Below are 57671 nucleotides of genomic sequence, written 5' to 3'. Positions count from 1 at the left end.
CAGATGTGTCATGCCAATGCCTCGGCTGACATACAGCGGCATTCTCTCCGTTCCCACATGAAATAATCCCTGGATGTACTTGCGTCCACCCGGAGGCGGCATCGGCGCTCCAATGACCGGCAAGCGTACCTGTCCTCCATGCGTATGCCCTGACAGTTGAAGATCAAAGGACATTTGCGCCGCCACATCTGCATAGTCCGGCTCATGCATCAGCAGGAGCTTGCACATCTCATCAGGTAGTCCGTGAATGGCACGCTGCGGATTGGGCTTGCCCATGATGTTATCCTCTAAACCGACCAAGGCTACACGCTGTCCCGCAAGCTCTACAATCGCATGCTCGTTTCTCAGCAACGTAAACCCGGTTTTCGGATACAATTCCTGTACTCCGGCTGGTAAGCCTCTATAATCATGATTGCCCAGAATAGCAAATTTGCCAAGTGTGGCGTGCATAGAAGCCATAACTGGAACAGCAGCCTTCATGGATACTGCATAGTCATCCACAATATCGCCTGTAAAACAGAGCAAATCTGGCTTCAGACCTGCTATACGGTCCGCAAGCTCGCGTAGATCCTGCTCATCCATGTGAAAACCCAAGTGCACATCACTAAAATGTACGACCCTGATTCCGTCAAAAGCAGACGGAAGACGAGGGAGAGACAAGTTGAAGCGTGTAATTTCCAAATGATTAGGCTCCCATAAGGAAGCATATCCTCCAGCCAGAAGCGCGGTTCCGGCTGTGGCTAAAGCCGCTTTTTTCAAAAAATGGCGGCGCGAAGGATTGGCTGGTTCATTTGAAATGGAACGCCGCGAAGAACCGGGAGGGATAGCGGACCCCTGATGCGGGCCATCCTGACTCTCGCGGCGGGTGTGCGGCGTCTTCTCCATATGCATTCCCCCCTGCAATCTATTCCTTGATCTCACTTTTTAGAAATTCTTACTGTCCAGAAGCTTTAGCGGTAGTTGGACAACCACTGCTCCGCATAGTCTACCAAATCACGTTGCCTCGCGAAAAAACATGAAGCCTCCCCAATGTTCACCCGCGTAAAGGCTGAGGGACAGTCCCGTTCAAAATCAAGTCCCAGCTTCTCAAAGTCATCTGAGGTAATATTAAAATCCTGAAAAGATACCCACGCTTTTGCTCCATCCACCATCATAGGAGCTTGATGCGTGATCACTTCTCGTCCATTATAGGCTGTTCGATATTCCGCCAAATGCAAGGACGTGTTGCTGTCATGTTCGCAGCCCAACAGCAGTACATAGGCATCTGCCTCATACAGCTTTGCCAAGGGCGAATGCTCACCCAGCCCAAAATCAAGCTCATGCGCCTCCAGCAAGTCTGAAGCAGCAGGTCCACGTGCCGCCAGAGAAACATGCGGATGTCCGCTGCGCTTGGTTCCTGGCAGACCACGGAACGTTTCTACAATGACGCCCATCCCTCCGGTCAGCGTCCAGGCCGGATCATAAGCGGGCATTTCCTCGCGTACCAGTTCCCACCATGACTCATCCAGAGGCGGGTTCATCCAAGTCGAGGGATCAGTCAAGTCATGAGACTGTGTCGGCATTACCAGCGTCCCTTCCGGACCAACCGCTTCGGTTAGCGCGGCAAGAATGGCTGAGGCCCCGCCTGGAACAAAGCGTCCAAAGCTGCGCATCGACGAGTGAACAAGCAATGTCATGCCGCTCCGAACTCCCAGATCCTTTAATCCCTTCATTACATCCGACCTAGTGACAGGTCGATTCGTTATCGGTTGCACAGTCACCTGTCCAGCCTCCTTTTCACCAAAAACGATACACAATACCATAATTATACCATAACTGCTATCCCGCGCTCCTTTCTCCATGTTACCCTCCATCATTCCTGAGCGCAAAAAAACAGGCTTTCTCCAGTTTGAGAAAAAGCCTGTTTGTGCATAACCTATTCGCTGTCTAGTGCTATACAGTCAGCCAGCGCTTGAACATATGCTTGGTCGTTTCCTTGTTCATTTCGGCAATAGAAGTTGTCAACGGAATGCCTTTCGGGCAAGAGCGTACGCAGTTTTGCGAGTTCCCGCACCCTTCCAGCCCGTCGTCCGTCATCAACGCCTCCAGCCGCTCTTCCTGATTCATTTCCCCTGTCGGATGGCTGTTGAACAGGCGAACCTGAGATATCGCCGCAGGTCCGATGAACGTCGTCTTCTCGTTGACGTTCGGGCAAGCTTCCAGACAGACACCGCAGGTCATGCACTTGGACAGCTCATACGCCCACTGACGCTTTTTCTCTGCCATTCTAGGACCAGGGCCCAGATCGTAGGTACCGTCAATCGGAATCCACGCTTTGACCTTCTTGAGCGCATTAAACATCCGGCTGCGGTCGATGACCAAATCCCGAACTACCGGGAACGTGCTCATCGGCGCGATCGTAATCGGCTGCTCCAGCTTATCGACGAGCGCCGCACAGGCCTGACGCGGCTTGCCGTTAATCACCATGGAGCATGCTCCGCATACTTCCTCCAGGCAATTCGACTCCCAGCACACCGGAGCCGTCTCTTTACCGTGGCTGTCCACCGGGTTACGCTGAATTTCCATCAGCGCGCTAATCACATTCATCCCCGGACGATAAGCCAATTCGAATTCTTCCGTATAGGAACTGGTTTTAGGATCAGCTTGACGGGTCACAACGAACTTCACTGTTTTATTCGACTTCACTGCTTGCTCCGACATCTAAATACACTCCCTTCCGTTATTTGTTCTTGGAATAATCCCGAATACGCGGCTTGATCAGCGAAACATCCACCGCTTCATACGAGATTTGTGGTCCTTCCGGTGTCCAGTCCGCAATCGTCGTTTTCAGGAAATCCTCATCGTTGCGATCCGGGAAGTCTGGTTTGTAATGGGCCCCGCGGCTTTCGTTGCGCAACAGCGCACCTTTGGTCATCGCTTCGGCCAGCTCCATCATATTCCACAGTTGCCGTGTAAACGCCGCACCCGCATTGTTCCAGCGCGAAGCGTCATTGATGTTAATGTTAGAGTAACGCTCCTTCAGCTCCTTGATCTTGTGGATCGTAGCTTCCAGCTTGTCATTATAACGAACCACAGTCATGTTGTTCGTCATCCACTCGCCCAGCTCTTTATGAAGAACATAAGCATTTTCTTTTCCGTCCATATGCAAAATACGCTCATACTTCTCCGTCTGCTGATTAACTGCCGCATCAAATACGGAAGTAGCTATATCCTGTGCAGATTTTTTCAAGCCTTTGATATATTCCACAGCCTTAGGTCCAGCTACCATCCCGCCGTAAATGGCTGACAGCAACGAGTTCGCACCCAAACGGTTCGCACCGTGATATTGGAATTCACACTCACCAGCCGCGAACAAGCCCGGTATATTCGTCATCTGATTGTAATCGACCCACATGCCGCCCATTGAATAATGAACAGCCGGGAATATTTTCATCGGGATTTTGCGCGGATCGTCACCGACGAATTTTTCATAGATTTCAATAATGCCGCCCAGCTTTACATCCAGCTCTTTCGGGTCCTTGTGGGACAGATCGAGGTAGACCATGTTCTCGCCATTAATACCCAGTCCATCATCAACGCATACACTGAATATTTCACGTGTTGCAATATCGCGAGGGACCAGATTTCCGTAAGCCGGATACTTTTCTTCGAGGAAATACCATGGCTTACCGTCCTTATACGTCCAAATACGACCGCCTTCTCCCCGTGCCGACTCGGACATGAGACGCAGCTTGTCATCCCCTGGTATAGCCGTCGGATGAATCTGGATAAACTCACCGTTCGCATAGCGTACGCCTTGCTGATACACCGCACCAGCAGCTGTGCCCGTATTAATGACGGAATTCGTGGTTTTACCAAAAATAATCCCGGGGCCACCAGACGCCAAAATAACTGCATCCGCTGCAAAAGTCTTCACTTCCATCGTACGCAAATCCTGCCCGCAAATCCCTCGGCAGATGCCTTCATCATCCAGTACAGCCTGTAAAAACTCCCAGTTTTCATACTTGGTCACCAAACCAGCAGATTCCCAGCGCCGTACCTGCTCATCGAGAGCGTACAGAAGCTGCTGTCCTGTCGTCGCGCCAGCAAAGGCGGTCCGATGATGCTGGGTACCGCCGAAGCGGCGGAAGTCCAGCAGTCCTTCCGGTGTCCGGTTAAACATGACGCCCATGCGGTCCATGAGATGAATGATCCCTGGAGCCGCTTCGCACATCGCTTTTACCGGAGGCTGGTTGGCCAGAAAGTCCCCGCCATAGACCGAATCATCAAAGTGAATCCAGGGTGAGTCTCCCTCACCCTTTGTATTTACCGCACCATTGATGCCGCCTTGAGCACAAACGGAGTGGGACCTTTTGACCGGAACCAAAGAAAATAAATGAACGTGAACTCCCGCCTCTGCCGCCTTGATCGTAGCCATTAGACCTGCCAGACCGCCGCCCACGACAATAATGTTGGATGCTGCCATTTCTGCTCACTCCTTTTTTTCAGGATTTTAACCAAATCCCCTTTTACGTTTAAAAATAGAATCTCAACACGATGTATAATGGATATGACTCATTTACAGTAGCTGTTTAAAAGCGCTGCATTGCACCAAGGCAGTTGCCGTTTCCTGAAATTCCGCGCTGCGGAATGCAAGCAGGGAAGCGATGAAGCCGATAGACACCACCACGAACAGGGTCATACAGATATAAGAAGATACTTTTTGCGCACGTGGTCCCACAGTAATCCCCCAACTGACCATAAATGCCCACAGTCCGTTAGCAAAGTGAAAGGATGCCGAAACGACACTGATTAAATACAAAATGAAATAAACCGGGTTCGTCACGATGCCATGCATAACGCCGCCTAGCTCCTCATGAGTTACTTTACCCAGAGCTACCTGAAAGCGTGTGTCGTATACGTGCCAGATAATAAATACAAATGTAATGACGCCAGAAATACGCTGGAACAGAAAGCGCCAGTTACGTGAATAGCCGAACCTTTTGACATTCGGGTCAGCCTGATAAGCGATATACAAGCCATAAATCCCGTGGAACAGTAATGGCAAGTAGATGAATAACGTTTCTAGCACAATAACCAGCGGCAAACCATTCAGGAAGGCCACGCTGCGATTAAATCCTTCCTTGCCGCCCTCCACCGCTGTGAAGTTCGTCACCAAATGCTCAACAAAAAATAGAGCCAACGGAATGACGCCAAGAAGCGAATGCAGCTTTCTGGAATAAAATCCTCTCATCTAGGTCATGCTCCCTTCTCCCAATAATAGCGTTTTCAATAGTAATATAACATATAAAATGACAGTTTCCGACAGGAAATGTCCAACAAGGTGTCCCTTATTAGGAAAAACAAAAGTGTGAACATCTTGTGTCGCTTTCATGTTACTCCTTTTCGGCTTATAATGGAATTGCAATATACGTATTAATTATTATGTCTTTTTTGCATATAGAGAGGAAGTGGATGATTTGTTTGAGGATTTGAACGCTTTTGCCGTCATTGTCGAGCAGTCCAGCCTGAATAAAGCCTCCAAACTGCTGAATCTGTCCCAACCTGCCCTGTCTCGCAAAATTGCCAAGCTGGAGGAAGAGCTGGGTGTGAATCTCTTTGATCGTCGGGGCAAACGGCTCGAAATTACGTCCACTGGCCGATTTGTTTATACATTCGCACTAGAGCAACGGCAACGACAGCTTCGCTTTTTACAAAAGCTGTCCCAGCACAAAAATGAAGCCCAGAGTATGCTTACACTCGGCGCAAGCCTCACGACACTCCAAACGACGCTGCCTACCCTCGTCGAAGCTTTCATGAGCAAGCATCCTCAAACCGAGCTGAAGCTGCTCACCGGTAAAACCCATGAAATCGTCGCCTTTGTACGTGATAAAAAAGCAGACGCCGGTATTGTCGGGTCTGCCATTCATGAAGCTGGACTGCGTTGCATTCCGCTATTTGATGATCATTTGGAGCTTGTTGTTCCCATTGGACATGAATTAACCGTCAAGACAGGAACGGCCTCGATGAAAGACCTGCAAGGATTGCCGATGATTATTTTCTCCAAAGGAACCTGGTATCGCAGTCTGACGGATGACTTATTCCAGCGCAGCGGCATCATGCCGGATATCCGCATGGAAATCGACTCCTTCGAGGCAATTGTACGCCTGCTTCCAACCTGTAAGGCTTCCGCCTTGCTACCCAAATCCTATTTGCGCAGCGAACTATTACGGGATAATGGACTCACTGCATTATACTTGCCCGATTTGAAGGAGACACGCCGAACGACCTCCCTCATTTACTCGGAGACGACCGATCTCGGTCCGACAGCACGACGCTGGATTAGCGAGACACGTGCGTCGTTTGCAGGCTATCGTATGGTGTAGAGGGTTTAGCCCTCTTCATTGACATTAACAACCTCATCCTCAAAGCGACCGATATTGTCATTCGAGCCGATGATGACCATAATATCGTCTGCTTTTAGCCGATCCATAGCCGTCGGTGCGATCAGGATACCGTTCGCCGTATGAAGCGCCACGACACTACAACCAAAGCGAGTACGGGCATTTAGCTCTGCTAGCGTTTTGCCATTCAGACATGCAGGTACATTGAGTTCCACAATACTGTATTCTTTGGACAACTCCAAATAATCGAGCAAATTAGGCGTGACTAGCTGATGAGCCACCCGGATACCCATATCCCGTTCTGGATAAATGATCCGGTCCACACCGAGCTTCTCTAGCGCACGCCCGTGCAGCACAGATATGGCTTTGGCTACGACTTTTTTCACACCCAGCTCCTTCAGCAAAATGGCGGTCAGGATGCTTACCTGAATGTCATCACCAATAGCAACAATGCCGCAATCGAAATTACGGATGCCCAGTGATCGCAATGAGTCTTCATCAGTAGCGTCCGCCACGACAGTATGTGTCAACATCTCACTCATACTGTCCACAACATCCTCATTCCGGTCGATGCCTAGCACCTCGCACCCCATATCCACCAATTGCAAAGCCAGGCTTGAGCCAAACCGCCCCAAGCCAATAACTACAAACTGCTGCGTTTTCATATCTACTCGAAAACTCCCTTATCTGAATCAATTTCATAAATGAGGATTTTGCAAAAATCCTGAAATAATTAAATCAACGAAATGTATACTACTTATCATGAAATGATTCATCCTATAATCATTTTGCCTTCCGGATGACGATATAATTCTTTACCCTTTTTCGGCCCCAGTGCATAAGCTAGCGTGAGTGGCCCCAGTCTACCTGCAAACATCGTCAGGGTAATCACCAGCTTACCTATGACTGTCAAATCAGGTGTAAGCCCCATCGACAGCCCCACCGTACCAAACGCAGACACCGTCTCAAACAAGATCATCAGAAAATGATGATCTTCGGTTGCCGACAAAATCATGGTCACCCCGATCACGAACAGCAACCCCAGCAGTGTAATGGTCAAAGCCTTGTAAATTCGTCCCTGCGCAAGTCGGTACTTGAACAGTACAATATCTTCACGCCCCCGTAGCATCGAAATCACGGCTCCAATGAGCAGCGCGAATGTTGTGGTCTTAATCCCGCCTCCAGTAGAGCCAGGAGAAGCCCCGATAAACATGAGTATGATGATAAAAAACTGCGTAGCCTGCCGCAAGCCTGCAATGTCCAGTGTATTGGCACCTGCGGTACGAGGGGTTACGGACTGGAATAAAGATCCCAGCAGTTTCCCCCCCCAATCAAGCGAGCCAAGAGTCTTTGGATTCGTAAACTCAAATACAAAAATCACGAGCGTGCCGACTACAATCATAGCGCCCGTCATGCTGAGTACCACCTTAGTATGCAAGGAAAGTCTCTTGCGCTTGCGATATTCTGCCAGGTCCGACATCACTACAAAACCAATTCCGCCTGAAATAATCAGGAACATAGCTGTAAAATTAACAATCGGATCATATACATAATCTGTCAGGCTGCGAAAGTGCCCGAATAAGTCAAAACCAGCATTGTTAAACATGGAGATGGCATGCCAAATCCCAAAATAAATCGCCCTGCCTACAGGCATATCAAACGACCAGCGAATCGCAAATATTGCAGCACATACGCCCTCAATGACCAGCGAGTACAGCAGCACCTTACGAATCAATCCGACAATTCCTTCGACAGAGGTCTGATTCATCGCTTCCTGTAAAATGAGGCGCTCCCGTAAGGAAATCCGACGTTTGAACACCAGCGCGATCAAGGTAGCCATAGTCATAAAGCCCAGGCCGCCGATCTGAATGAGCGCAGCGATAACAACTTGACCAAAGATTGTAAAAAAGGTCCCCGTATCCTTTACGACAAGCCCTGTAACACAGGTCGCGGAAGCGGCAGTAAACAAAGCGTCTATAAACGCAAGTGGCTTTCCTGTTGTATTGGAGATCGGCAGCATTAACAATAAACTACCTATTAGAATGATAATGGCAAAACCCGCAACGAATATCTGCGGTGGAGAAAGCCGGAGCCAGCTTGCATTGGGATTCATCTATTCATCACTTCTCTCCTAATCCTTAAAACTATAAAAACAGTGATTTAATACGGTGTAAGCCCGCTACGCGTTCCATTTGATCTTCCGATCGTCGTTGCCCCTAATTTTTTTGATTTTTCCAAACCTTTAGTAACTATAATTAGCATTCCCTGAATACAGGAAGAATGCATGTCAAGCACTACTCTGCCCCCTGTGCTATTGGCGGGCAGCAGCGAAGGGGGCAGAATTGTTCTGAAGAAGCGAAGCGTTTGCCTTTATCTCCGGATTTTAACCATTAAAGGGGTTATACAATCAAAAAATCCGGGGATAACAGCAATCGGAAGAATAATCTGCACCCGCAGCGGTCTAACCAATCCACACACTTTTATACACACAAAAATAGACACCGGAAAACCGAGTGCCTGACTTGGTTCCTGCTCATAGCCTACGAGGTTAGCTGACGGATTCGGGCAGCACAGTATGCCCTATTTACACATCCAATCCAGCAGGATCGGCTGTAAAATTCACCCCAGTAACATGGTTCCCCCGTTTTCTCATAGAAATTTGGCTCAACTGTATATCATTACCTATGTATTTTATAGGCATTGCCTCAAGATTATAATCCTTCTATATCCAGATCACAAAACCGATTTCGCCGAAAAAACGTGAAATTGGCTTTATTTTGCGAATGGGCATCGTTTAATCGCAGCTTATCTTATTTTATTGGAACTTTAAAGTGCTTTCACTCTATTTTCATGAATATCGCTGGTCTGTTGGCGGGAACCTGTGCAGTATGATATCTTTAATGGATGTTCTTATTTACAGATTAAGGAGGAAACTCATGAATCCTATCGGGAAACCGGTCGTGCTCACGGCCAACTTCAAAAAATTAGGCTTGCTGGGCGGGATTGGCCTGATTTGCTTTTTTATCTTTCAATTGCTTATTCCCTCGCTTAGCAATCCGAGTCCAGAATCAGTAATGAACGCAAAGGTCATCAGCAAACAAGAAGCGGTCATACACGCATTGGACTTTGCCCGCTCCGAGTTGGGCTATACTGAATCACAGCCAGAGGAGCCTGTCGTGACCTATCAGGCCGAAACAGATTTGTACGGTTATTTATCTAGAGAAAAACTGCTTCAACAGTACGACCGTACATGGAAGAAAAATTACCCTTACGAAACCTTTCGGGTTGATCTGCCTGAATCCTCAGCGAAAAGCAAACTGCAAATTCATGTGGATTTATCCACTGGGAAGGTCGTTAGCTTTAAACGGATCACCTCCAGTACCAATTACACACAGGCTGATATTTCTACGGATGAAGAAGCACGTAACAGGCTTATACGTGTAGCTGAGGACGGCATGACGCTTGAAGCCAAGGAGCAGGCGGCCGCAGTATGGGTTAAGCGCTTTGGTTTTAAGCCGTCGGACTTGAAGCTCGCCACCACTGAAAAAGAAGGTGGATTAAAGTATACCGTAGACGATAAAAAAATCGGCGCCTCGGTACTTACACTGGCTTTTACTTTCGAAGACGGTGATGTTCGCTCCTTCTCTCAAAGCTTTTCGGCCCCGTCGTCCTATACCGATTATATCGAAAAGCAAACATTTTGGGCGAATTGGATGACCTATGCGGGTTATGCCCTATTTAGCTTTGTGCTGGGTGTTCTTGCCATTGTGTATGCGTCACTCACCCGACGACATACTTCATTTGTACGCGGCATTGTTCTGTCCGTTATATACTTTATTGCAAGTATAGCTGGGACAATGAACATGCTGCCTTTATTGCAAGCAGAAGCAGGCGGTAAGGGCATGCTTATATTTCTTATGGTGTTCCAGATTGGTGTTACCTTCTTCATGGCAGTAGCGCTCTACTTCTCCTTGGTCGGCGGTGACGGACTTATGCGTCAGGTTGGACTGAATGCATGGCCGCGTGCGAAAGAGCCGGGCTACGGGCTGTATGTGCTTCGCAGTATGTATGTTGGCTACTTGTGGGCCTTTATTTTACTCGGGGTACAATCCATCTTATTCTTTATACTGGAGCGCACATTTAATACATTCTCCACAACAGATGCCACGCAATCCCCTTACAATATGGCTTATCCATGGTTACTGCCGATTATGGCCTGGATGGCAGGTATTGGAGAAGAGACTGTCTACCGTCTGTTTGGTATTCCGATGGTCAAAAAAATAGTGAAAAACACTTTTGTTGCTTGTCTGATCACCACGCTGATTTGGGCACTGGGACATACACTTTATCCGATCTATCCGGTGATTTCCAGACCTATTGAGCTGACTTTTCTTGGCTTGCTGTTCAGTTTTGTGTTCCTGCGTTACGGTTTTATTGCCGCCATGTTCAGCCATGTTATTTTTGACAGCATTCTAATGGGGCTTAGTGTAATGAGTCTGGGAGACACTGTGAATGTGAGCGCTGGTCTATTCTGGATCTTACTTCCAGCCATTGTGGGTTACATCATTTATTGGTTTAGTCCTAAAAAGCCAAATCGAATTATGTTTGAACCTATTAAAAAAGAGGAGCCGTATTCTACGACTCCTCCTCCCGAAGGGCAGCTATAATCTGACGCGCAAGCTTATCCCCAATAGAGAGAGGCCGGAATTCTTCAACGCTGGCCTCTCTTATTTTTTTGAGTGATCCAAAATGCTTGAGCAGTAACTTACGCCGTTTCTCGCCGATGCCTGGAATAGAGTCCAGCCGGGAAGTTACCATAGATTTGCCGCGTTGCTCGCGGTGGAACGTGATGGCAAAACGGTGAACCTCGTCCTGAATCCGTTGCAGCAGATAAAATTCTTCGCTATTGCGTGCAAGTGTCACGGCCTCAGAGGACTCTCCCACTAATAGTTGGGAAGTTCTATGTTTGGCATCCTTCACCAGGCCACACACAGGAATGAACAAACCCAGCTCATTTTGCAGTACATCGGTCGCCGCCTTAATTTGTCCACGTCCACCATCCACAACGATCAAGTCGGGACGTTCCAGATTTTCCTTAAGCACACGTTCATATCTACGCCGAATAACCTCACGCATCGTTTCATAATCATCGGGTCCCTGCACAGAACGGATCTTATATTTTCGATACTCCTTCTTGGCAGGCTTGCCATCAATAAACACGATCATGGCGGAGACTGGATCGGAACCCTGGATGTTGGAGTTATCAAACGCCTCCACCCGGTGCAAGCTATCCAGCCCAATGGCACGTCCGAGATTGCTTGCAGCTTTGGATGTCCGTTCCTCATCCCGCTCGATCAGCTTAAACTTCTCATCCAAAGCAACACGTGCATTTTCCGTCGCCATGCCTGTCATTTGCTTTTTCAGTCCACGCTGCGGTACAAGTACCTTAACATCCAACCATTCAGCCAGAGCGAGAGCTGCCGTAGCTGGGTCCTCCAGTCCACCGGATAGTTGGGTTTCTGTTTCCTTTATCTCTGCATCTTGGTCACCAACTTGACCTTGATTCGTTGCTACTGCATAAGCTACTCGTTCTTCAGCCACCAGCAGTGAGTCAGCAGAATGCTCTGTCTCCGTTTGTATCGCTTTCTCATCTGTCTGTCCGGTAACATCGGCTGTAGGTGCACTGTGGAGTGCAGTTTCTGCCGCAACCGGTTGATCGACATTGACCTGTTCTGCCTGCATCAGCTTAGGAGAATCTGGCAGCAATATTTCTTGCGGCACTGCTGGGTTGTCACTATAATATTGCGTCACATAGGACATAAAATCACTGTAAGCCTCACCATAGAAAGGAAAAGTCGACATATGGCGCTCGATCATTTTACCTTTGCGGACATATAGGATTTGTACACACATCCAGCCCTTATCTACTGAAAAACCGAATACATCTCGATCTTTCGCATCCGATGTGGTGATTTTCTGCTTTTCCATCATCGCGTCGATGCTGATAATCTGATCTCGCAGCTCCTTGGCCCGCTCAAAATACAATTCCTCTGCGGCCTCCTGCATTTTACGCTGAAGATCCTTTTTAATTTCCTCATGTCCCCCGCTCAAAAAGGAACCAATCTCCTGACCAATCTGGTCATACGTTTCCTTCTCGACCTCTTTCACACAAGGCCCCAAACATTGATGCATGTGATAATACAGGCACACTTCCTTGGGCATCACACCACACTTGCGTAACGGATACATACGATCCAGCAGCTTCTTCGTCTGATGTGCCGCGTAGGAATTGGGGTACGGTCCAAAATATTTTGCTTTATCTTTCAGAACGCGACGGGTCACCTCCAGCTTGGGGTGTGCCTCGTTCGTAATTTTCAAATACGGAAAGGTTTTATCATCCTTCAACAGCACGTTATAGCGCGGCTGGTGCTTTTTAATGAGGTTGCACTCCAAAATGAGCGCCTCCATATTACTACCTGTAACGATATATTCAAAATCACGGATATCGGAAACCAATCGCTGCGTCTTGCCGTTATGGCTACCTGTAAAATAGGAACGGACCCGGTTTTTCAACACTTTGGCCTTGCCGACATAAATGATGGTGCCTTCGCTGTTCTTCATCAGGTAACAGCCTGATGCATCCGGCAGTAACGCTAATTTGTGCCGTATGTTTTCCAGCGCCTTCTCCTGATTCTGCAAGTCCTCCGCATAAGGTTTCATTCGCCAGGTTCCTCCTTCCATTCTTAATGACTGCTCAACTAACTACTTATAATATATAGGAATAATACACAAAAACGCCCCCGGTATTTACAACCGGAGGCATTGACCTTTCATGGCCGCTCCACCAAGCCCCCGCGGGAGCATGGGTCACATGCGATGATTATTGGTGTTTAGTAAGCATGCTTTTCAGCGCTTCTTTGGAGTTCAGACCTACCACTTTATCAACAGGCTGTCCGTCTTTGAAAACGATCAGGGTAGGAATACTCATCACGCCGAAACGGGAAGCAGACTCTGGATTTTCATCCACGTTCACCTTCGCGATTTTGACGCTGTCGCCAACTTCTGTGGACAGATCCTCCAGAATGGGAGCGATCATTTTGCAAGGACCGCACCATGGCGCCCAAAAATCAACCAAAACGGTTCCTGTGCCTTCGACTTCTGCGTTGAAGGATTGATCGGACACGTTAACAATTGCCATTGTATGTTCCTCCTTTATAGAAAAGTCAAGATTATTATAACCTGTAATGTCTGTTTCGACACCTTTTAATTATATCACAATAGTCTTTTAATTGTAAGATATCAAAATAGCAGACGGAAAAACGCTTACCCCCGCTGATTTTTTCCCTTTACGGTAATGACATCTACAAAAGGACGAATCCGGTCCATCAAGCGTTGTCCTTTGTACATTTCCTCTCCGTCCTTGCTCGTAAAGCTGAGATGCTTCTCCAGCCCCTGCAACGAATAATTGGAAGTATAAAAAGTAGGTTTGCGGTTCATTCGGTAATTCAAAATGGAACCCATCACATGGTCCCGTACCCACGGGCTTAAATTTTCGGCACCAATATCGTCAAATACGAGCAGATCACAATTTTTGAGCATTTCGGTCGTTTCCTTCAGCTTCTGTCCGTCCTGAATCATAGACTTTAAGTCCTCCACAAAATCAGGCATATACACGATCACACCGTTCAGACCCGACAGAGCCAGCTCGTGCAATAGATAGCCCATCAAAAAAGTTTTACCCGTACCAAACGTACCTTCCAGATAAAGTCCTTTTTTGGATAGACCCTGACTTTTCGTTTCTTCAATGTAACGGAATAGCTGTGTGACGGCAGGCATACGTTGTGAATCTTTGCGCGCAATCTCAAGAGCGTTATATCCCTCCAGAAGTGCCCGTTCATCCACATAAAAGCTTTTAATTCTCTGACGCACCCGTTGTTCATGTTGGGAAGCAACCAACTTCGCACATGGGGTCCGAATGTCCACGATTTCGGCTGTTCCATTCGGATATTCCACGCCCAGCTTACAAAAGTGGCCCTGAAAATCGTTAGGACACTGTTCCAGCCCCGGACAATTGTCGCAATTTCGACGATCCCGGGCATACTGAAAGAGCATGCTCATGTTGAGTCGCAATTGTGTTTCGTCCACATCAGGATGCGCAGCACAAAACTCCTGCACGAGCGGATCATTTAGAACTTGATCGGCTACATTGCGAGTGCGCTGGCGAAACGAAGGGTTCTGCATCTGCTGTAGCAAATCGCCCAGTGATTCCAAGAACGCTCCTCCTTTCTAAAATGTGCAGAGTTATGGGGGGAGACGCTTCGCGGATGGATCATTCTTACGATCGCTGTTGCCACCAGATTTTTTCTATCGTAATAGAAATTTAAAGGTGAAAATCCGGTGGCAAAGGCGAACGCTATCGCTTCTCCAGAACGATTCCATCCGCTCCGCTACTGACCGCCATAAAGTCGACATCTATTTGAATTGGCTTCGCTTAATAGTTTCATAAAACCTAAAATTCACTAGACTTTTTTCTGTTTTCCGGATTGCATTCGTTCGGCCAGACGCAGCAGTTCATCCAATTCTTCCTCAGATACAGACTCCTCGGAAGGGTGATCCTGAACGATTGGAATGGATGGCTTGGCTGGCCCGTTATTTTTGGCATATGCGCGGGATCGGCCGCCGGAAGGAGAAGCAGAGGACTGTTTTCCTTTTACCTTGGCTTGATCCCTTATATATTGAACGGCTTTTTCGTAAGTGTTTACCTGCTTAAGCAGCATGTTGGAAGCAACGGCCTCGACAAAGTTTCGGTTAATTCGCTGATCGCTCCCCGATACGAGCAGTGACATCAAATAATGGATCAGCACATTGATGACTTCACCGGGCAGCTTATAGCTGATATCAATTTTCTCGAATATATCCAGCAGGTTACCGGGAACCGTGCCGGGGAAAAAGGTTTGCAGCAAACGGCGATAAGGCTCGTTGCGCAACATCATATTATATTGGTGAATGTCACACTTGGCTGTGAATTGTGGTGGAACCTCCACATAAAATTCCATTTCCACAGCCTGTTCTGCAGGCGGCTCTTCAGGTGTGGAAGCTTCTCTTTGGCGCAAGGCGACCACTTTGGCGGCCTGTACCTGCTGTTCCTCCTGACGCTTCCGATCCTGTCTGGAGTGCTGACTAGCCCGAAGCTGAAGCTCGTCAAGCAACAAGTCGCCTGCTTCGGTAAAAATACCATCCTCATCCAGCAAGCGACTAATATCCTGTACAGAAAGGTCAAATTTGCGAACAACGTAATTGACCATGCCTAACTGCTCGTGCTCAAACCGAAGACGTTCCACGTGCTTGCGATTGGCAGATTCACGCGGAAAACGGAGAATAATATCTGCATAATTCAATGCTTCCTCCGATTCTGACGCTAGTGGTCCAGTCTGACGGCTAGTGGACACCTCGGACAGCGCCTGTTCCAGTTCGTAATCTATAACATGGGTATTCAATTCAAATAACTCGTAGAAAGGAATCGAAATATTTTCTTTATTATAGGAAGATTGCGACCATTCGCTAGATTCCCTACTCCACAACGATTCTCTCAGAGAAAGCACTGCAAACTTACCGATTTTGTCTCTCAACAAAAGGGTGAGATGCTGCGTTCTGAAAAATTCAGCAGGTGCGAGCGGCGGCTGCATCTCATATTCATACATATAGTCGTCCGTTTCGGGTGCATACAGCCTGGACGTCTGTAATAGACCGACGGCCTCCAGCTTGGAGGTCTGTTCAATCAAATACTTGCGTCCCTTCTCACTCGGCTCCAGTCCCAGTGTCAGAAAAAGGCGACGCTGCTGTTCCAACGGCGAATAACCGACTTGTCCTACTGGCACATGCTGGAACAACAGTCGATACAGACTGACCGCAAATGCGCCTACCATCGGCTGATAGACGCTTCCCAGCATCAATTCATCCAGTGCGCTCAAGCCAAATTCCCGATAAACGCAGTAGCGGTGGTTCTCAGTATAGTGCAGCAGGTTTTTCATCCGCATTCCAACATTCTTCCTTTCCTGACATAACGGTCTCCAAGATGTTTTTCTATTCTATCATACTTGCCTTCTCGTGGGACCAACAAAATAAGGGCAATTGTTCTCCTTTTTGGCAGCCGTATTCGTCTGAGTTCTACTTTTTTCGAGAATACTAACTATTTTAAGACTTTGTGACCTGCATCATGGTAAAAATAAAATTCTTCACACTTCTTTCATTGGTGAAAAGCTTTACTTTGAGCTACAATATAATGGTTAAGCATCACGTATTGGATACAGGAATGATATAAGGAAGTACACATATTTCGGCTGAGCCGATTATCATTTACAGACGTAAAGGAGTGTAGATCGTGAGTCAACATCAACCTCAACAAACCCCAGCAACACCCAACGAAGTAGCCTCCACACTGGAAGGCTGGTATGCGCTTCACGATTTCCGGTCCATCAACTGGACAGCATGGAAGACCGCAGACGATGAAGAGCGCGCCGGAGCACTGGACGAGCTTCAAGAGTTTATGAAGGAATGGAACGTTACCGAGGAAGCGGGTCTGGGCAGTTCAGCTGTCTATACTGTTGTCGGACAAAAGGCTGATTTTGTCATGATGCACCTGCGCGAAACGCTGGAAGACCTCAATAAGCTGGAAAATGACTTTAACAAAACAACCTTCGCCAAATATACAACCAAAACCTATTCTTATGTGAGTGTGGTGGAACTGAGTAATTATTTGAGCAAGGATGAAGATCCCATGCAAAATCCACAAATTGTCGCACGCTTGAAGCCTGTACTAAACAAGGCCCGTTATATTTGCTTCTATCCAATGAACAAAAAACGTGATCTGGACGATAACTGGTACATGCTTTCGATGGACGAGCGTCGCACCTTGATGCGTAGCCACGGCTTAATTGGACGCAGCTATGCTGGCAAAGTAAAGCAAATCATTTCCGGTTCCGTCGGCCTTGACGATTGGGAATGGGGCGTAACACTGTTCTCCGATGACGCACTTCAGTTCAAGAAGCTAATCTACGAAATGCGTTTTGATGAAGTCAGTGCCCGTTACGGTGAATTCGGCTCCTTCTATGTCGGCAGCGTGTTGAACGAAGAGACATTTGAAGACATGTTGAAGCTGTAAACCATAAGCGTCGGAACTATGTCGCAACATACAATCAAGGATTCCGCGAACTCCCACTTTCGGGACGACGGAATCCTTTTTTATATATCTTGATGCGCCAGCTTTCTTTTCTCCAAAGCGATCAGAATAGAGATAATAAGCAGCAAACCACTTAGTAAGATCAAAAATCCCCCCAATTCGGGAATAAAATATTTTAAGCTTCCACCTTTAAAGCCCATACCTCTCAAAAACTTGAAATGCCAGGTCAATGGGAGAATGTTACTTACATATTGCAGCGATGGAGGCAGCATAGCCACTGGCAATTGAGCGCCGCTCAGTAAAAACGAAGGCAGTATAATTAGCATGAGGCGTGGGGAAGCTTTTCCAGGATTGGCCGCATTCCACCCTAAAGCCATCGCAAACAAACCCAACGTAATCGTGTACAGGAGAAATGGAATACTGAGCTGCCATACATTCGCTTCAAAGCGTAGTCCGCCAATTTGCTTAAGTAAACCAATGGACAGGTAAAAGGACACACATCCTACTAACGCATACGGCAACACCCTAAGAATCAAGCCATACGAATGCTGAAGCTCCTCTTTTAATCTTCCTTGCTCCCGCAATCGCGGGACAATTGTCAGTACAGTAGCACCAATCAGTGAAATCATGACCGTATTAATGAACCCCATAACCGAGGTCATCAAAGTAGCATTGGTAGGATTATATAACAGGCGCTGCTGAAGCAGCATATTGGAAGTAAGCCCTGTAACCTGACTGTCACTCATTCCCATACCCTTTAATCCACCACCAACCAGCATCGCATTTTCCGTCGCCATGATCTCTGTGACTGCCGAGCGTAGATTTCCAGTAGCCTGACCTACCGTATTATCTACATAAAAACCGATGTTGCTCTGAACTCCTTTAATCCTATTTTCCTCCAACCCAGCTGGAAGGTAAATCACCGCAAAAAACTTTTCATTATATAAAAGTAAATTCGGATCGGTTTCGTTCTCTTGCACATGGCGTACATCAATATACTGCGATGCATCTAATTTATTAATAAGCTGTCGGCTATAACTGCTATGATCTAAATCGACTACAGCTACAGAGGCATCGTTAAGCTGATTATTTTTAAAAACAAATCCAAAGGCAACAGCTACAACGATAGGAACGAGCAGCATAATAAAAACCATTTTGCCGCTGATCATCAGCTTCCATTCTTCTATAAACGCCTTCATTTCGTCACAACCTCTACCGTCATTCCAGGCAATAATTCAGATGTTCGCTGGACATCCACCCGTACTTGGAAGGAGCTGATATCCGACAGACCTTTGTCCCGACTCATTCTCATGTTGGTATACTGAGGGGCAGAAGTAATGTACCTCACCTTGCCTTGGACATCTTTATCTAAAGCTACAACGTGCGAAGTCACATTTCCCCCAGCTTTAAACTGTGATATGGAATCCTCGCCCACATAAATATCGTAGTATAGCTGATTGGTTTCAATAACGGCGCCCGTTGCCCCCGTAGAAACGATCTCTCCCATTTTAGGTACAATACGTGCCACCTTACCATCTGTAGATGCCTTCAGCACCATACGTCCGCGCTGCAATTCCAAAGTTTTGAGTTGAACACTCAATGCCTGCTTTTGTTGAGCCAGAAGATCCACATTGTATTCGCTATTCTTAACATCTTTTCGTGTTTGCGAGGTTTGAGTCAATGCTTCCTTGGCTTTTTCTGTTTTGATACGAGCCTGCTGGCGTTCCTCAGCAGTTGCGCCAGCCTCCATTTTATCCAAAGCGGTTTGCTGCTGAGCGATCCCATTTTTAGCAATGTCCGATTGTTTGCTAGCCGCTGTAATCTGGTTATTGGCAATTTCAACCTGATCCTTAGCTGTATCTAACGCGATTTGGGCATTATCCAGTTGGTTTTTGGCGTTATCCAGTTCTGCTTTGGTTCCAGCTCCAGCATCATATAACGCTTGAATACGGTTGTAATTCACTTTAGCCAAGTCCAGAGCCTGTTGTCTGGATGCTACTGTTTTTTGCGCGATTTCCGCATTTCTTTTGGCTGTCTCTACTCCTGTCAGAGCTGCGTCCAACGATTGCTGTGCTGCTTCAATAGCCAGCTTTTGTCTTACAATATCCTCCGCACGTGTGCCTTGGTTTAATAAGGACTCTCCCGCTTGCGCAGCTTGAATGTCCAATTGCCCCTGTTTTTCTGAATTCGAAATTTTCTCCGACTGATTTTGCAGCGCGTCTTTAGCCTGTTTTATTTTCACATCAGCCTGTGCGATATCCGTTTTTAATTTCTCAATTTGCAAATCAAGGTCTACAGGATCGAGGGTCATGAGCACATCCCCTTTTTTCACCTGTTGTTCTTCCTTCACCTCAATCGTGTTTACTCTTCCCCCTACACCCTGAAAAGCAACATTCACGGTATCCGCCGTAAGCAGTGTATTTTTTTGTTGGGCTGCCATACTCACAGCATCCTTGCCGCTCATTGCCATTAGCGTACCCCCGGTACCTAACGCGACAATAAGTAATACGTACACAATGATCTTTTTGTTCATTACAATAAACTCTCCTTCATGATGATTTAGCAATGATAGTTAAAAATTAATAGTCGAAAACTAATAAGGAACCTGATAGTACGACGTCTAACTATTTGAGTTGGGAAATTTTTTTATTCCCGTTTTATCTGTTCAAGTCCTGAGGAAAGCTTATTTAATAACGTAGCAAATAGAATATGATCTTCCTTCGTAAATTCATTCATCAAATCAGCAAAAAGCTGCATAAACAACGGAATTCTTTCCGTCATTAACTGTTTACCTTCATTAGTCAAGGAGATTGCAGTCATACGTCGATCCGTCAGCGTACTTCTCCGGATGATGCCGTCTCGTTCCAGCTTATCAATTACACTGGTTACTGTTGAACGAGTAACTCCTGAATATTCAGCCAGCTCGGATGGAGTCAATGCACGTTCATGAAGAAACAATGGCATTAAAATTTTCAGGTTGCCTACAGACAGCCCATATTCCGACAGTCTGGAAGACACTCCATTGTACACTTCATGCGCTGCCTGCACGAAAAGTACCAACGTATTCAACGATTGGGAGTCCGCATTTGGAAACTTTTCTGCCAATAAATTTATTCTCTTGGGATCAGCATTGATATTAAAATCAGAATTCAATCTGAAGCTCCCCCTCTGTAATTAGTAACCATACTATACGTCGTCAAATAGTTATGAGTCAATACCTTTTTTTTGTTCGCCTAAATAAAAAAGGTCTCCATGCTCCTTTTTAGGAGTCAAGGAAACCTTTCTACCTTTAGAAAAACCGTCCCTTTTTCAGTACCAGTGGAATTCCGCCAATGATGAACAGATAGCGGAGATCCACAATTTTTTTCAATTGTGCGGCCACCCAACCTTTTATTTTGCGTTTGCCCACCACGGCGACGGCTTCGCCTTTTCCAAGAGAAGCAACCGTCCCTTTGTTGGAAAATACAAACTTGTGCAATTCCTTTTTGCGAAGAGTAGCGGCCAGATTCTTGGCACAAAGGACCCCTTGCTGCATCGCAATTTGGGCAGTCGGTGGATAAGGACGTCCTTCGGGATTAAACATCAGGGAGCTGTCCCCGATAATAAAAATATCATCGTGGCCCGGTGCACGCAGAAAATCGTCAATTTTCACCCTTCCGCGCATCACTTCGAATCCGGCTTTCTCAATTAATCCGTTCCCACGAATCCCTCCCGTCCAGACCACCGTGCAGGCTTCGATTTTCTCACCCTCACCAACGATTACACCATCCTGCAAGCATTCCTTAATCGGAATTCCAATGCGGAAGGTGACCCCTTTATGCTTAAGGACGTTCATCGCATACTCCACCAGCTCAGGATCGAACCCTGGCAGCGCCGTAGGAGCTGCCTCGACGTTAATGATTTGAATCCGGTTGAAATCGATGTCGTACGCTCTAGCGAGCTGTGGCAAACGATCCGCCAACTCCGCTACAAACTCAATGCCGCTGAAACCAGCGCCCCCAACTACAAAATTGAGGCGACCTGGTTTACCGTCATTTTTATACAGGGCCAGCTGGTATTCAATATGCTCACGAATCAGGCGAACCGAGTTAATACTGCGAATCGTCAGCGCGAACTTATCCATTCCCGGAATACCGAATGTTTCTGGCTCGCCGCCTAATCCAATGACCAAATAGTCATAGGAGAGTGATCCATCCTCCAGCACGATTTTTTTCTCCTTCGGTATGATTTCCTTAACCGTTCCTTTGACTAAATCCACCTTGAACTCATCGATTAGCTGCGCAATCGGAATCCTTGAATGTTCAATCGTATCTGTACCTGCCGCAGGCATATGAAGATGTGTCGTAATATAGTGGTAATCATGTCGATTGATCAGTGTGACATCCGCCTCATTGTGCTTGAGCTCCTTTTGCAATTGCTGAGCCGTCAATATACCGCCATATCCGGCGCCCACAATGACAATTTTGGGAATACTGCTCATGCTTCTACCCCTTCCGATATACATAATCATTAATTATTCAAAGCTGTTCTCTCAAAACGGTTAATTTATACTCACAGAAAAGTCTTCATCAAATATTAATCGCTTTAACTTTGCAAGCGGAACCCAGCAGTTTATAATGATAAACAGTGAATCATGCGTTCGGCGGCTATCTGAACCTCTATGCGGCTGATTCAATATCTACAAATCCCATACTATCCCTTTCGGAGGTGTTTTAGAGTGACAGCTCAATCCACAGGTGCGGAAATCCGCGATCTGATTATTATCGGAGGCGGTCCAGCCGGTATTTTCGCCGCTTTTTACGGGGGAATGCGTCAGGCGTCCGTCACCTTAATTGAAAGTATGCCCCAACTGGGCGGCCAGCTTGCAGCCCTTTATCCTGAAAAATATATCTATGACGTCGCTGGCTTTCCTAAAGTGACTGCACAGGAACTGGTTAACAATTTGGTTCAACAAATGAACCACTTTAATCCAGAGGTGCAGCTAGAAGAGAAAGTCGTATCATTAGAGAAAAAGGAAGAACGCCACTTCATCGTAAAAACAGACAAAGGTGGCGAGTATCATGGTAAAGCGGTTATTATTACCGCTGGTGTGGGTGCTTTCGAGCCGCGCAGACTGGAGCTTCCAGGTGCCGAACGTTTTGAAAAAACGAACCTGCATTACTTTGTCAGCGACCTGAGCAAATTTGCAGGCCGAAAAGTGCTAATTAGCGGTGGTGGTGACTCTGCTGTAGACTGGGCACTTATGCTGGAACCGATTGCAGAACAGGTTACATTGATTCACCGCCGTGACAAATTCCGTGCGCATGAACACAGTGTCGAAAACCTCCTCGCTTCCAAAGTAAACGTTATTACACCAACGGAAATTACAGAATTGCATGGAGAAGACACAATTACTAAAGTCACTCTTGCTCATGTAAAAACCAAAGAAACACAGGAAATCGAAGTGGACGATGTGATCGTTAACTTTGGATTTGTATCCACACTTGGCCCAATTGCTGAATGGGGAATTGAAATCGAAAGTAACTCTATCGTGGTCGATTCTCGCCAGGAAACTAATATTCCCGGCATTTTCGCCGCTGGGGACATTACGACCTATCCAGGCAAGCTCAAGCTGATTGCGGTCGGCTTTGGTGAAGCTCCTACGGCAGTCAACAACGCCAAGGTCTATGTAGATCCAGATGCCAAGTTATCTCCTGGTCACAGCAGTAACATGAAATTGTAGTCTAGTTTAGACTATGACAAAAAAGGGTATTTTACTCCAAATTTGAATCTTTGGAGTGAAATACCCTTTTTTACGGTGTGCCTATTCGTTGCAGTGATTGTCCGTAAAGTCATCCGAACCCTGAATGACTTCACAGTCGCAGTACGAGAGCTTGTCCGGTCTAATGAAGGACTACGGCTGTATTCATCTCTAACTTTCTTTTGTGAATCTCAGCCAGCAACAGTGCAATGAAGTCACATTCAAGTTTAAGCTCGATTGCCATCTGATAGGAATCCAAAAGCATTTCATCCGTCAGCATAGCCATCCTCGACACAACCTTTCCTTTTATTTCAAAATCTATTCTATCAAAATACCAAAATCGGAACAAGCGTTCTGTTATCCACAGTCAATTGTGGAAATCCTGTGTATAAATTGTTGGTAAGTGTCGTTAACCCATATATGTGACAGGGGATAATGTGGACAATATTTATACACAGAATTTTGACGCTCGAACACAAAAAAAATATTTTTATTATTTATATAAATATATTATATTTAGCGTCTTGTTAATAGATTATATTGGAATTTTTTTAAAGAAATCAGAAATTTATTGAGGTCTTGTATTAACCTCTAAAATCCATACCCGTCCACTCTGATCAAGCCCGTAATCAAATCCCAGTTGTCCGATCCCAGGAAATCTTCTTTCCAGTACAGGAATACAGCGCTGTGTAAGTTGAATGATTTCTCGCCGCTTTTGAATAGCAAGCCGCCGGGGATATATCATCCGAAGCGCCTCTGTTCCCTTCAGCAAAGTTCCCCCTTTGCACAGATTTGTAATGACCAGTCCGGGACGAGCATGACGTGCAACCACCGCACGAAAATCCCATCTCTGCCCTTCCTTCACGACTTTGACTCGATAGTCGACAGGTCTACCTTGAATACTTGCCAGTTGGATGCCTTGTTGAATGAGATATGGACGTTGGATTCGGAGCTTATTGATTCCGAATACAAGTGCTCTAAAATGACTGAACCGATGTGTATGCTCCATACGCGTACAGGCGTATCCTCTACGCTCCTTTGCCACACGCATGACTCCGATTCCTCCGCCTCCTTTTACAGGTTTTATAAATACAAAAGCATGCCGCCGCAGCATCATGCGCAATTGATCTTCACTATATAGACAGGTTTCCGGTATATAAACGGCGGTATGTGGATGGTGCAGCAGCGCCTTCGTCTTTAGCCATTTGCTTGCAAGTTGTCTCATCTAACCCTCTCCTTTCGCCGTCAGGTATACTTATACATACTCAACAGGAAGGTTCTATTCTTGGATGATTGTCGGTGGCATGTGTCTATTTCGACAAGATCATGGCGAACGGTAGCATGCACCGAACATCACTGGTACAATGACAATAATCTACTACCATTTGCACGGAGCAGCGGAAATTACCGGCAAATCGTTTTTTTCAACAAGGAGGTCAACTCATGAATAGCAAAATTGGCATCATGGACATTGGCTCAAACTCCATACGTCTGGTGATCTATGAAATGACAGAGACAGGAGCCTATCGAATTGTGCAGGAATGCAAAGAAGCTGCCCGACTGAGCGAAAAGGTTGGGGCCAACGGCCGTATGGAACGAGAGGCGATTCGAAGCATCGCTCCATTGCTGCGCCAATTTATGGCGGTATGCCATATGCACGGGGTTGTCCGTATGCGTGCAGCAGCAACAGCAGCCATCCGCAATGCCACGAATTCGGACGAAATCGTCCAATGGATCGCGGAGGAGACAAATTTAACACTGGAAATACTGAGCGGAGAGCAAGAAGGCTATGCCGGTTTTCTGGGCGTAGTGAACACTATGAATGTGAGTGACGGAATCATTATTGACATCGGGGGTGGCAGTACCGAAATTACGTTGTTCCGCGATCGAGAACGACTGCATACTGTGTCATTTCCCTTTGGCGCCGTCAATATGAATTGGCGCTTTGGACGTGAGGTCAAGAATGGCGAATGGTCTCCTCAGCAGATTGAGGAAATGGAGAGCTTTGTCCGTTCTTCCCTGCAAAATCATGATTGGATCTTCTCCAATCCGGGTCTGCCATTCATCGGGCTAGGTGGAACCCTGCGTACTTTGGCTAAAATCAATCAGAAACGACTGGATTACTCACTTCCTGTGACGCACCATTACGAAATGACGATAGAAGATGTCGATTACTTCTATGGCAGTCTGCCCCATCTGCCCTATGAAAAACGCAAAAAAACAGCCGGCCTGTCCAAGGACAGAGCCGACATCATTGTACCGGGTCTTATTATATTGAAAACGATATTTGAAGCTGCTCAAGGCTCCGCGTATTTAGTCAGTGGAGCGGGTCTGCGAGACGGCCTATTTCATGAGCTGGTCAACGCTGAACAGCCCGTGGTAGCTAATCCGCTTATCACATCCATTCGCAATATCCTTTCGTTTGCTGTCCCGGTTAGCGAAGCGCATGTCAAGCGGGTTAACGAGTACGCCGTCCGGCTCTATGACACATTAGCTAGCGGAACCTCAGCGGCTATGGACAAACGCTTGTTACTGACCGCAGCAACTCTTTACAAAACGGGAGCTGCCTTGAATTACTATCATTTCCGCCAGAATTCCGTGTTCTGGATCTTACATGCAGGCATTGGCGGTTTATCCCATAGGGAAACGGTACTAGCCGCGTTGATCGCGGATTACCATCCCAAGAACCGGACACCCCGTTTGCTACGCACACATGCAGATATTTTGGAGCCTTCCGACGAGGAACGTGTACATCGACTCGGCTCGCTGCTCCAGCTCGCGATTGGCATGGATCGGAGTGAGTCCGGAATGATTAGCAGCATCAATCCCACTACAGGGGATGATGCACTGCATCTTCGTATGGAAAGCAAGAGTGAACCCATATTAGAACAACGGGAGCTGGAATCAGTTGCCAAGGATTTCCAAAAGGCGTGGAATCTTACATTGTCGTGGTCCATTCTACCTTCTTCCAATTTCTAACCTTCATCGCTTCAGATTGGCTCCTGATGGGAGCCTCTTTGTCGTTTCTGGACACAAATTGATAGCTGCCGTTAGGCATAAGCTGACGTGCCTTCACATTATCTCTTAACGATAAATGCAGAATATCTGCCAGCATTTCTTTGATCCCGTCATCATAAATCGGGCACATCAGTTCAATTCGGCGGGTCAAATTTCGCGTCATCCAATCCGCGCTGGACAGAAACAACTCAGAATTGCCTCCATTTTCAAAATAAAACAATCTGGAATGTTCCAGGAAGCGGTCTACAATACTGATGACACGTATGTTCTCGCTGAATCCTTCCACACCCGGACGCAAACAGCAGACCCCTCTAATGATAAGATCAATCTTCACACCTGCTTGGGAAGCCGCATATAGTTCATCGATCATCTCCTGATTGGATAAGGAGTTGATCTTGGCAATAATCCGGGCGGGCTTACCTGCCAATGCTTGCTCAGCTTCCCTACGGATGAGTTCAAACAGCTTGTTCTTCATTCCCGTTGGAGCCACCGTAAAAGCTTGCAAAGTCTTGAGCGCAGAGAATCCCGTAATTTCATTAAACAGTTCGGAGGCATCCTCGCCAAGTACCGGATCCGACGTAAACAATCCGATATCCGTATACACGCGCGCCGTGCTTTCATTATAATTGCCTGTGCCTACGTGCACATATCGTTTGAGTGCGTTGCGCTCATGGCGTATGACAAGAATGATTTTGGCGTGCGTCTTCAAGCCAACCAGCCCATACACTACGTGACAGCCTGCTTTTTCAAGCGTACGCGCCCAGGCAATATTACGTTCCTCGTCAAAACGGGCTTTCAGCTCCACCACCACCGTTACCTGCTTGCCCGATTCAGCCGCACGTGCCAATGCCGGAATCAGCTTCGATTCCCCGTTGACACGGTACAGGGTCATTTTGATTGCCATCACATCCGGGTCCTCTGATGCCTCAATGATAAAATCAGTTACCGCATCGAATGATTCATACGGATGGTACACGAGCACGTCCCGTTTGCGAAGCACGTTGAAAATATCCTCTTGCGGGGGCAGTTCTTCCGGATACAGTGGTTTGATTGCCGGAAATTTCAAATGCGAATACCCCTCCAAATGATCGGCAAAAGACGACAAAAACGTCAGATCCAACGGCCCGTCCATCTCAAACACATGATCGAACAGCTTGAATTCGCGTTGAAGCTCCATCAGGGCATAGGGATGAATCCCTTTTTCTACTTCCAGTCTTACCGGCGCCCCCCGTCGTCTTCGACGCAGCTCTTTTTCAATCTCTTCGAGCAAATCTTCGATCTCTTCTTCATTAATGGACAAATCGGAGTTACGCGTAACACGAAAGGCATGAACCGCCTCCGGAACATATCCGGTGAACAGCGTTTGAATGTGATGCTTGATTAGTTCCTCAATTAAAATAAATGATTTCTTCTTGCTGTTCGACCGCAAAGGCACCGTAACAACACGTGGAATATTCGAAGGCACCTGCACAATGGCAAAAAGTGGTTTATCCTCCTCCGTATCTCCGGGACGTCTCAAGACGACCGCTAAATATACGTATTTATTGTGAACGAGTGGAAAAGGACGGCTCTGATCGACCGCCATCGGCGTGAGCACCGGAAATATAATTTCATGAAAATATGCATCCAGCGACTTGCGCTGTGTCGTATTTAAGTCTTCATATTCGAACAGTAAAAGACCCTTTTTCGTCAAGAGGCGAGAAATATCACGATAGGTCCGGTATTGTTCCGATACCATTGAGACGGTACGCTTGATCAGGCGTTTGTACAAACCGGAGGGGGTATATCCCGTAAAATCCTTTTGCATAAAACCCGCCTTGATCTTCTCGCGCGTTTCTGCAACACGAACAGCCATAAACTCATCCAAATTGCTAGATACAATCGCCAAAAATTTGGCTCTCTCCAGCAACGGTGTATCTGCATCCTGAGCTTCCTGAAGCACACGGCGATTAAATTCAATCCAGCTTAAATCTCGGTTAAAGTAACGTTCTGACCCGGCTTTATCCTTATTCTGACTCTCTATCAACATATGGCCTCCATCAATTCATGCAGTATAGTTACCCTTTATTGTACTATTAGATGAAACGCACTAGCATCACAGCAGTGTAAACGCAATGTAAAATGTGTGTAAACACAAACTGGATGTTTGAAAAGGTCAATCGGATGCTTTACAAAAATAGCATTAAGCGGTACAGTGTTTACGTCTGTTTCATAGAGTAGATTGACGAACCGTTCCTTTTTCAGTTGTTTATGTTCATTATGATGTGTAGTAACCACTTAGAAGCCACGTTCAATTGCTGATTTTTAAATGGCATGATATAGGGAGGATTTACGTTATGGAACCCAAGAAAACGCCACGCGTACTGCAAAAAAACATCGAATTTTTCACCGCGGCGCTATCTCAACACCTCGTTTCGGTCTGGCAAGAGGACCCTACAGGTGTATACTGTGAGATTGGCTGTGGATATATCGAGTTATTCAGTAGCGAGATGATTCGGGTGCGCAATCAAGATGGAACCCCAAGCCATTATGACCGCAATATTACCATGTTTCAGTTAATCACGAAGGATCAGCCGATATAAATATTATATGCTATGCCTGCGCTGTTCTTCCAGATTAGAATTGTTTTATGTTACAATTACCGATTTTCATATCTGCTGAATCCTGCAGTTTTTCCAAAAAGCGCCTCAGAGCGCTTTTTTTGTCGACTTTTTTTGAACATCGTTTCGAAAAGCAGTATGATAAGGGAGCATATTACCTAAATTTAAAGGGGAATCAACCGATGGAGCATACAACATCAGATGGACGCATCCTGGTTATGACCGCGGTTGAAGGCGAACGGGAAGCTGTACTGCGGGGCCTGAAAGGCGATACCCGTTTTGTGGTCGAGCTGGCTGGCGTGGGCGCACCGTCCGCAGCGGCTTCAACCGCGCTAGCACTGGCGGCGGCTGGTGACTACCGGCTGGTTATCAGCGCCGGAATTGGTGGCGGCTTCGTGGAGGTCGCTGAACTGGAAAGCGTCGTTGTTGCTGACGCGATCATTGCCGCCGACCTGGGTGCCGAGACGGCAGAGGGCTTCAGCAGCGTGGACGAGCTGGGTTTCGGCTCAAGCCGAATTGCCGTGAATGTTGCCACCGCGCAGCGATTCGTTCAGGCGTTGCGTGCCGCTGGACAGACAGCTGTCGCGGGGCCGATCCTGACCGTCTCTACGGCCACCGGTACGGCGGCAACAGCGGAACAGCTGGCCAAGCGCGTTCCCGGAGCTGCTGCCGAAGCGATGGAAGGCTACGGCGTAGCCGTGGCGGCAAATAGGCTGGAACTGCCGACGATGGAAATCCGCACGATTTCCAATGCTGTTGGTCCACGTGACCGTGCAGCCTGGCGGATCAAAGAGGCTTTGCAAGCGTTGGAAGCCGCATTTTCTACATTAACGGAGGTTATATAGATGCAAATTGCTTTTTCACCTTGTCCTAACGACACTTTTGTCTTCCATGCCCTGGCTCATGGATTGATTCCGGGCGCACCCGCGCTGGACATTACATTTGCCGATATCGACATCACCAACAATCTGGCGATCACACCAGACGGACTCGATATCATGAAAATTTCGTATGCTGCACTCCCTTGGGTGCTGGATGAATACGCCCTGTTGCCTTGTGGAGGCGCACTGGGCCGGGGTTGTGGCCCGCTCGTGCTGACCAGGGAAGGTTCCACGATCGAAGGCCCGGAAGCCCTGTCTGGCAAGCGTGTAGCCGTTCCGAGTGAACGTTCCACTGCCTATCTGCTGTTCCGCCTGTGGGCAGCCAAGCATGTGCCTGGGGGTGTCGGCGAGATCGTCGTGATGCCGTTCGACCAAATCATGCCTGCTGTCCGTGACGGGGAGATAGATGCCGGACTGGTTATTCATGAAGCACGGTTCACGTATCCGTCCTACGGACTTAGTAAGCAAGTCGATCTGGGGAACTGGTGGGAAGAAGATACAGGGCTGCCGATCCCGCTCGGAGCTATCATTGCCCGCCGTACGCTGGATCTGGATGCGATCACAAACTGGATACGCGCCTCTGTCGAATATGCTTGGAAGCATCCTGAAGCTTCGCGTGAATATGTATTGTCTCATGCGCAGGAACTTTCACCCGATGTCGCCCAATCGCATATCGACCTTTACGTAAACGATTTTACCGCCAATCTGGGAGACAGCGGATATGCCGCCATCGAAGCTTTGCTTGGTCGCGCTGCGCAGGAAGGGCTGGTACCTTCGTTTGATTTAGCCCAACTGCGCCCTACTTCCACAACAACACGTTAAAAGGGACAGACATGCCATGCATGTTTTCATGCTGAATAGAGTAGTTTAAACATATAAAACCTCCCGAACGAGCACATGGCCTAGCCAGGCGCCCCATTCGGGAGGTTTTATCATTTCATATGGCGAATCCTCATTCGGACTCGCTTGATCCTTATTCTTAGTTCTGTTCCTGCTCCACAACCTCGGTCTTAAATACGTTATCCAGTTTGGTACCCAATCTTTTGACCAGCGGCACCTTGATATCCCGGCTCAGCTCCTTGAAAAAAGCGTCCATGTCACAATTAATCTTATCCAACACGACCTTCACGGTACCCTCTTCCAAGATCTGCTCATTCAGATCCTCCGGTACGGTAACCGAGATATCATACTTCTTGCTTAACGTTTTAATGTAGCGGGTAAAGATTTCGATAAGCTCCTCATTGTTGAACTTCTCAACTGCAACTTGCCCTTTGTTAGTAAATTTCAAATTCACTCTCACGTTAGCATTTCCCCTTTTCCTTTTGACCATTTATTTTGGATAAACGTTGAACCTTTCAGAGGCTCTTCAAAGAAAGGGCCTTACCGGTCGTTTTAGACTCTTGTCCTTTGATATACTAAGTATAACACATTAAGGCCGTTTTCATTTCCCAACTTGTCGTTTTATGATAAAAAATGATACAATTTGCGCATTTTCAGCATAAATTCTTTCTTTTCATGCCAATCATTAGAAATAGTTTATACACAAATACACAAAAAAACGCCTATCTCGCAAAAGAAAGACGTTTCCGTATAGATGCCTAAGTGGTATGCATTTACAGAGGTTTCGTACATTCCCAACCGTGTGAACGATACTCACGCACAGCGTCTCGTATATCCTCAATATCATCAGAATGCAGCAAAACGGCAGGTAGAATTACCCAATATTCATTCTCCGCTAGATCAATAAATACGTCCTCGACATCGTAATATTGCATATCGCCAAATGCCGTATCCCTAATTTTCTGTCCAACCAAAGGTGTAAACTGGGAATCAAATGTTTTCATCACCTTCGTATATTCCTTCACGCCCGTTGCCGAGATCTGCTGTGAAATAATGACGCTCAATGCTGTTACCTCCCTGACCTAATAATGCTCATTATACCCTTCTCTCAGACCTTCTACAAAACCTTGTGCAAAAAAAATCATAAAAATCAATAGGCCGATGCCAATAGCTACGGAGCTGATTACGATAATGAAGATACCCTGCGTGTCTCTTTGTTCCATCTTTTTAGTCAAAATTCCGAAAACAAGACCTATGATCCCCAACAAGCCTCCAACGACAAAAAAACTAAATACGAACCCCAAACCTGCAAAAATCCAGCCAAATAGAGCGAGCACCCAGCCCTGCGGCTGTGGCTCACTCTGTTTCATCTGCCAGCGTTCCCTCGCTGTAGGTGTATATCTGTCCATTCCTTAGCTCCCCCGCTCATTGCATCTCTTAAGAAAAAAATTCGCTCGCCTTCTCCCGATGGACAGGCTTGATATGCATGTCCAACACTTTCAAAGCTGCCAGCACAACCCCCGCATCATCTGTAAAACCCAACATTGGAATAACATCTGATATAGCATCTAATGGAGAAATAAAATACGCCAAGGCTCCGAATGCTACCCCTTTGGCATACAGAGGCGTTTCAGGATCTATCGCACAATAGTACATAGCCACCGCATCCTTCACAAAGGGAACTTTTCCAGCCGTGGACTTTACCTTGTTGAAAAATCCCTTTTTCACCTGTTCTTCCTGTTTTGGATCATACTTGGCTTTGGTTACGTCAAAATCCTTCATAGGTTCCTCCTCTTGCTGACTGGTGAGTTTGAAAGTGCCACCTTCCCGCTTACCAAGCGGATAATTTTGAACCGTCATTTTCACTAACTCAACAGACTTATAGTCATATTTTACTATGACCTCCTTTGATATTCTAGTATATTTTTCCTATTCCTTGCTCCTATGTATTTGTACAGGCTTTTGCTTACGATTCCAGAACAAACTAAACGACCTTTCCCATTAGAATTTCGAGAAAAGGCCGTTACTAAAACAATATGAATCTTTTACTGTTTACCGTTGCTATAAATCGTGCTTAACTTGGATGTTGCTCTGATGCCATTCGGACCTTCAATAATGGCACGTCCTTGTTCAGTATAGCTCGATCCTGCCCAGTCGTTTGACATATCCAAATATTCTAGACCTGATCCATTTCCTTTCCAAGACCATCCGAGATAACCTACACCTTTTTGTTGGGCATAACTCATAATGGTGGCCTCGTCAACATCACCATTTGTATGCTTGATTCCGAATTCTCCAATGATGAGAGCTAGATTTTTGTTTAATACATTGTCAATATTGCTTTTTACTGTTTCGGCATTTCCCCCAGCGTATTCGTACATATGAATGGAGAACATCGTATTTTTAAGCGGATCGGCATCAAACACTTGCGTTCCGTAGTCAAAAATCGACTTCGGATATTGCCCCCACCCAGCGGCGTCAACCATAATGGTATTTTTGATGCCAGCATTTCTTAGCTTTGGAATAACTGATTTATACCCCTGTGCCCAGCCGTTCCCATCCCAAGTACCAAACCATTCATTCGCGATGTTGAGAATGACTGTATTTTCTTTTCCAATCAGTGCACTTTTCATTTCAATCCAGTAATCTGCGATTTTATTCAACACAGCAGCATTATCATTTCCCGTACCATCGTGTACTTCAAGGATAACAACCAATTTGTTTTGTTCTGATAAAGTGATCAGGTTTTGCAACGCTGACAAATCATCTTTCGTCCATTGTTGACCGTCAGACAGCACGATTCTAATCGTGTTCGCTCCGGTTTTGGCAATTGCAGGTATCGCAACCGACTCTTGACCTTTGTACCAAGTGTAAGCGTGATTAATTCCTCTCATGACAAAGGGATTTCCGTTGCCATCATAAAGCGTCGTACCTTTAACATAAAATCCTGTATTTTGAGAGGAGTCGGAACTTGTTGTTACTTTTAAGACATTACTTGGTTCCGAAATATTGCCTGCTGCATCTTTCGCTTTTACAGTGAAGTTGTAGGATGTGTTCGCAGTGAGACCCGTCACTGTATAACTTGTTGTGGTGCTCGTGCCTACCAGATCTGTTCCGTTATAAATAACGTAGCCAGTTACACCTACATTGTCTATTGAGGTCGTCCATGTAAGAGTGACAGATGTGCTCGTCTTGGATGAGCTTTGGAGGTTTGTTGGGGCGGTTGGTGGTGTCGTATCTGTTGTCGTATCAATCTGCGTGAATCTCCACCTTTGCTGAGCGCTACCGTTGTCGGCCCATTGTTGAACGTTTGCACCGTCATGGGTATAACCACCGACAACATCCAATGCTTTACCACTAGATTGCGAGATCAGCTTATAATATCCACCACCAACGTCAATGATTTTCCATTTTTGCTGAGCGTTCCCGTTGTCTGTCCATTGTTGAACGTTCGCTCCGTCATGGGTATTACCACCGGCTACATCCAATGCTTTGCCACTAGATTGCGAGATCAGCTTATAATATCCACCACCGACGTCAACCACTCTCCACTTCTGTTGCTCCTTTCCGTTATCGGTCCATTGTTGAACATTCGCTCCGTCATCCTTTGATCCCCCTTCAACTTCCAGGCTTTTTCCGCTATGCTGTGCAGTAATTTTGTAAACAGCATCTGAAATAATATCCGATTGGGCAGACGGTGTTGAATCAAGCGCTAGATTAGTAACTCCATCATTGTTAGCGCTTACAATCATGGTCGGCAATATATAAACAAGCATACTCAACGAGATCAAACACGACAATAATTTCTTCATTTTGTACCCTCCAGGTAACCAGCGTTACAATTCACCGTTTGCTCGAAGTTTCCAACATTTCTATTTAACCGCATCTCAACATACACCTCTCCCTTAGCTTATATATTCAAATTTCCATCCCTTAGGCACGTACTATGATCTCTCCCTCCCGGCCATAATTCGGAAAAGAAAAAAGAACCAAAAGAGCTCTATCCTAATATTAGGTAAACGCTTTCAATTATTCCAAACTAATTATGTGATTGGGAAATGAATTCTTACTCATTCTAGTTTACGTTATACCAAATGTCAATTGTTAGCATAACAAAAATATGTAAAATACAATAATTATTAAAAAAACAAACACCATATAAACATAACAAATTAGTGATATTGAATACCAAGGTTCTTCCATTACCTCCTTTTTTGCTCTAAAATATTATATTCATTGAATTCTTTACATAAGAACGAAAACTATAAAAAAAACAAAAAACCTTTAACGTCATTTTGTTAGTTTAATGTTTTTTATAACAGTACATCTTGTTAGCTAATTTGGTACGACAAACCTCTTTGAAAATCATAGTCAAAAAAAGCACGCTATATTGGTGCTTCCAATATGCGTGCATGAAAGAAGTTATTGAAGTTCTTCTTGATCCATCGCCCCCGTTAATCCTCAAATGTCTCACCGTTCTGATACTTGGTGGATAACTCTATTCTTTCTTTAATATTTACCAGATACACACTGCCTGCAATCAGCACCAGTCCCACAACAAACGTCAAAGTAAGTGATTCCTTGAGCATTACCATACTAAAGACCGTGGACAACACCGGTATCATAAACGTATAGGAGCCGACGGTTCCTGCATCTCCGTTATCGATCAGTTTAAAATAAATCATCCAGCCCATCGCAATCACGAATATCGAAATAAACAATAAAATCGCGATAAAGGAGGTAGTCCAGTGAATATCGCTCCATTTCTCGGTCGTAAATCCAATCCCATTGAGTATGATCCCCCCAAAAATGAGCTGCATCGTCACCGCCCAAATGGAGTCCAATTGATTGCTTTTTTTCTTCATATAAATCGTTCCGAGCGCCCAGCACAGTCCTGAAGCTAGCCCCAACACAATGCCCAGTACCGACAAATGCCCTGCCATCCCACCAGAGCTAATCACGATCACCCCGCCAAAACCCAGTACCAGTCCAATGACCTTCAGGGGAAACATACGCTCCCCCAACCACATCCAAGAGAATAATCCCAACAAGATCGGCTGAAGGAACACTAAAGTGGAAAATAACCCAGCAGGCAAATAACGTAGCCCTACCGTCTGCAAGCCATAGTAGCCTGCAATATTAAATATGGCCAGCACAAGATAAGTCCACGCATTCTGTCTAAAGCGCAAGGTTTCCCGGTGACGCATAGCGAACAATAGCAGAATCACACCACCCAGTAGGGTACGGATTCCTGAAAAAAATATCGGCGGTGTATCTGGCAAAGCCAGCTTGGTCAACGGCCAGTTGATCCCCCATACCATCACTAATATCAAGACAAGCCACAGTGTAGCTTTAGGTGTTAATTTTTTCATAGATATCTTCTCTCCCTTAGATTTTCATCGTTCATTGCTACCGACTAAAATCTGAATAGCCGTTTGCAAAGTTTTGCTTTACTAGCGTATACTGTGATCACTAATAAATAAAATGAATGTTTTCAATAAGGGAGATAACTTTTCACTTATGACCATTACTCAAATTATGATCTTCGTTCGCGTAGCTGAAACGCTAAGCTTCACCCAAACTGCTCATGAGCTGCATATGACGCAGCCCGCGGTCAGCCATGCCATCGCCAGCATCGAAAACGAGCTGGATGTCCAGCTATTGCTGCGCGATCGAAAAAAAGGAGTGCTGCTGACAGATATCGGGCACAAGGTACTGCTGCAATTCCGTATGATGCTGCAAAGCATGGAAAAGGTACAGCAGCAGGTGGCTGCTGAAAAAGGTCTAGACGTGGGCACGATCACGATCGGTGCCTTTCCTTCTGCCTCAGCCTATTTTCTGCCCTCGATTATTCATCATATTCGTCAGCATTATCCGAACCTTGTTTTCGACCTACATGAAGGCTCCACGAATGAAGTCAAGGAGTGGGTTCATACCAGAGAAATCGAAGCGGGTATCATCCTGTTACCAGACCCTCAGGTAGATGTCATCCCTTTATGTCAGGATGACATGGTTATTCTCCTGCCAGACGGTCACCCTCTGCAATCGCACAACAAAATCGCCATTCGAGACTTGAATGAGCAGGATATGATCTTTTGTAAAGGTGGACATGAGGTCGCCATTATGGAAGGTTTTGAACGCGAACAAAGTCAGTTGCAGGCACAATTCATTACTCATAATATCAGCACCTTGGTCAGCATGGTTCGACAAGGACTGGGTATGGGCATTGTTTCTTCACTCGCCTTGTCCACGTTCCCCCATGATCTGACCGTCAAGGAGACTTCACCTCTGATCACACGCCAAATCGGTATCGCTGTACCATCCCTGCATAATGCTTCACTTGCTGTACAGTTATTTGTGCGAACCGCGCAGGAGCTATTTACGGATTCGAAGCAGTAGAAGCATTGGATCATGATCATAAGGAGGTCTATTCATATGCAGAGAAATCAAATCATTCGACCAAATAGCTAAATTTCTAACCCATTTCAGGTGGTTTTAGGGAAAGACGGAAACAATTCGTGGGGCCGAAACAATTGGTTGCCTATGCTGGACTACGACAAAGAGCAAATCAAAAATTAAAGGTCTATTAAGAAAAGAAAAAGAAAGAAGGCAAGCCTTACAAGGTAGCTGGGATCGCCTGCGCCAACAAGCTTATACATCACATATAATACATTAATTCCACTGGTATATTATTCTAGTGCGGCGGGTAACCTATATGTTGAATACCTGCAATTTTTAAACTAGGAGGCTTTTGCATGAATGGCCATCTCGTTATTTTGATCAGAAGTTTCTCTGCATTCGTTATCCTCATGCTAATTGGGAGAATACTGGGGAAGCAAACCCTCTCCAATATGAACTTTCACGAATTCGTGACGGCGGTCATATTAGGGGCTATAGCAGCCAACTTTGCCTTTAACGAAAAAATAGAAGTTGTCCACCTATTAATAGCCCTGTCTGTTTTTACAATTACTTCTTATGTTTTATCCAAGTTTTTTTTGAAATTCAGAAACTTTAAGATGTGGACAGAGGGAGCACCCACCGTTCTCATAGAAGGAGGGTTCATTCTCGAAGATAACTTAAAAAAAAATAATATGACATTAGATTCTTTAAATCAACAGCTTCGCCAGAAAGAAATTTTTAATATAGAAGAAGTGGAGTACGCCCTCCTTGAGATTAACGGAAAACTATCTGTTCAAAAGAAAAAGGAACTGCAAGCCGTGACATTAAAAGACCTGCAGTTGAATGCAGGTAATGCCACACAGTTCCCAATTGAGCTTGTAATCGACGGACAGCTTTTACATGGCAATTTAAACTCCAATCATATTCCCGAATCATGGCTGCTGTCTCAACTGAAGGCACGCGACAAAAAGTTAGAGGACGTATTCTATGCCGTTAAAGGCAGCAACGGCCAACTCTATGTGGATGAATATAAGGATAAAATCCAGCATCCAATTGATGTGGAGTAGTATTGACTTGCGGTCAATAGTTACCTGAGATTCAACGTAATCAGATAATTGTATTTGGCAGCGTGCTTAAGCTCATCCAATATGATACCGTACACCGTGTCCTTATAGATGCCAGCAGGCAATCCAAACCAGATGTTGCGGTATCGTTCCACCGCACCCAACTCCCCCATCAAGGCGCGCTGTAAACCTTCTGTATAAGATTGCACCCTCTCATATTGCTCACTACTGATGCCTGCAATTTCTTGTCCTGTCAAAGCCCGATACATCTCTCTGAACATTTTATTGTGGCCGCGCTCATCGTTACGGATGCTTTCAATAATAGCCACCTGCTCTTGTGAGGGAGCCAAATTGATCAATTCATCGTAGAACAACTCATCGTTACGCTCCCCTTGTACCGCTTCCTTTATCATTTGTACTGCTTTCGGAAATCCTGTGTTCCAGATAGGTACAAAATTGGCCCGCATATAGTATGAATTTCCCCAGTAAGAAGGTACTTGATACAAGTTTATCTCCTCCCGATGTTAGTTTTTAGAAAGTATATGCGCATCTGCCCATGTCGGTTCCTAACATTAGGAAAAATGACTGTTTCGCACACTCCTAGTCGCCCTTTTCTAGTGAAGTAATGCTAGCGACTATTTGACTTACCAACATACTCGGTTGATTATACTGATGATAGCTAACACAGGGGAAGAACTCACTAAAAAATCAATTGCGATTTGTGTCATAGTTGAAAGTGCTGCATCTATTACTATAAGCTACAGAGAAATAGACGAGGGACTCCTTGACAAACATTAGCTGGTTTTCTTGTCTTAATATGGTCTACTAAAAAAATAAATAGGAGTTTTCCATAAACGGGAAACTCTTTCGCACTTTAAACAATCTGCTTCTGTACTTTCTTCAATGTCGGACCAATCCACCAGCCAAATCATCCCATCGCCAAGAAACCTCATGTCCATGGAGATGTAGCCCCCCAAACCACTCGTCGATCCCTTGAACTGCAATACGGTCCACTGATTCATTCAGTACCTCATTACCCAACTCTGTCAGGATTACCTTTCGGTTCAGAAAATCCGGAATTTGTCTGAAATCCAAGCTGGCCTCATCCCCGTCAATGATCAGCAAAGGATGTTCGCCTTGCGCCAAAGCACGAATAAATTTCCAGTATTCGAGATCACCCATCCCAAGCACATGCAGGACGTCAGTTACCTGACGAAACAATTCCAATGGCGTATTCACTCCATTATGAACGGCCTGAAGCGTGGTCTGTTCCACAACGCCAAGGCCATTCTGCTCCGAGGGCAGCCGCTTGAGATGTGCTGTGAAGGCTTCATAGGCAAAAGGCAGGCCGGATGCTGCCAGTTCTGCCTTCTTGTCTTCCAGCAGATTAGCCATTTGAACAGGATCAGGAGAAGCATACGCCTGCCAAAGCTCGCTTCCAAGCTCCATTTCTTGCCGCCCAATAGTCCGCCAGGTCCCGGATAATGTTTGAAGCTGTGCCGGAGTGAGCTGTCCCAGACCATGAAACCGTTCGATTCCCGGAAACTCCCCAATACAGAGCAGGCTCAGCTTCGTGCGGCCCAGTTTCTGTCTTTTGAACCAGTGGAGCAGATAGGCGAGCATGCTCTGATCAAACAGGTCATGCTCAAACCACAACACGACTTCATCATACTTAATAAACTCACGAAGTTTCTGCTCTTGTTCCTCACAGCTCGTAATATATTTGCTGGCCGGAATACCCATCGTTTCTTCCAGGACCTGGGCCCGCAGTGCCCGTTCTTCCGCCCCCGCTGGATTTGCAAATATCGGTCCTGCCGGATACACCTCTCTCCATACAAGCACATCACCCTGTACAACACCCTGCTTCAACATCTCGCCTACAACATCACCGTTAACAATATGCAGCATGTTTTGCCCTCCCTCATACAAATGATTGAACACGGAAACAAGGTCGGCTACCGGGAGTGTACCTTTCAACTTTCGGCGGGCATCGTGCAGCCGCTTCTTAAGCGTCGGGACCGGAGTGCCCAGATAATCGGAAATTTCCTGCAGAGAGTAGCCGTAAAAATAAAACAATCGCAGAGGCACGCGCAGCTTGGCAGACAGTGCCTTCACCGATTGTTGCAGAACTTGGCTCTCCTCCCTACGCTCCGCAATTTCTGCTAAACCCAGTACTCCTCCGGAAACCTGCACAGCCTCATCCAGAGGAAGCATCGAATGATGCTTGCGCCGCAGCATCCGCTGGCACTGTCTTACGACAATGGTCTTGAACCAGCCTGGAAAAGCGGACGGGGTCTGCAGCTTCTCCAGATTCTGATAAGCCTCTATGAACGCATCCTGCACGGCATCTTCCGCGAGATGAACATCCTTCAGCATGTCATAGGACACCGCATAGGCCATCCCGCGAAAATGCAGCATCAGCTGACCGAACGCTTCCGCATCCCCTAGCCGCGCCTTTTCAACCCACTCCCTCATACGTCCCTAGCCTCTTTTCTTTCGTGTTCTTATTCTTAAGTGCCAACTCCGTGGAGGAAGGTTACAAATCATATTGATGGAAAAATGAATTGATTGATAAAGAGCTTCACTGAACACAGCAACCATATTAACAGATTCTTTCTCAATAGAAGCATAATGTAGTTACAGGCTGTTGGTTTTCAACAGAAATATATCATCCTTTATTTTTTACGAGGTTAAGTTCAATATGACTTCGACCATGTAGCCATAGCAGTTCATCCAGTAAAAACGCCAATCCATCCATACTACGCAAACGCTCAATCATTTCTGTAACGACCTCCATTATCTCACGCTGTACATTGTTCGCTAGTTGGAGGCCCCCACTTTCCCCATCCACATAAAGATGTGGATGATCCGGTTGATCTACCTTTCGTACATGCCGCAGACACAATATCCCATGTTCAAGATAAAAGAAATAGCTACGATCATACAGAACTCCCTCAAATAATTCATACATATGAGGGTCATCATCAGTTCCATATGTCATAGTAACTCTTTTTAAGCCAACTGGATTGCTCATATATACTTTCACTCCCTCAGAATTCAATTGTAAGTTCCTATACTTGAAATTTTAGTGAAGTAAAACTCTAATTCAAATAATGTGAATTTTTTATTCGATAAGTCCTGGAGGTTTGTATGCAATACTGTAATTTATGTATAAGAAGTCGTTCATTAAATACATTCGCATATATTCTCTCTCAAAAATCATCAGCAATATGGTATATATACCGAGTTAACTTCTATTTTGTTAATGAGGTACTTATACTATATGTTTTGAATTCTTATAATCAAATTGGAGAGTGATACAATGGATTTTATAAAATCTATTTACACAAAACAAAACGTAAATAGCTCAGTACTCTTTTTCACATTTTTAGTTCTATATAGTGTTTTTTCTGAGATTGAAATTAAACCCGTAGTTCTCTTACTTTTTACAGTTGTATTTGCCTTTTTTAATGTCTTGAGTAAATTGGTCCAATCCATACGTAGTGATAATGATCTTAAGTAAAGTAATCTTTACATATTAAAAAGACCTCCAGGACGAATATAGTACCTGACTATACCGTTCTGGAGGTCTTGATTTACATTTTCGAATTGTTAACGCCCCATCATTAAGGTTTGCAGACAATTCATTTTCATTGTACCCTTTTAAACTATCTTAACAAGGCTCTTCGTTCGGTTTCCCGGCATCCGTAGCTGTACGGAAGCTTGAACCACAGCCACATGTCGCTACAGCATTCGGGTTATGAATCGTGAACCCGCCTGACATTCCAGACTCTTCAAAGTCGATTTCCAGACCGTCTAGGTAGCGGATGCTTTCCTTTTCCACTACAATCTTCATATCCTGTACGTTCATATATATATCCTGATCCGTCTCGTTGTCGTCAAAGCCCATTGCATACGAGAATCCAGTGCAACCACCCGGCGTAACACCCAGACGTAAAAACATATTCGGCGTTTCCTGCTGCTCCAGCATATCTTTCAAACGCTCAGCAGCGGAATCGGTGATGTTAATCATAGCTCCATCCTCCTCTTTTACTTCATGTTCTCCTTCAGTATACTCCACTATTAGCAGGTGCTCAAGTCATGGAATGTCCTTCCCTTACAGGCTTAAAGACCTGTTTTTCTATTCGTTTGTATTGAACACCGGTGGTGTGAGGTTTATAATAGGTGAAGAGTGTGTAAAAGAAACTGTCGGAAATTTGTCATTTCAAAGGCGATATTTTGAGACATTCATCATTGTAGCCTGGCATTGTAACATTTTTCACATATCGTATATCCGCGCTGCCGGATTCTTACCGACGGAACGGGACATCCTGTGCGCACCTAGCGCTTGTGCCGCTGATTTGGCGGACAGCCTCGCACAGAGCAACTTGAAGGAGGAATAGGCATGTCCACATTAGTTACACCTTTTACAGACCGCAGAATGGCGGAAATTGTAGAAAAGGTACAGAACGGTATTCGTTTGAACCTTGAAGACGGTATATATTTGTATGAAACTGACGATATCCTCACACTGGGTCAGTTGGCTAACGAAGCTAATTTACGCAAGAACGGAAAAAAGGTTTATTTTATCGAAAACATGAGCCTGTACTTCACCAATGTATGCGAAGCGCGCTGCGCGTTCTGCAATTTCCGCAAGGATCAGGGGGAGGACGGCTCTTATACGTTGTCCGGGCAGGAAATGATTGATTATGTAGAGCAGCACATCCATCCGGGGGTAAGAGAATTTCATATCGTCGGTGGTCATAATAATCATGTGCCTTTCCAATACTATGTAGACTCATTGAAGGCACTAAATGAAAAGTATCCTCACGTTACACTGAAAGCTTACACTGCAGCGGAAATTGACTTTTTCACACGCATAAGCGGCTTGAGTATTAAAGAAGTGCTTCAGGAGCTGCAAAAGGCTGGACTTCAATCCCTGACTGGTGGTGGCGCGGAAATCTTGTCCGACGAATATCGGAAGAAGATGCGTGTTACCAAAGCCAACGTGGACCGCTATCTCGAAGTACATCGCACGGCCCACAATCTCGGCATGAAAACTCATACGACTATGCTGTACGGTTCGGTCGAATCGTATCAGGATCGTATTGAACATATGCTGCAAATTCGCGAATTGCAGGACGAAACGAACGGATTTATGGTATTTATTCCATTGTCCATGCAGCCGAAAAGCAAAAACGCCAACATCATGCGCCGTAACTCCGCTTACGAGGATCTCAAAACCATTGCGATCAGCCGCCTGATGCTGGACAATATCGACCATGTCAAAGCTTACTTCATTAATATTGGCCCGCAATTGACACAGGTCGCTCTCACCTTTGGCGCATCAGACGTCCATGGCACGATTGTGCGTGAGCAGATCAGCCATGCCGCAGGTGCGTTAACCCCTGCCGGATTGACCCGTAAAGAGCTAATCTGGCTGGTCAAAGGTGCCGGACGCATACCTGTAGAACGGGACACCTTCTATAACGAAATCGAAGTTTTCGAATAAATGTAATATCGGATTCAAATTTCCCGCGAGCATTTCATCCCCATTACTCACACCATGCAGCATCTGCTGCCTCGGAATACGCTGGTCTGCCTGACAAAGGCAGGCCTGATTCTCGGGTTTTATAACAACAAAAACTTGTGTTTGATCGATAAGACACCAGACCATTTGCCGGGGACACGGTAGCGAAAGGAAGGCGGATTTTGATGAAAAATTTCGTTATTCTGGGGGGCGGCTATGGCGGCCTTACCATTGCCAAAGAATTGCTGGATAAACACATTCCCGACGATGTTCAAGTTATTTTAGTGGATCGAATGCCCTTTCAGGGGTTGAAAACAGAGTACTATGCCCTAGCGGCAGGTACGGTTTCTGATTTTGATTTGCGGGTGCATTTTCCAGATGAACAACGTCTTATTCGCAAATATGGAGAGGTCACCTCGATGGATCTGGAGAATAAGATTGTCCATTTTCAAGACGGTGAACCCTTGCCCTATGACCAGCTTGTCATTGCGTTGGGTTGTACCGACCGCTTTCACAATACACCAGGGGCTGAAGAACACAGCTGTACGATCCAGTCGTTTAACCATACTCGCCAAACCTATCTGCGCTTGAACGAAATCAAGCCATATGGACATGTCCATATTGTAGGCGGCGGTCTTAGCGGTGTTGAGATTGCTGCGGAGTTACGTGAAAGCCGCACGGATTTGAATATTACCATTATGGATCGGGGCGAGCGGGTGCTGTCGGCATTCCCGCAACGTTTGTCTGCCTATGTACATGCTTGGTTCAAGGAGCATCAGGTAAATGCGCTGAATCATGTTGCGGTTTCCCGTATTGAGCCGGGGGCTATTTATAACCGTGACGAGCAAATTGTAACGGATGCAGTGGTATGGACGGCTGGGATTCAGCCGGTAAAAATCGTGCAGGATTTAGCCGTCCCTAAAGACCCTCAGGGTCGTATCGTGCTCAACGAGTATTATCAAATACCGGATCATCCTGAGGTGTATGTGGTCGGAGACTGTGCGAGCCTTCCCTACTCTCCAAGCGCTCAGGCGGCAGAAGTGCAAGGGGAGCAAATCGCACACATTGTACGCGACCTGTGGAAAGGCCAAACGCCTCACCCGCATCCTTTAAAGCTGCGCGGTACATTAGGCGCACTTGGCAAGAAGGCCGGGTTCGGCTATGGCTTTATGGGCAGTACCTCATTGCGTGGACGAGTACCACGCCTGCTTAAAAGCGGCGTGCTCTGGAAGTCGAAACGCCATTTTGGCTAACCGCATGCTCAACAAACAAAGAAGACCCGCTCCCAGAGCAGGTCTTCTTTGTTTGTTGAGTGAATGATGATGTATATTTCCTATACAAAAGGAAACTGGCTAAACGGATCATTATATTTCAATCCAAATCTAGGTTATCCCATGCTTCAGCTTCCTTAATTTTGTTCATAATCACTTCGTACAGAAGCTCTGCTGAATCTGCGGATACAATCTCACCGTTGACCATCGCATAGGGTTCGGCGTTGCACTGACCACAATTGCTTAGGCATCCGTATTCAATCACATCATAATCTGGATTCTGCTCCAGCTTGGACATGATTTCATCGGTACCCCAATGCATATTACTGGTGCAAAACTCAATAATAGGCCTTAACATTTTTTCACCTGCTTTGGATGACGGGCATTTTAATTTGGCCCGCTTTGTAATATAATAATAAAGGTATAGGAAAGGAGTTGAATTCTAATGAGCGAAACACAAAGCGTTCAAATGTATGACGAAGTAGCAGATGTACTGGATAAGCTCCGTCCGTTCCTGCAACGCGATGGTGGCGACGTTGAGCTGGTTGACGTTGAAGACGGCATCGTTAAGCTGAAGCTGGTAGGCGCTTGCGGCAGTTGCCCAAGTTCCACAATCACGCTGAAAGCAGGGATTGAACGCGCTCTTCTCGAAGAAGTCGACGGCGTCCAAGAAGTGGTACAAGTATTCTAATGCTTGATGCATAATGATCATGAGAGTCTTGACTTCGGTAACGAAGCTCAAGACTCTTTTTTGTGTTACAGCGTCTGAAGGATCACTTAAGCTTATATGGTTGGCCGAATGGGGTCTAAACCTCCCGATACATCCATAATATTGCCTGTTATAAAATCCGAATGCTCCTCACATAAATAGGCGATCACTCGCGCAATGTCCTCTCCACTTCCCGGACGTCCACGCGGTGTCTCTTTATCCTGCATGCCGATGACATCGGCGATTGACATTTCCTTATTTGCTCCTCGGATATCCCCTGGACAGATCATATTGACCGTAATGCCATAAGGAGCTTCCTCCACAGCCAGTGACTTCGTAAAAGACACCAGCCCCACCTTGGCGGCTGCGTAGACGGCGCGATGCGGCCAAGCCCTTGCTTCTCCAGCATGACCAAAGCCAAAATGAATAATACGTCCCCAATGCTGGCTACGCATGTGGGGCAATACCAAATGATCCAGCAACATGGTACCGACCAGATTCCCTTGTATCATGGCATGAATCTCAGCCACACTGTAATCCGCAAACAGACGGCGTTCCCGGATGAACGGTCCGGCATTGTTCACCATAATATCGACTCCGCCCAGCCGATCCTGTACTTCACCAATCAGCCTCGTGATATCTTCCTGAACAGAGATATCCCCTTGTAAAGACAGGCAGCGTACTCCCTTAGACTCAATCACCCGCTTAAGCGCTTCGGCTTCTGCTTGGCTATGCACATAATTTAGCGCAATATTACAGCCTTCATCCGCCAGACGCAAAGCGGTCGTTTTACCTAAACCTTTGGCACTGCCGGTTATGAATGCGACTTTATCTCTCAACAATTTTCCTCCTGTTCACAGAGAACGGTCACCCCCAAGTATAAAATATTTAAGCTTCCCCTACAACTCCATCCAAAAAGAAACCCCAGTCCTCTTGTTCAAGAGAATCTGGGGTTTGCGTGCAATGCGTTCTCGTTCCCTGCTTAAAATGCTGGAATAATCGCGCCTTGGTATTTATCTTCGATGAATTTTTTAGTTTCTGGAGATTGCAAAGCTTTGATCAGCTTCTGAATCGCTTCGGAATCTTTATTATCAGGACGTGCTACCAGAACGTTAGCATAAGGAGAATCTTTATCTTCCAGTGCCAATGCATCCTTTGTCGGGTTCAGCTTCGCTTCCAGAGCGTAGTTCGTGTTGATCAACGCAATATCCACTTCAGGCAACTGACGTGGCAGCATAGCCGCTTCCAAAGTCTTGAATTCCAAATTTTTCGGATTCTCTGTAATATCTTTCACCGTGGATTCAATGTTTCCTTCGTCTTTCAACTTAATCAGACCTTGCTTGGATAACAGCAGCAAAGCACGGCCTCCGTTTGTCGCATCGTTCGGAATGGCTACAGTTGCGCCATCTGGGATTTCATCAAGCTTTTTATATTTTTGGGAGTAGATACCGAATGGCTCCAAATGAACTGCGCCCACAGAAACCAGATCCATTTTGCGCTCTTTGTTCATCACATCCAAGTAAGGTACATGTTGAAAGAAGTTAGCATCCAGTTGCTTGTCAAACAATTGTACGTTCGGCTGTACATAGTCGTTAAACTGAACGACTTGGAGACGAACCCCTTCTTTTTCCAACTGAGGCTTGATCGCTTCCAAAATTTCCGCATGCGGCACAGGAGAAGCTCCAATTTTCAGCTCCACTTCACGTGGTGATCCGCCTGTATTTTCGGTCGCATTGTTTGTATCCGATGTTGTGCTCTTTGTACCGCAAGCCGCCAGCACCGCAATTAATGTCAAGCTTAGTACAGCCAATACCCATTTCTTCATGTTATTACCCCTCCAATAATTTGTAATATTCAGGATCAGACGTCCTGATCAATAAGGATATCTATATGTTTTCCCTATTTTCGAGTATAATGCCGCACGAGACGATCCCCCGCCATTTGCAGCAATTGTACCAATACGACCATCAGCACGACCGCAACGATCATGACAGCCGTTTCATAACGATAATAGCCGTAGTTGATAGCCAGTGTACCCAGTCCACCGCCCCCGATCATCCCGGACATTGCCGTGTAGGATACGAGTGTAACGACGGTAATGGTTAATGCAGCGAGCAGACCCGGAAGTGCCTCACGTAACAGCACACGCCGGATAATTTGTCCTGTCGAGGCACCCATCGCTTGTGCGGCTTCAATGACGCCCTTGTCCACTTCACGCAGAGACGTTTCGACAAGACGTGCGAAGAATGGGGCAGCCCCAATAACCAATGGTGGAATGGTTCCCAACACCCCGGTCGAGGTACCTACCAGCGATCGTGTAAAAGGAATAAGTGCAACGATCAAAATGATAAATGGTACGGAACGTAAAATGTTAACGATGAATGATAATACAATGTATATCACCTTCATCAGAGTTAACGAGGAGCGACTCGCCAGAAACAATAATATGCCAAGCGGCAAACCAATAATGAGGGTGAACAATGCGGATGCTCCGAGCATCTGAAGGGTTTCCAGAGTAGAATTTCCTAGCTCTTCCCAACTCACTTGTGAAAAATCAAGTTCGCTCATTGTCCGATCACCTCCACATCAAGTCCTTGCCCAGACACTTCGCGCAGCGTTTGCTCTATATCCTCATGGTTTCCTTCAAAACGAACGATCAGCTGTCCATAGGGTACATTTTTAATCGTAGATATGGTTCCCTGCAAGATCGCAAAATCAACACCAGTGCTTCGAGCCGTACGCGACAGAATCGCATCATATGTTTTACTGCCCAAGAAGGAGATACGCACCACCTGCGCCGACTCACCGCCACCTGCTGCCGCAATCGCTGCTTGCAACTCCTCGGGATGTTCTGACTCCCGTTGGATAAAGTCCTTGGTTACCTGGTGCTGTGGCTTCAAAAATACTTCCGCCACTGGGCCTTGCTCCACGATGTCGCCCTGATGAATGACGCCAACTCGATCACAAATGCTTTGAATGACATGCATTTCATGTGTAATCAGCACGATGGTTAAATTAAAGCGCTGATTAATATCCAACAGCAATTTCAGGATAGACCCCGTCGTTTGCGGATCAAGCGCAGAAGTCGCTTCGTCACACAGCAATACATGAGGATCACTAGCCAGCGCCCGCGCAATTCCTACCCGCTGCTTCTGTCCACCTGAGAGCTGTGACGGATACTTTCCACTGTGTTCTTCCAGACCCACCAGTTCCAGCAGCTCACGAACCTTCATGTCCAGCTTTTCCCTGGGAGTGTTTACCAACCGCAAAGGAAATGCAATATTGTCATACACCGTTGCCGAAGATAACAAATTAAAATGCTGAAAAATCATTCCGATTTTTCGACGTTGCTTCTGTAACTGGGATTGACTCACAGTAGCGAGGTTTACCCCGTCTACCCATACTTCACCTGAAGTAGGGCGTTCCAATAAATTAATACAGCGGATCAATGTACTTTTCCCCGCCCCGGAGTGACCAATCACTCCGAATATTTCTCCACGCTTTATAGAAAGATTCAACCCAGATAGCGCATTAACGCGTCGGTTGCCTTTGCCATAATGCTTGGTTAACTGCTTAAGCTCTATCAACGTGCTGCGACCCCCTTCACTTCTTCCTTACCCTTTTAACCAGTTGTCATCTCTCAGAATTGTATAAAATCGCTATTTATTTATACAAAAAAGAGCCCCTTTCACAGAATGAAAAGGGCCCCACCTTGCGAACCTTTTCTCATCTGCCAAAATCGCTATAACTCTAGCGGTTTTGTAGGAATTAGCACCATCATGTTCCCTCCCAGTGTATTACACCGGGAAAGAACGGGTTGCCGGGCTTCATCGGGCCAGTCCCTCCACCTCTCTGGATAAGAAAAATATGTTAAACTCCAGCTTTAGCTGTCCGTTAAGTTTATATAAAAAAAACATAATTCAAGCATTTTTCTGAAACTAGGTTTCAGTATAGATAGTTTACATTGCTTTGTCAAAGGATATTTTCTATCATATTTTTGGGCGTACTGCCCGGTTCTCCCATTGTTTCGCAGTATGAGTAAAGGCGTTTGACAGCGACCGACATACCATTTCCAAGCCCTGCTGCAAATCTTCCAAATGGTGATCAAGGTCCTCCAGTTGGATTTTTCCATACAAAGCTCGGTGTCGTTGCCAGAGATCATCCTGCATTTCCGTATTCATATAGTGTATCTCCGTATTCCGACGCTTACGCAGCCGATTGATGGCATCGTTGTAAGTATCCTTGATATCAATTAAATTATCGGTCAATACAGGATGCATTTTGAGATACTTGAGCTGCCGCAACACGGTAAAATACGAATAGTGCGCCTTATACTGCCCTGTTTTTAAATCATACAGATCATTTAGCCAGTTACCCAGCTTATCCAAAATAGAGAAAACCCGAACAAACCCATCTTTATAAAAGAAAACATATAACGCATAATCGGATTTTTCATCCTCACTCATATCTTCAGCATATCCGGCTTTCACTTTCATACGGAAAAAGGCGGAAGCATGATGGCTCTGCTCCAGTTCATCCAGAGATGACATTAGACCGCGTGTTAAAATATCCGCCTTCCGAAAATCGTGGGTCGGATCTCCACCAGCCTGAATTTGCCGCTCCAGCAGGTTCAACATAGCTGACATGCTATTCATGGCATCTAGCAGGATGCCTTTGTTCACACGTGGTGGCTCACCCAGTAGCTTGCGTATCATGCTTACGCCTCCTTATAAATGTAAAATCCGGCTGTAGGTTTAATTAGGGCGTCAAGCGAAATAACTCGTCCATCGTTGATCTACAAGCTTAACAATATCCTCACGCGGTAACACCTCGTCTGGATACCCCGGCTTCATACGCGCATCCACTACAATCGGCAGCTTATAGTTCAGATGATGCAAACGCACTTCGCTGTCTGCGTACATATCTGTAGCCGGGTTAAAGCGTGTGAATACCGTCCACAGGAACGAGGCTTGAGAGCGAACGACTTCTTTGGCATCGTCTACAATGAAGACGAGCGGCCACTCTTGCTCACCCGCTGCTAATCGCTCCAAAACACGTGCCGCCAGCTCAGGCTCCTGCTCAAAGGACGCACCCGATACGACGAGGCAACCTCCGCAATAGGGCTCAATTTCACGAATTCCCGGCAGATCGCCTCCCTCATAAGCACGAGGCAATTCACGTACAGGCTCACCTATCCCCATCAGGATGGCCTTACTGCCATGATTCAGCTTGCGGCCTGTGTAATCGAGTGTATCGTGTGACGTGTGATTGAAAATAAATAAATCCCTTGCTGGATTAAATCGCTCCAGAATGGTTTCCAGCAGCAGGTTAAAGTCAGATAAATCAATTACTCGATCCGTCAGCATCAGGAACTTTGTCAACGATAATTGACCTTGACCCAAAATAGTAAAACCGGATACAAGCGCTTCACGGGAGTAGCTTTCACGTACGACTGCCGCTGCCAGCGCATGTACGCCCGTTTCCGCATACGCCCACAGGGACTTGACGGAAGGCATCACAAGCGGATAGGCAGGCGACAGCAGACGTTGCAAAAACTCACCGAGATAGTAGTCTTCTTGCCGAGGCTTACCTACAATGGTTGCCGGATAAATGGCATCCTTGCGGTGATGCATATGTTTGACATGAAATACAGGGAAATCATGCTGTAATGAGTAATAGCCAAAATGATCACCAAACGGGCCTTCCGGACGGCGTTCATGAGGCGGTACATAACCGCTGATTGCAAATTCTGCTTCTGCTGGAATCCGGTGACCCCCGAGCGGGTCTTCTGTCATGGGCAGCTTGCCTCCCATAATAAGCGAAGCCAGCAACAGCTCAGGCAAGTTTTCCGGTGCTGGCGCAATGGCAGACGCAATCAGGGCAGGCGGGCCACCGATGATAATCGTCGTAGGCAATGGCTCATTACGCAGTTCCGCTTCATGATAATGAAAACCGCCGCCTTTATGAATTTGCCAGTGAATGCCCGTCGTCTGATCATCATAAATCTGAATGCGGTACATCCCCAAATTATGATCCTTGGGCTGACCTGGCTTCTCAGTATACACGAGTGGAAGCGTAATAAACGGCCCTCCATCCTCATGCCAACTGGTCACTTTAGGCAGTGGTGCCAGCGGAGCCTCTGTACGGCGAACTCCCAATACAGGGGCCTCGCTATGAGATACTGTTTTTAGCCCTACTTTTAGCATGTCCTTAATCAGGCCACGTTCATTCCACAATGCTTTGGGTGTAGGTGGAAACAATGTTTTGGTCGCTCCTACAATCGCATCCATCAGCTGCTCTGGTCGCGGGCCAAAAGCCATGTCCACACGGCGATTCGTGCCAAACAGATTACTGGCTACAGGAAACGGGGTTCCTTTTACATTCGTGAACAGCAGTGCCGGCCCTTCTTCCTCAATGACTCTTCGATGAATCTCAGCCAGCTCCAGGTAAGGATCGACAGGTGCCTCTATAATTTTAAGATGATTTTCTTTACGCAGCGCTTCAATAAATTGGCGCAAATTCTGGTAGATCAACTGGACGACTCCTCCTAAGCAAATCAAGCCCTCGAGAAACTCGCGGGCCTGGTTTGTTTCTTATATGCTATTATACGTGTTAAAACGCCTCTTGGGCAAAAATCCGCTTCACTACGATTCATGAAATGCTTAGGTACGTTGTGCTTGGGTCGAAACAAACTTGCGGTCCGGTGACAATTGCCATACACGGTAGCTCAGATAAGCCAAAATCGAGAACAACGATGCAATCACCAGCATATGTCCCAGCACGATAAACATGTAGATTTCAGGTTTGTTGACGTACAACAAGATAATTCCAATCACCACTTGAAGCAAGATTAACAAGACCGATACGACACCCAATATACGGATATCCCGGTGATTCGGGTGATAACGGTATGAGTAGTGACCCACAGCCAAGATAATGACGAACAGCAGACCAGCTGAAATCTGATGAAGCAGCAGTGGAGATATGAAGCCCCCAATATTTACAACCTTCTGGATGACCGAGTGACTAAGCAACGCCCCTGAATAGACAGCAATATAGGTATAGATCGTCGATAACCATATAAAGTTACGAAAGCCCCGACTGACAGGCCCAGGAATCAGACGCGGGGTGTGGCGTGAATCTGCATGCTCCTGCCAGGCCCCCAACGTCATCATAGTCGCACTGGCAAAGGCGATAAGCGCAAAGCCAAAATGCAGTCCCATGACTGCAGCCGATTGGGAGAAGACGACAGCCAACGCCCCCATTGCACCTTGTATGATGACAAACATGAGCGTGAGCAGCGAGAATAGCTGCAAATCCTTCCGATGCTTCATAAACAGCAAAAAGCCAACAAATGAGGCGATAGAAAGAATCCCGGCCATGGCACTGACGGAGCGATGAGAGAACTCAATAAGGGATGCGATCGTATGTGCCGGAACCAGCTTACCATTGCACAGCGGGAATTCCCGGCCACAGCCGAGACCAGAATCCGTTCGCGTCACGACACCTCCACCGAAGGTAGCCAAAAACATGACAATACATGTTACGAGTGCCAGCCATTTTAATATTCTGATTTTGTTATTCAAAGAATTCACCCGTATCCTTCCAAATATAATATTTATTCACTTTATATGTTGTGAAATGATCACTTAAAGTAATTATAACTGATATATCGTTCCTTGACATACGAGCTTTGTTGACAAAATGTGAACGTGTCCGTGAGAAAGCCGCCCCCTGAGAAGGAAGCGGCTTTCTGAATGTCTTGATGTTATTTTGCTAAGCTCGCGTGGACTTCAACAGCCCGATCCAAAAATTGCTCAATCTCTTCGCGGGATTTGCGCAGTCTGTTCACCAGACGTACCAGTTCTCGCCCTTCACTGTAAGCGATAAAGCTAGGAATCCCCAATACATTTTGCTCTTGACTGACGCTTTCGGCCTGTTCTACATCAATCTCAATTAATGTAAGCTTATCTGCATATTGTTCTTCCACATCAGGCATGAACGGATCGATGAAATGACAATCCTTACACCAGTCCGCCTTAAACACAGCCACCGTAACGCCCGGAGTGGATATTGCCTTATTAAAGTCTTCATGAGAGACGATTTTTTGCATGGATGATTCCTCCTTAAATTCTTTTTGTGCTGAAAAGATTGCACTTTCTATTGTAACGCCAAGTGAAGCTTTTGCACACTCCCCCATTCTACTCACATGCCGATTGGAAGCCCTCTCATTGAGGCATACTAAAGATATACTTAAGAATCCACATAAGCGTCGACATCCTAACAGCATACCCAACATACTTGGCAGGATACGGGGATGCTTGCAGTTGGAAAGGAGGTTAATTTAGTCATGTCTCTTACCGAATGGCTCCATACAGCATCTCGACAGCTACAAGGAGGGCTAAAGTTACTGGGTTCCGTTCCCCGTGTTGCAGAGGAAGCTTGGGAGGGCAAACGGGCGGCTTGGACCGAATCCCGCAAATTACGCTCCCCCTTGCGTGAACTAGCGTGGGATTATCATACGGCACAGGCCGCTATGAATGAAGCTGAAGCGATAATGCTGGTGAACGGACCCGCTACGCGTCCCTCTTCTCTGAATATGCCCTTATGCGAAACAGACTGTGAGCTACTGGAGAGGATCAAGAACGATACAGCACAGGAGAATCGCAGCAACGTTACCCGCACTGCCGCTTACCTTGAATGCTATCGTGGCTACCCGGAGTTACATTGGGCATTACTGGCCCACCTGGTTTCTCGTAATGGCGGCTATAATATGACCGATCTGAAAGGGGGACTGATTGGCAACCTGTTCGGCGAACAGGAAAAGGAATGGCTGTATCGGCTACTGGAGCGCTGTAACGCCCTTATTTTTCAAGACGCTTATCCGCAGTTGCAACTTTACATGCACAGCCGTCATTTGGGTCGGAGTTGCTTTCACTTGTTGCCTTATTTTCACGTTTCGCCATTCATGAAGCCCTTTTGGGAACGTTTCTGGGCTTGGCGGGATAGCTCTCTGTTGACTGTGGCGCTCATCATTAATGAACAAAACTATATTGAAGGACGTGTGGTAAAAGATCCGTATTTCCAAAAATTTGTGACACACAAGCCGGGCTTTTATTTGCATGACTGGCTCCAGCTAAATCAGGTTATATTTCCACTTGGACTGAACGGTGGACTTGCTGGACTAGTAATGGAGCGTTTCGGCCATTTGGACGAGCGGATCGGCTTTGGCAAAAGTCTCTATGCTATGCTCTTTGGCCATCAGCAGGTGCTGGACCAGGTATCCGCATTCGCTAACAGTGTGCCGCATACAGGTTCACGCAGCGACTATTGGCCCGGATTGTTCACACCGAATGAACAAAAAGCGCTGCACTCTCCAGATGAAAGTGCAACGCTTTTAGCACATGAATGGCTACCGCCAGGACAACGTCTGTACAGTCCGGAGCTGAACGCCGTCTGGTCCGATACAGCTTATGATCCAATCCCCCGGTATGACTGGTTTCAGGACGGCTCCACACTTGGACATCTCAGCGAACCAAGGCGACCGCTGTTATTTGCCATGCGCCATGAGCATCGTCATGGCATTCAAAAAACAGCAATGGCCCACGTTGCCCATAACAGCTTGCAACCTTTCCACTGAAAGACTGGAGGGCTCTTTTAGCCTCGTTGTCCTGTGGACTCACGCTGTAGACGCATTAACGGACGCAGTACCTTTTGCAACATACGCGGATAGTTGCCCAGCTCGTCCCTGCGCAATACGCGCAGTACAACCAGCAACAACAAGTAGCATACCAGTACAGCTGCCCCGGCAATGCAGCACGCGATCAAGAAGGCCACACGCGCAGGCATCAGATGCACCAGCAGAATACAGGCTTCATTTACACCGTATCCGATAGCTCCCGAGACGACGACTGCGGTTAAGAACCCTGCCCAGCGACGGCCCATGATGGAAAAGGAGACAATCCCTTTAAGCACACGCAAATTTAGCAATGTGATCACGAGGAAACATAATCCGGTTGCAGCAATGATCCCATAAATTCCAAGCCAACCAGCCAGCAGCCAGCTCGCTGCAAACTTGACGACGATACCGACCATGACATTAACCATTGAAATACGCGGCTTGCCCATACCGATCAGTATCGAATTAGAAGTCATCATCGTAATCTGGAATATCGTTCCGAGTGTCAGAACAGCAATGATACCACTGCCTCCAAGCGAGCTAAACAGTAAACCATTAATAGAATAGGCGGTTACACATAAAGCCAGCACAATCGGCATTCCAGTCAAAATAGAGATACGCAAAGCCAACGTCATCTGATTTTGTAAATGCTGCTCATCCTTACGGGCAAATGCCGCTGAAATGATCGGAATGAGCGATTGGCTGAGCGCAATGGCCAAAATCGGCGGAATTCCCGCCACACTCTGTGCCCGAGAGCCTAGATAACCCAACTGAGTAGTCGCCTGATCCAATCCCACTTGACCAGACAATAGTCTCACCACAATCGACGTATCAATAAAGTTGACCGCCGGAACCGTCAGAGACGACAATACAATGGGAATGGAAAGCTTGAAAATATCTTTGTAAATGCGCATCATCGGTAGCGCGGAGCTTTCCTCTTGGAATTGATCTTGACGATCCTGTCGATCCTGGCGACGCAATTTCACCGTGTAGTACAACATAACCGCTAGAGCGCCAAGACTTCCCATGACACCTCCAAAGGAAGCCCCAGCCGCAACCTCGCGATCTCCATAACCTAGCTTCAAAATAATAAAAGCGAGTACAATAGCGGTCGCTACCCGTGCAACCTGCTCCACAATTTGTGAAATACCGCCTGCGGTCATATTACCGCGCCCTTGGAAGTATCCACGCATCATGGCAATGGCAGGGAACAGCAGTAATGCTGGTGCCAAAGCCTGAATGGCCAAAGCGGATTGCGGAACCCCTGCTACATGCTCGGCAAAGTAAGGCGCTCCAAAATACAGCAGCGCTGTAATGATAATGCCTGCCGCGGCCGCGAATATCAAAGCCGCACGATACACACGTCGCGCTTCCGAAGGCCGATCCAGTGCATAACGTTCTGAAACCATTTTGCTCAACGTGCTTGGAATGCCGGCCGTAGCGACCGTGAGCAGCATCAAATAAGCGTTGTTCGCAATAGTAAACGAGGCGTTCCCGACGGAACCGAGCAGATGCTCCAATGGAACACGCTGTACCAGACCAAGTACTCTGGCCACCAAGGCGGCAGCGGCTAAAATAAGCGTACCTTTAAGGAATGTTTCTTTATTGGACAAAATGCGTTCCCTTCTTTCTTGCTGTTCACACGCATGCAAAAGCCCCGCACAAACAGTCATGGCCTGAGCCATCACCGGTGCGGAGCCGCATGTCGATTCTGTCTCTGCAAATCATAATAAACCAAAACGAATCTCGGGTCATAACACCCAAATCAAGAATACAATAATCATGGCAAGCTGCAAAATCACTTTCATCACGGTGCTGGTAAAAAGGCCTAATACAGAGCCAAAGCCCACTTTAATAGCTCGGTCCAGCGGGGCTTTGCCAATTAGTTCACCCAGCACAGCGCCGATAAATGGTCCCAAAATCAGGCCAAATGCCGGAATAACGAAGGGGCCGATAATAATCCCGATGGTACTCAGTATCGCCGACAGACGCGAGCCGCCAAATCGCTTGACACCCCACGCATTCACAGCATAATCCGCAACAAAAAGGGCAACGACGATTAGTGTTTGTATAATCCAAAACAATGCATTGTATGGAGCAAACGAGAAAAACCAGCCGTATACAAAAAATGCAAAATAGATGGCGAGCGCCCCCGGCAATACGGGATATACCGCCCCGGCCATGCCCACAATGAACAGCACAATAACAACAATCCAGCCTACAACGTCCATGGGCCTCCTCCTTCTCGTCCATTCATCCGGCCTGCTGCATTATTCATTTTATTACACAAGCACATAATCACGGATCACTTCTACAATGCCGTCGTCATTATTCGAAGCCACGACCAAATCAGCGGCTTCTTTAACCGTATCCTGAGC

At 46.4% G+C, this 57671-nt stretch carries 54 protein-coding genes and 2 riboswitches (2 of these 56 only partly in view); of the genes, 14 read left to right on the top strand and 40 right to left on the bottom strand.

Going from position 1 to position 57671, the window contains the following annotated elements:
- From MKX59_RS06095 to MKX59_RS06075, 5 genes are all read right to left on the bottom strand, one after another.
- A protein-coding gene (locus MKX59_RS06095) for a metallophosphoesterase (protein ID WP_023990141.1) crosses the window boundary here: on the bottom strand, window positions 1-885 show its 5' portion. The gene continues 60 nt to the left of window position 1, outside the view; 885 of the gene's 945 nt are visible here — the first part of the coding sequence; its start codon is at window positions 883-885; the stop codon falls past the left edge of the window.
- A gap of 65 nt (window positions 886-950) precedes the next feature.
- Window positions 951-1760, bottom strand: a complete 810-nt coding sequence (locus MKX59_RS06090) for an aminoglycoside N(3)-acetyltransferase (protein ID WP_023990142.1) — start codon at window positions 1758-1760, stop codon at window positions 951-953.
- A 172-nt stretch (window positions 1761-1932) separates the two neighbouring features.
- On the bottom strand, window positions 1933-2700 hold the full coding sequence (gene sdhB, locus MKX59_RS06085) for a succinate dehydrogenase iron-sulfur subunit (RefSeq protein ID WP_053326044.1): 768 nt from the start codon (window positions 2698-2700) through the stop codon (window positions 1933-1935).
- A gap of 19 nt (window positions 2701-2719) precedes the next feature.
- Complete coding sequence (gene sdhA, locus MKX59_RS06080; protein ID WP_013311796.1) at window positions 2720-4465, bottom strand: succinate dehydrogenase flavoprotein subunit; 1746 nt, start codon at window positions 4463-4465, stop codon at window positions 2720-2722.
- A gap of 93 nt (window positions 4466-4558) precedes the next feature.
- Window positions 4559-5233, bottom strand: a complete 675-nt coding sequence (locus tag MKX59_RS06075) for a succinate dehydrogenase cytochrome b558 subunit (protein WP_023990144.1) — start codon at window positions 5231-5233, stop codon at window positions 4559-4561.
- Between the two features lie 226 nt (window positions 5234-5459).
- Here MKX59_RS06075 and MKX59_RS06070 point away from each other — a divergent pair, with 226 nt between their 5' ends.
- A complete protein-coding gene (locus tag MKX59_RS06070) occupies window positions 5460-6365 on the top strand; it encodes a LysR family transcriptional regulator (RefSeq protein ID WP_028541456.1) in 906 nt (301 codons plus the stop codon).
- Between the two features lie 5 nt (window positions 6366-6370).
- On the opposite strand, the gene MKX59_RS06065 is transcribed toward MKX59_RS06070, so the two are convergent.
- Both MKX59_RS06065 and MKX59_RS06060 read right to left on the bottom strand, forming a co-directional pair.
- Entirely contained in the window at window positions 6371-7048 is a 678-nt protein-coding gene (locus MKX59_RS06065) for a potassium channel family protein (RefSeq protein ID WP_023990146.1), read from the bottom strand.
- 107 nt (window positions 7049-7155) lie between these two features.
- On the bottom strand, window positions 7156-8496 hold the full coding sequence (locus MKX59_RS06060) for a TrkH family potassium uptake protein (protein WP_076264906.1): 1341 nt from the start codon (window positions 8494-8496) through the stop codon (window positions 7156-7158).
- A 409-nt stretch (window positions 8497-8905) separates the two neighbouring features.
- A riboswitch (cyclic di-AMP (ydaO/yuaA leader) is annotated at window positions 8906-9058 on the bottom strand.
- A 261-nt stretch (window positions 9059-9319) separates the two neighbouring features.
- On the opposite strand from MKX59_RS06060, the gene MKX59_RS06055 reads away from it, so the two are divergent.
- Complete coding sequence (locus MKX59_RS06055) at window positions 9320-11050, top strand: CPBP family intramembrane glutamic endopeptidase (protein ID WP_023990148.1); 1731 nt, start codon at window positions 9320-9322, stop codon at window positions 11048-11050.
- Here the strand turns inward: MKX59_RS06055 and uvrC are convergent.
- The 4 genes from uvrC to MKX59_RS06035 all read right to left on the bottom strand — a co-directional run bounded on the left by uvrC (window position 11019) and on the right by MKX59_RS06035 (window position 16420).
- On the bottom strand, window positions 11019-13103 hold the full coding sequence (gene uvrC / locus MKX59_RS06050) for an excinuclease ABC subunit UvrC (protein ID WP_068941831.1): 2085 nt from the start codon (window positions 13101-13103) through the stop codon (window positions 11019-11021). The two genes, MKX59_RS06055 and uvrC, sit on opposite strands and share 32 nt — an antisense overlap.
- 160 nt (window positions 13104-13263) lie before the next feature.
- A complete protein-coding gene (gene trxA, locus MKX59_RS06045; RefSeq protein ID WP_010347861.1) occupies window positions 13264-13581 on the bottom strand; it encodes a thioredoxin in 318 nt (105 codons plus the stop codon).
- 125 nt (window positions 13582-13706) lie between these two features.
- A complete protein-coding gene (dnaI, locus tag MKX59_RS06040) occupies window positions 13707-14654 on the bottom strand; it encodes a primosomal protein DnaI (protein ID WP_023990150.1) in 948 nt (315 codons plus the stop codon).
- Window positions 14655-14902: 248 nt separating this feature from the next.
- On the bottom strand, window positions 14903-16420 hold the full coding sequence (locus MKX59_RS06035; RefSeq protein ID WP_028541451.1) for a DnaD domain protein: 1518 nt from the start codon (window positions 16418-16420) through the stop codon (window positions 14903-14905).
- 344 nt (window positions 16421-16764) lie between these two features.
- On the opposite strand from MKX59_RS06035, the gene hemQ reads away from it, so the two are divergent.
- Complete coding sequence (gene hemQ / locus MKX59_RS06030) at window positions 16765-17544, top strand: hydrogen peroxide-dependent heme synthase (RefSeq protein WP_071558303.1); 780 nt, start codon at window positions 16765-16767, stop codon at window positions 17542-17544.
- A gap of 80 nt (window positions 17545-17624) precedes the next feature.
- On the opposite strand, the gene MKX59_RS06025 is transcribed toward hemQ, so the two are convergent.
- The 4 genes from MKX59_RS06025 to MKX59_RS06010 all read right to left on the bottom strand — a co-directional run bounded on the left by MKX59_RS06025 (window position 17625) and on the right by MKX59_RS06010 (window position 22042).
- On the bottom strand, window positions 17625-18761 hold the full coding sequence (locus MKX59_RS06025) for an ABC transporter permease (RefSeq protein ID WP_340857793.1): 1137 nt from the start codon (window positions 18759-18761) through the stop codon (window positions 17625-17627).
- Window positions 18758-20095 carry an HlyD family secretion protein gene (locus tag MKX59_RS06020; protein WP_071558302.1) on the bottom strand — a complete coding sequence of 446 codons (1338 nt, stop codon included), beginning with the start codon at window positions 20093-20095 and terminating at the stop codon, window positions 18758-18760. Before MKX59_RS06020 ends, MKX59_RS06025 begins: the two co-directional genes overlap by 4 nt.
- Window positions 20096-20208: 113 nt before the next feature.
- Entirely contained in the window at window positions 20209-20715 is a 507-nt protein-coding gene (locus MKX59_RS06015) for a MarR family winged helix-turn-helix transcriptional regulator (protein WP_023990155.1), read from the bottom strand.
- A 136-nt stretch (window positions 20716-20851) separates the two neighbouring features.
- Entirely contained in the window at window positions 20852-22042 is a 1191-nt protein-coding gene (locus MKX59_RS06010) for an NAD(P)/FAD-dependent oxidoreductase (RefSeq protein ID WP_053326050.1), read from the bottom strand.
- A gap of 237 nt (window positions 22043-22279) precedes the next feature.
- On the opposite strand from MKX59_RS06010, the gene MKX59_RS06005 reads away from it, so the two are divergent.
- Complete coding sequence (locus MKX59_RS06005) at window positions 22280-23284, top strand: NAD(P)/FAD-dependent oxidoreductase (protein ID WP_023990157.1); 1005 nt, start codon at window positions 22280-22282, stop codon at window positions 23282-23284.
- A 160-nt stretch (window positions 23285-23444) separates the two neighbouring features.
- Here MKX59_RS06005 and MKX59_RS06000 read toward each other — a convergent pair whose 3' ends face one another.
- Window positions 23445-23588, bottom strand: a complete 144-nt coding sequence (locus MKX59_RS06000) for a sporulation histidine kinase inhibitor Sda (protein ID WP_023990158.1) — start codon at window positions 23586-23588, stop codon at window positions 23445-23447.
- A 282-nt stretch (window positions 23589-23870) separates the two neighbouring features.
- Window positions 23871-24527, bottom strand: a complete 657-nt coding sequence (locus tag MKX59_RS05995) for a YheC/YheD family protein (protein WP_023990160.1) — start codon at window positions 24525-24527, stop codon at window positions 23871-23873.
- Window positions 24528-24745: 218 nt separating this feature from the next.
- Here MKX59_RS05995 and MKX59_RS05990 point away from each other — a divergent pair, with 218 nt between their 5' ends.
- A complete protein-coding gene (locus tag MKX59_RS05990) occupies window positions 24746-26281 on the top strand; it encodes a Ppx/GppA phosphatase family protein (RefSeq protein ID WP_076295550.1) in 1536 nt (511 codons plus the stop codon).
- Here the strand turns inward: MKX59_RS05990 and ppk1 are convergent.
- Complete coding sequence (gene ppk1 / locus MKX59_RS05985) at window positions 26241-28349, bottom strand: polyphosphate kinase 1 (RefSeq protein ID WP_028541444.1); 2109 nt, start codon at window positions 28347-28349, stop codon at window positions 26241-26243. The two genes, MKX59_RS05990 and ppk1, sit on opposite strands and share 41 nt — an antisense overlap.
- A gap of 307 nt (window positions 28350-28656) precedes the next feature.
- Here ppk1 and MKX59_RS05980 point away from each other — a divergent pair, with 307 nt between their 5' ends.
- The 3 genes from MKX59_RS05980 (at window position 28657) to MKX59_RS05970 (ending at window position 30623) form a co-directional block, all read left to right on the top strand.
- Window positions 28657-28902 carry a hypothetical protein gene (locus MKX59_RS05980; RefSeq protein ID WP_007431922.1) on the top strand — a complete coding sequence of 82 codons (246 nt, stop codon included), beginning with the start codon at window positions 28657-28659 and terminating at the stop codon, window positions 28900-28902.
- Between the two features lie 200 nt (window positions 28903-29102).
- Entirely contained in the window at window positions 29103-29765 is a 663-nt protein-coding gene (locus tag MKX59_RS05975) for a futalosine hydrolase (RefSeq protein WP_310168852.1), read from the top strand.
- Window positions 29766-30623: a 1,4-dihydroxy-6-naphthoate synthase gene (locus MKX59_RS05970; protein ID WP_023990164.1), complete on the top strand. Its 858-nt coding sequence runs from the start codon at window positions 29766-29768 to the stop codon at window positions 30621-30623. It begins immediately after the preceding gene.
- A gap of 157 nt (window positions 30624-30780) precedes the next feature.
- Here MKX59_RS05970 and MKX59_RS05965 read toward each other — a convergent pair whose 3' ends face one another.
- The 6 genes from MKX59_RS05965 to MKX59_RS05940 form a co-directional block, all read right to left on the bottom strand.
- The gene (locus tag MKX59_RS05965; protein WP_023990165.1) at window positions 30781-31101 is read right to left on the bottom strand and encodes a hypothetical protein; all 321 of its coding nucleotides are present in this window, start codon (window positions 31099-31101) and stop codon (window positions 30781-30783) included.
- A gap of 313 nt (window positions 31102-31414) precedes the next feature.
- A complete protein-coding gene (locus MKX59_RS05960; protein WP_013311821.1) occupies window positions 31415-31705 on the bottom strand; it encodes a hypothetical protein in 291 nt (96 codons plus the stop codon).
- A gap of 18 nt (window positions 31706-31723) precedes the next feature.
- On the bottom strand, window positions 31724-32050 hold the full coding sequence (locus MKX59_RS05955) for a hypothetical protein (RefSeq protein WP_023990166.1): 327 nt from the start codon (window positions 32048-32050) through the stop codon (window positions 31724-31726).
- Between the two features lie 28 nt (window positions 32051-32078).
- Window positions 32079-32423, bottom strand: coding sequence for a YkvA family protein (locus MKX59_RS05950; RefSeq protein WP_049828405.1), 345 nt, complete (start codon window positions 32421-32423; stop codon window positions 32079-32081).
- Window positions 32424-32686: 263 nt separating this feature from the next.
- Entirely contained in the window at window positions 32687-34453 is a 1767-nt protein-coding gene (locus MKX59_RS05945; RefSeq protein WP_340857789.1) for an RICIN domain-containing protein, read from the bottom strand.
- A gap of 642 nt (window positions 34454-35095) precedes the next feature.
- Window positions 35096-36013 carry a DMT family transporter gene (locus MKX59_RS05940; protein ID WP_028541440.1) on the bottom strand — a complete coding sequence of 306 codons (918 nt, stop codon included), beginning with the start codon at window positions 36011-36013 and terminating at the stop codon, window positions 35096-35098.
- A 148-nt stretch (window positions 36014-36161) separates the two neighbouring features.
- Here MKX59_RS05940 and MKX59_RS05935 point away from each other — a divergent pair, with 148 nt between their 5' ends.
- Complete coding sequence (locus tag MKX59_RS05935) at window positions 36162-37040, top strand: LysR family transcriptional regulator (protein ID WP_023990170.1); 879 nt, start codon at window positions 36162-36164, stop codon at window positions 37038-37040.
- A gap of 356 nt (window positions 37041-37396) precedes the next feature.
- Complete coding sequence (locus MKX59_RS05930; RefSeq protein ID WP_028541438.1) at window positions 37397-38107, top strand: DUF421 domain-containing protein; 711 nt, start codon at window positions 37397-37399, stop codon at window positions 38105-38107.
- Window positions 38108-38127: 20 nt separating this feature from the next.
- On the opposite strand, the gene MKX59_RS05925 is transcribed toward MKX59_RS05930, so the two are convergent.
- The 4 genes from MKX59_RS05925 to MKX59_RS05910 form a co-directional block, all read right to left on the bottom strand.
- The gene (locus tag MKX59_RS05925) at window positions 38128-38571 is read right to left on the bottom strand and encodes a ferritin-like domain-containing protein (protein ID WP_049828413.1); all 444 of its coding nucleotides are present in this window, start codon (window positions 38569-38571) and stop codon (window positions 38128-38130) included.
- A gap of 433 nt (window positions 38572-39004) precedes the next feature.
- Window positions 39005-40579: a sigma-70 family RNA polymerase sigma factor gene (locus MKX59_RS05920; protein ID WP_071558299.1), complete on the bottom strand. Its 1575-nt coding sequence runs from the start codon at window positions 40577-40579 to the stop codon at window positions 39005-39007.
- 193 nt (window positions 40580-40772) lie between these two features.
- Window positions 40773-41138, bottom strand: coding sequence for a hypothetical protein (locus tag MKX59_RS05915; RefSeq protein WP_340857787.1), 366 nt, complete (start codon window positions 41136-41138; stop codon window positions 40773-40775).
- A gap of 639 nt (window positions 41139-41777) precedes the next feature.
- On the bottom strand, window positions 41778-42137 hold the full coding sequence (locus tag MKX59_RS05910) for a HesB/IscA family protein (protein ID WP_013311832.1): 360 nt from the start codon (window positions 42135-42137) through the stop codon (window positions 41778-41780).
- Window positions 42138-42509: 372 nt separating this feature from the next.
- Here MKX59_RS05910 and mqnE point away from each other — a divergent pair, with 372 nt between their 5' ends.
- Both mqnE and MKX59_RS05900 read left to right on the top strand, forming a co-directional pair.
- The gene (gene mqnE, locus MKX59_RS05905; RefSeq protein WP_023990177.1) at window positions 42510-43616 is read left to right on the top strand and encodes an aminofutalosine synthase MqnE; all 1107 of its coding nucleotides are present in this window, start codon (window positions 42510-42512) and stop codon (window positions 43614-43616) included.
- A gap of 203 nt (window positions 43617-43819) precedes the next feature.
- Window positions 43820-44887, top strand: coding sequence for an NAD(P)/FAD-dependent oxidoreductase (locus MKX59_RS05900; protein ID WP_023990178.1), 1068 nt, complete (start codon window positions 43820-43822; stop codon window positions 44885-44887).
- Between the two features lie 118 nt (window positions 44888-45005).
- Here MKX59_RS05900 and MKX59_RS05895 read toward each other — a convergent pair whose 3' ends face one another.
- Window positions 45006-45263 (bottom strand): YuzB family protein, encoded by a 258-nt coding sequence (locus MKX59_RS05895; RefSeq protein ID WP_023990179.1) that lies wholly within the window; start codon window positions 45261-45263, stop codon window positions 45006-45008.
- Between the two features lie 87 nt (window positions 45264-45350).
- Here MKX59_RS05895 and MKX59_RS05890 point away from each other — a divergent pair, with 87 nt between their 5' ends.
- On the top strand, window positions 45351-45596 hold the full coding sequence (locus tag MKX59_RS05890; RefSeq protein ID WP_013311836.1) for a NifU family protein: 246 nt from the start codon (window positions 45351-45353) through the stop codon (window positions 45594-45596).
- Between the two features lie 92 nt (window positions 45597-45688).
- On the opposite strand, the gene MKX59_RS05885 is transcribed toward MKX59_RS05890, so the two are convergent.
- The 8 genes from MKX59_RS05885 to MKX59_RS05850 all read right to left on the bottom strand — a co-directional run bounded on the left by MKX59_RS05885 (window position 45689) and on the right by MKX59_RS05850 (window position 53727).
- A complete protein-coding gene (locus MKX59_RS05885) occupies window positions 45689-46453 on the bottom strand; it encodes an SDR family oxidoreductase (RefSeq protein ID WP_023990180.1) in 765 nt (254 codons plus the stop codon).
- Window positions 46454-46596: 143 nt separating this feature from the next.
- Window positions 46597-47439 carry a MetQ/NlpA family ABC transporter substrate-binding protein gene (locus MKX59_RS05880; protein ID WP_028541431.1) on the bottom strand — a complete coding sequence of 281 codons (843 nt, stop codon included), beginning with the start codon at window positions 47437-47439 and terminating at the stop codon, window positions 46597-46599.
- Window positions 47440-47513: 74 nt separating this feature from the next.
- A complete protein-coding gene (locus MKX59_RS05875; RefSeq protein ID WP_025723588.1) occupies window positions 47514-48182 on the bottom strand; it encodes a methionine ABC transporter permease in 669 nt (222 codons plus the stop codon).
- A complete protein-coding gene (locus MKX59_RS05870) occupies window positions 48179-49201 on the bottom strand; it encodes a methionine ABC transporter ATP-binding protein (RefSeq protein ID WP_028541430.1) in 1023 nt (340 codons plus the stop codon). The genes MKX59_RS05875 and MKX59_RS05870 overlap by 4 nt, the downstream gene beginning before the upstream one ends.
- A 136-nt stretch (window positions 49202-49337) precedes the next feature.
- Window positions 49338-49477: riboswitch (SAM riboswitch) on the bottom strand.
- Between the two features lie 126 nt (window positions 49478-49603).
- Window positions 49604-50329, bottom strand: coding sequence for a Cthe_2314 family HEPN domain-containing protein (locus MKX59_RS05865; protein ID WP_028541429.1), 726 nt, complete (start codon window positions 50327-50329; stop codon window positions 49604-49606).
- A 51-nt stretch (window positions 50330-50380) separates the two neighbouring features.
- Complete coding sequence (locus MKX59_RS05860) at window positions 50381-52147, bottom strand: UbiD family decarboxylase (RefSeq protein WP_025723591.1); 1767 nt, start codon at window positions 52145-52147, stop codon at window positions 50381-50383.
- A 129-nt stretch (window positions 52148-52276) separates the two neighbouring features.
- Window positions 52277-53209: a COX15/CtaA family protein gene (locus MKX59_RS05855; protein WP_068941894.1), complete on the bottom strand. Its 933-nt coding sequence runs from the start codon at window positions 53207-53209 to the stop codon at window positions 52277-52279.
- A gap of 173 nt (window positions 53210-53382) precedes the next feature.
- Complete coding sequence (locus MKX59_RS05850; RefSeq protein ID WP_075154716.1) at window positions 53383-53727, bottom strand: thioredoxin family protein; 345 nt, start codon at window positions 53725-53727, stop codon at window positions 53383-53385.
- Window positions 53728-53964: 237 nt separating this feature from the next.
- On the opposite strand from MKX59_RS05850, the gene MKX59_RS05845 reads away from it, so the two are divergent.
- Window positions 53965-55254, top strand: coding sequence for a DUF2515 family protein (locus tag MKX59_RS05845; RefSeq protein ID WP_068941896.1), 1290 nt, complete (start codon window positions 53965-53967; stop codon window positions 55252-55254).
- A gap of 17 nt (window positions 55255-55271) precedes the next feature.
- Here the strand turns inward: MKX59_RS05845 and MKX59_RS05840 are convergent, their stop codons facing one another.
- The 3 genes from MKX59_RS05840 to MKX59_RS05830 form a co-directional block, all read right to left on the bottom strand.
- Window positions 55272-56906 carry a putative polysaccharide biosynthesis protein gene (locus MKX59_RS05840; protein ID WP_023990189.1) on the bottom strand — a complete coding sequence of 545 codons (1635 nt, stop codon included), beginning with the start codon at window positions 56904-56906 and terminating at the stop codon, window positions 55272-55274.
- A gap of 138 nt (window positions 56907-57044) precedes the next feature.
- Window positions 57045-57524 (bottom strand): DUF456 domain-containing protein, encoded by a 480-nt coding sequence (locus MKX59_RS05835; protein WP_028541425.1) that lies wholly within the window; start codon window positions 57522-57524, stop codon window positions 57045-57047.
- Window positions 57525-57575: 51 nt separating this feature from the next.
- A protein-coding gene (locus MKX59_RS05830) for a Cof-type HAD-IIB family hydrolase (protein ID WP_023990191.1) crosses the window boundary here: on the bottom strand, window positions 57576-57671 show its end. 654 nt of this gene lie beyond the right edge of the window; only the last 96 of its 750 coding nucleotides appear in the window; its start codon lies off the right edge, out of view; it ends in the stop codon at window positions 57576-57578.

It is taken from the genome of Paenibacillus sp. FSL R7-0340, from assembly GCF_038002205.1.
GTDB classification, from domain to species: domain Bacteria; phylum Bacillota; class Bacilli; order Paenibacillales; family Paenibacillaceae; genus Paenibacillus; species Paenibacillus polymyxa_B.
This window is presented reverse-complemented; position numbering and strand designations above follow the sequence as displayed.

What these genes read in the sequence shown, in the direction of transcription:
- MKX59_RS06060 (WP_076264906.1), bottom strand. Translation starts at nt 8,496, where the DNA reads ATGAATCCCAATGCAAGCTGGCTCCGGCTTTCTCCACCGCAGATATTC.
- MKX59_RS05980 (WP_007431922.1), top strand. Translation starts at nt 28,657, where the DNA reads ATGGAACCCAAGAAAACGCCACGCGTACTGCAAAAAAACATCGAATTT.
- MKX59_RS05975 (WP_310168852.1), top strand. Translation starts at nt 29,103, where the DNA reads ATGGAGCATACAACATCAGATGGACGCATCCTGGTTATGACCGCGGTT.
- MKX59_RS06010 (WP_053326050.1), bottom strand. Translation starts at nt 22,042, where the DNA reads ATGAGCAGTATTCCCAAAATTGTCATTGTGGGCGCCGGATATGGCGGT.
- MKX59_RS06065 (WP_023990146.1), bottom strand. Translation starts at nt 7,048, where the DNA reads ATGAAAACGCAGCAGTTTGTAGTTATTGGCTTGGGGCGGTTTGGCTCA.
- uvrC (WP_068941831.1), bottom strand. Translation starts at nt 13,103, where the DNA reads ATGAAACCTTATGCGGAGGACTTGCAGAATCAGGAGAAGGCGCTGGAA.
- MKX59_RS06000 (WP_023990158.1), bottom strand. Translation starts at nt 23,588, where the DNA reads ATGGCTATGCTGACGGATGAAATGCTTTTGGATTCCTATCAGATGGCA.
- trxA (WP_010347861.1), bottom strand. Translation starts at nt 13,581, where the DNA reads ATGGCAATTGTTAACGTGTCCGATCAATCCTTCAACGCAGAAGTCGAA.
- MKX59_RS05950 (WP_049828405.1), bottom strand. Translation starts at nt 32,423, where the DNA reads ATGAAGGATTTTGACGTAACCAAAGCCAAGTATGATCCAAAACAGGAA.
- ppk1 (WP_028541444.1), bottom strand. Translation starts at nt 28,349, where the DNA reads ATGTTGATAGAGAGTCAGAATAAGGATAAAGCCGGGTCAGAACGTTAC.
- MKX59_RS06025 (WP_340857793.1), bottom strand. Translation starts at nt 18,761, where the DNA reads ATGAAGGCGTTTATAGAAGAATGGAAGCTGATGATCAGCGGCAAAATG.
- MKX59_RS05935 (WP_023990170.1), top strand. Translation starts at nt 36,162, where the DNA reads ATGACCATTACTCAAATTATGATCTTCGTTCGCGTAGCTGAAACGCTA.
- MKX59_RS05990 (WP_076295550.1), top strand. Translation starts at nt 24,746, where the DNA reads ATGAATAGCAAAATTGGCATCATGGACATTGGCTCAAACTCCATACGT.
- MKX59_RS05970 (WP_023990164.1), top strand. Translation starts at nt 29,766, where the DNA reads ATGCAAATTGCTTTTTCACCTTGTCCTAACGACACTTTTGTCTTCCAT.
- MKX59_RS05895 (WP_023990179.1), bottom strand. Translation starts at nt 45,263, where the DNA reads ATGTTAAGGCCTATTATTGAGTTTTGCACCAGTAATATGCATTGGGGT.
- MKX59_RS05995 (WP_023990160.1), bottom strand. Translation starts at nt 24,527, where the DNA reads ATGAGACAACTTGCAAGCAAATGGCTAAAGACGAAGGCGCTGCTGCAC.
- MKX59_RS05925 (WP_049828413.1), bottom strand. Translation starts at nt 38,571, where the DNA reads ATGCGGGCCAATTTTGTACCTATCTGGAACACAGGATTTCCGAAAGCA.
- MKX59_RS05955 (WP_023990166.1), bottom strand. Translation starts at nt 32,050, where the DNA reads ATGGACAGATATACACCTACAGCGAGGGAACGCTGGCAGATGAAACAG.
- MKX59_RS05845 (WP_068941896.1), top strand. Translation starts at nt 53,965, where the DNA reads ATGTCTCTTACCGAATGGCTCCATACAGCATCTCGACAGCTACAAGGA.
- MKX59_RS05915 (WP_340857787.1), bottom strand. Translation starts at nt 41,138, where the DNA reads ATGAGCAATCCAGTTGGCTTAAAAAGAGTTACTATGACATATGGAACT.
- MKX59_RS05850 (WP_075154716.1), bottom strand. Translation starts at nt 53,727, where the DNA reads ATGCAAAAAATCGTCTCTCATGAAGACTTTAATAAGGCAATATCCACT.
- sdhA (WP_013311796.1), bottom strand. Translation starts at nt 4,465, where the DNA reads ATGGCAGCATCCAACATTATTGTCGTGGGCGGCGGTCTGGCAGGTCTA.
- MKX59_RS06075 (WP_023990144.1), bottom strand. Translation starts at nt 5,233, where the DNA reads ATGAGAGGATTTTATTCCAGAAAGCTGCATTCGCTTCTTGGCGTCATT.
- MKX59_RS06055 (WP_023990148.1), top strand. Translation starts at nt 9,320, where the DNA reads ATGAATCCTATCGGGAAACCGGTCGTGCTCACGGCCAACTTCAAAAAA.
- MKX59_RS06035 (WP_028541451.1), bottom strand. Translation starts at nt 16,420, where the DNA reads ATGCGGATGAAAAACCTGCTGCACTATACTGAGAACCACCGCTACTGC.
- MKX59_RS06020 (WP_071558302.1), bottom strand. Translation starts at nt 20,095, where the DNA reads ATGAACAAAAAGATCATTGTGTACGTATTACTTATTGTCGCGTTAGGT.
- mqnE (WP_023990177.1), top strand. Translation starts at nt 42,510, where the DNA reads ATGTCCACATTAGTTACACCTTTTACAGACCGCAGAATGGCGGAAATT.
- MKX59_RS05835 (WP_028541425.1), bottom strand. Translation starts at nt 57,524, where the DNA reads ATGGACGTTGTAGGCTGGATTGTTGTTATTGTGCTGTTCATTGTGGGC.
- MKX59_RS05920 (WP_071558299.1), bottom strand. Translation starts at nt 40,579, where the DNA reads ATGAGGGAGTGGGTTGAAAAGGCGCGGCTAGGGGATGCGGAAGCGTTC.
- MKX59_RS05900 (WP_023990178.1), top strand. Translation starts at nt 43,820, where the DNA reads ATGAAAAATTTCGTTATTCTGGGGGGCGGCTATGGCGGCCTTACCATT.
- MKX59_RS05865 (WP_028541429.1), bottom strand. Translation starts at nt 50,329, where the DNA reads ATGATACGCAAGCTACTGGGTGAGCCACCACGTGTGAACAAAGGCATC.
- MKX59_RS05880 (WP_028541431.1), bottom strand. Translation starts at nt 47,439, where the DNA reads ATGAAGAAATGGGTATTGGCTGTACTAAGCTTGACATTAATTGCGGTG.
- sdhB (WP_053326044.1), bottom strand. Translation starts at nt 2,700, where the DNA reads ATGTCGGAGCAAGCAGTGAAGTCGAATAAAACAGTGAAGTTCGTTGTG.
- MKX59_RS05945 (WP_340857789.1), bottom strand. Translation starts at nt 34,453, where the DNA reads ATGAAGAAATTATTGTCGTGTTTGATCTCGTTGAGTATGCTTGTTTAT.
- MKX59_RS05875 (WP_025723588.1), bottom strand. Translation starts at nt 48,182, where the DNA reads ATGAGCGAACTTGATTTTTCACAAGTGAGTTGGGAAGAGCTAGGAAAT.
- MKX59_RS05930 (WP_028541438.1), top strand. Translation starts at nt 37,397, where the DNA reads ATGAATGGCCATCTCGTTATTTTGATCAGAAGTTTCTCTGCATTCGTT.
- MKX59_RS05890 (WP_013311836.1), top strand. Translation starts at nt 45,351, where the DNA reads ATGAGCGAAACACAAAGCGTTCAAATGTATGACGAAGTAGCAGATGTA.
- MKX59_RS05910 (WP_013311832.1), bottom strand. Translation starts at nt 42,137, where the DNA reads ATGATTAACATCACCGATTCCGCTGCTGAGCGTTTGAAAGATATGCTG.
- MKX59_RS05940 (WP_028541440.1), bottom strand. Translation starts at nt 36,013, where the DNA reads ATGAAAAAATTAACACCTAAAGCTACACTGTGGCTTGTCTTGATATTA.